This is a genomic window from Desulfofundulus luciae, from assembly GCF_030813795.1.
Taxonomy (GTDB): Bacteria; Bacillota; Desulfotomaculia; order Desulfotomaculales; family Desulfovirgulaceae; genus Desulfofundulus; species Desulfofundulus luciae.
On sequence record NZ_JAUSUX010000011.1, the window covers coordinates 1 to 56,621 of the forward strand.

Consider the following 56,621-nt stretch of genomic DNA (forward strand, 5'->3'; position numbering starts at 1 on the left):
CAAGGCCGCTGCCTTGAAGCTAATGTTTTTGAGCGGTGAGGTCTCATAACGGGAAAAAATTTTTGTGGAGATACCTACTGGATCTTGACACGGACTCCTCCCAGCCGGTGGGTTTTGGCGTGGTGGACCCTGATTATATCAACATCATGGTCACTGGTCACCAGCATGCCCTGATCGGCCCGGTCCAGGAAGGCCTGGGAGAGCCCTGGGCCGTGGAACTGGCCCGGGATGCCGGGGCGAAGGGCTTTAGAATTGTGGGCTGCACCTGTGTGGGCCAGGACATCCAGTCCCGGGGCGGTGAGGTGTTCGCCGGCCATGCGGGCAACAACTTCACCAGTGAGGCGCTACTGGCCACCGGCGGCATAGACCTGGTGATCAGCGAATTCAACTGCACCCTGCCGGGTATTGAAGATGTCTGCCGCCAGTATATGGTGGCCCAGATCTGCCTGGACGATGTGGCCAAAAAGCAAAATGCCGGCTACCTGCCCTTTGACCCGGCAGGTGGGGAATCCATTGCCCGCCAGGTTGCTGGAGCAGCGGCAGAGAGCTACCGCCGGCGCCGGGATAAAGTAACTGTTAACGTACCCCGGCACGGTTACCCGAATTCGCTGGCAGGTTTTGGCGAAAGGAATTTACGGGCCTTTTTAGGCGGGCACTACAGGCCATTAATTGACCTCATCGCTACCGGACAGATCAAGGGACTGGCGGCCATAGTCGGCTGCTCCAACCTGACTGCCGGCGGTCACGATGTGTTTACCGCCGGGCTGACCGGGGAACTGATCCGGCGGGACATCCTGGTCCTTTCTGCCGGCTGCACCAGCGGCGGGCTGGAGAACCTGGGCTTTATGTCCTCCACGGCACTGGAGTGGGCCGGGGAGAAGCTGCAGAAAGTTTGCCGGGAATTGAACATACCGCCGGTGCTGAACTTCGGCCCCTGCCTGGGTATCGGCAGGCTGGAAGTGGTGGCTGCCGGGATAGCAGCGGAACTGCAGGTGGACCTGCCGCAGCTGCCCCTGGTCCTCTCGGCACCCCAGTGGCTGGAAGAGCAGGCCCTGGCCGACGGCGCCTTCGGCCTGGCCCTGGGACTGCCCCTGCACCTGGCCCAGCCGCCCTTCATTACCGGCAGCAAGCTGGTCACCCGGGTGCTTACGGAAGAGATGGAAAAGCTCACCGGCGGCAGGGTGATTGTGGAAGGGGAAATCGGGAAAGCGGCGGAGCAACTGGAACAGATTATCCACCAAAGAAGGGCGGCCCTGGGGATCTAGGCGCCGGGTCCGTAATTTTTGATGAATGGAGGCTTCTGATACCCCTCCCCCCTCTTTCTTATACACCCGCTCTGAAACTGGAGCGGGCTTTTTTGTCTGAGCCGGAAGGAACGGGTCAATATTATTCTGTTACCTCCCAGCCGCGAAAAATGACACTGGAGACTGGCTCGATTTTTTCGCGGTGCTTGATGAGGAAAAACCTTATCGATCCGACACCGTTCGACAGTGTTTCCCTTGACGCTCTTTCCAGGAAGTGGTTCAATTGAACCTGCCCGGCGACAAAGAAAAGCTCCTGGCGGCCAGCCGGAAGGTGGACAGGTTGATCGTGGAGTATTACCGGGTGAAGTACAGCACCGATTCGACGAGTGGTGTAACTGGAAAACAGTAGTTTCTTCTTTTCTCCTTTGGAGCAGGATTTTTACTACCAGGGAAAGAAAAAGCAACAAAAAATGTACAGAAGGGGGGGTGGAGTTGTGAATTCAGGCGAACAAAAAGAAGAACTTTACCGGCTGGTTGATGCTCTTCCGGAGGAAAAAACCGGTGCGGCTAAACGGTTTTTAGAACTATTGCTCGATGCCGGCAAGGAGTTACAACCGGAAAAGTTAGTGGGAAAACTGAATCTTCTGGAAAGGATCGTTGACTCCCTCCCGGATGCCACCCTTGTCGTTGACCGCAAAGGAAAGGTGCTCGTGTGGAACCGGGCCATGGAAGAAATGACGGGGGTTAAGAGAGAAGAAATACTGGGCAGGGGCGAATACGCTTACGCAGTTCCGTTTTACGGGGAGAAAAGACCCATCCTCGCCAACATCCTGCTCGGCAATGGTACACAGTGGGGACAGCAGTACGATAAAATCGAATTGAAGGGCCATATTCTTGTCGGCGAAGGTTTCGCTCCTTTCGCCCGCGGCGGCAGGGGGCTTTACTTCTGGACGCTCGTGGCCCCAATTTACGACGACAAGGGGAACCTCTTAGGGGCAGTCCAGTGTATCCGCGATATCGGTGAGCGCAAAAAGATGGAGGATGAACTTAGGCGTTGCAGCACCCGCGATGCCCTCACCGGGCTGTACAACCGTGCTTTCTTCGAGGAAGAGCTGCGTCGTCTGGACAGGGGACGCTCTTTTCCTGTCAGCCTCATTTTATGTGATCTGGACGGCTTGAAAGTGGTCAACGACATGCTGGGGCACGAGCAGGGTGACGAGTTATTGCGCCGTGCGGCCAGAGTAATTGCGAGCTGCGTACGGGATTCCGATGTGGTGGCCCGGGTCGGTGGGGACGAGTTTGCTGTAATCCTGCCCCAAACAGACCGGAAGACGGCGGAAGAAGTGGCAAAGCGCATAAATGAGGCCGTTGAAAAGGATAACGTGCAGCATCCGGATCTCCCTTTGAGCATCTCCGTAGGTGTGGCGACGGCAAAAGATGCTTCGCGTCGGCTGTGGGAAGTCTACAAGGAAGCAGACGACGCGATGTACGTGAACAAGCTTGCCAGCGGGAAGGACCCGCGGGCGGCGGTGATCCGCGCCCTCAAGGCAGCCCTGGCGGAGAAGGATTTCCACAACACGGAGCGCATGAAAGAGATCGCCTGCATGCTGGGGGAAGCGGTGGGGCTCTCGCGCGAAGAAATGGACGGCCTGCGACTCCTGGTGGGGATGCACGACATCGGCAAGCTGGGAGTGCCGGACCACATCCTCTTCAAGCCCGGTCCTCTGACTGAAGAGGAAAGGAAAGAAATCCAGCGCCATCCCGAGGTGGGGTACCGCATTGCCCTTTCTTCCGGCGAGCTGGCCCCGGTGGCCCCTTACATTCTCCAGCATCACGAGCGGTGGGACGGGCGGGGCTATCCCCTAGGACTGAAGGGAGAGCAGATCCACCTCTTGAGCCGCATTCTGGCCATAGTCGACGCCTACGACGCGATGACATCGGATCGCCCCTATCGCGGCGCAATGTCGCACCAGGAAGCCCTAGAGGAGTTGAAGAAATGTGCGGGGACACAGTTCGACCCGCAACTTGTGGATATTTTTGTGAGATTGCTGGCGGGAGAAAGGGAGAGTTGCACGGAAAAGAATGTGTAGGATAAAAGAGAGATGCTTGCGACCACAGCTTACATCCTGGACGCGCAGGGGGTGCTGGCCCGGTGGAAACTTCTTTATCCATTGAGGATTTCATTTTCTATGCATCGAGCGGCATAGGTGGTCAGGCAGGTTCCTTTCTTGGGGTCAAAGGAGTTGATGGCTTTAATAAGTCCGATAGTTCCTGTAGAAATCAAATCATCTGTGTCCTCACCCGTGCCCTCATACTTTTTCACTATATGCGCAACCAGGCGCAGGTTGTGTTTTACCAGAACAGCCCGGGCCTTTTCGTCTCCTCGGGCAGCCAGGTTTAAGTAGTGCGCTTCTTCTTCCTCAGATAATGGCTGTGGGAAAATGTTACTGGCCATGTAGGAAACCAGGAGCAGTAAACCGTTGACCAGGGACAAGCAGAGCAAGGCCCAGAGGCCGGAAAACACGCACCATCCCCCCAGAACCGGCTGCACCGGGTAATCAGTAGGTGAATGTTCAGCAAAACCGTACTGACTAGGGTGCGGCGCTGTCGGCGCGGAGCACTGGAGTGAGCGAGGACCCAGCACTCACTGGGATATAAACTCTTCCCAGCACCTGATTTGTCAATTAAACCTGAAACATCGGAAGCAGAGTCATATTTGGGTAAGTGCTGGGCCGCATCCAACCGGGTTCGCTGGATATTTACATTCAGTAGATAATATGGAACGGTTGAATTTACTGTGCCTGTCCGGCAAATTGCGTGTCGGCTGTAGCAGGACTTGGTGAACCACAGGTCGAAGTATACTTCCAGGTGAGTACAATGATTTTAGTTCTTTACGGAACTACGGAAGCCCGGGAACTAATATCTTTGCTTGGTGCCGGTGGTTATCCAGTACTGGCTACCGCCCTGACGGCCTATGGGGGTACCATGGCCGGCATGGGTGGGGCGGTGGAGGTGCTGCCGGCCCCGGAAAGTGTGGCTGATCTGGCCGGGCAGATAAAGCAGCGCGGTATTGCCCTGGTGGTGGACGCCACCCACCCCTTCCCGGGTCCTTTGTCCGAAATGGCACGTGAGGCCTGCTATAATTTGCAGGTGCCATATGTCCGGTATCAGCGTGAGGAAACCATCCTGCCGGATGATCCGCTTATTCACCCCGTGGATTCCTGGAATGAAGCGGTACATACAGCCGCCCGGCTTGGGGATACTATTTTTCTCACCACGGGCAGCAATAATTTGGAACTTTTTGTGCGTTCTCCGGTCATGAAGGGAAAACGGCTGGTGGTCAGGGTACTGCCGGACCATCGCATAATTAAAAAATGCCAGGATTTAGGCTTTCTGCCCCGGGATATCGTGGCCCTGCAGGGACCTTTTTCCACCCGTTTTAACCGGGCCATTTTCCAGGCCTATAAAGCGGATGTCATTGTAACCAGGGATAGTGGCCGCACCACCGATACCAAGATCAAAGCCGCCCTGGCCTTAAAGCTGCCGGTGGTAATCATCAAGCGCACGCCACCGGCGGAAAATAATATGGTTTATACATACGACCAGGTACTCCGTCTGGTACAACGGTATCTGGGATAGCCTGACCGGGAAATGGGGATGAGAATGAAGCACGGGGAAGGGGTTGGACCAGCCGGTCCCCAGTCTGAATGCAACATACCGGCCGCGGGCGGTGATCGCCGGTTTGCCGGAACGGTTACGGGGGTTGTCCTGGTGGGTGGGTGCAGCAGCCGCATGGGTGCCAACAAGGCGCTGCTTTCCTTCGGCGGGGAAAGGTTATTGGACCGGGTCGTGGCCCGGGTGCGGGAAGCCTTTCCCCGGGTGATCCTGGTCAGTAATGACCCCGCCAGCTATAATTACCTCGGCCTGCCGGTTATCAGGGACATTTACCCCGGGCGGGGGCCGCTGTCCGGCATTCATGCCGCCCTGTCAGCCGTCGCCACCCCTTACATATTTGTGGTGGCCTGTGACATGCCCTTTGTCGATCCCAGGCTGGCCCTTTACCTGGCCCGCCAGGCACCGGGGTATGATGTGGTGGTGGTGCGGGACGGCCCTTACCTGGAGCCCCTTTTTGCCGTTTACGGCAGGGGTTGCCTTGAGCCTGTCGAGTCGCTTTTACGCAAGGGTTTGCGGTCGAGGGTGGTGGACTTTTTCCCCGCCGTGCGGGTAAAATATATTGAACGCTGGGACTTGTCGGGTTTTGCCGGCGTTGATAAAGTGTTTATGAATATAAATACCCCGCGGGATTTGGAGCGGGCGTTGCAGTTCCTGGAGTAGCCTGATCTATAGAGGAGAACGGGATGTTCAAGCTGCTTTACCCCAAACTGTATGTGGCTAAACTTTTCGATATCGACCCGGCTGAACTACAAAAAAAGGGTATTCGCGCCATTCTTCTGGATCTGGACAACACCATTGTTCCCAGGGATCAGGATTGTTGTCCCGATGAGATAATGCAGTGGATAAAGAAGGCAAAAAAACACGGGTTCAAGCTTTGTATTGTATCAAATAATTCCCCTGCGCGGGTTCAAGCGCTGGCATCAAGCCTGGCCATACCGGCGGTTTACCGGGCGGTTAAGCCTGCCAGGCGCCCTTTCATTCAAGCCATGAAACTGCTCGGGGTGACCCCCGGCCAGACTGCCGTCATTGGTGACCAGATTTTTACCGATGTGCTGGGCGGCAACCGTTTGGGCCTCTATACCATCCTGGTGGTTCCCCTTCCCGGTCGTGAATTCTGGGCCACACGGCTCTTCAGCCGCCGTCTGGAAAAAGTGGTTCTCCGGCGTTTGGCCAGGAAAATGCCGGGTGGTTCGGTTGCCCGCTAACTATCCTGTAAATGGGGGATTCTATGGGCGAACTGATTAGCGGTCGCACCAGGGTTTGCGGTCTTTTCGGCTTTCCAGTGGAACATTCCTTTTCGCCGGCCATGCACAATGCGGCCTTCAGGCATCTGGGCCTGGATTTTGTCTACGTGGCCTTTGCCGTGCACCCCCGGGAGGTGGAAAGGGCAGTAGCCGGGATCCGGGCGCTGAACCTGGCCGGGGTCAATGTGACCGTGCCCCATAAAGAGAAGGTTATACCTTATCTTGATGAGTTGACCGCCGGGGCCCGGCTGGCCGGGGCGGTGAACACCATCGTTCACCGGGACGGGCGCCTGGTGGGACACAATACCGACGGGGCCGGTTTTGTGCGCTTTCTGACTGATGATGCCGGGTTTAATCCTGCCGGCAAGCGGGTACTGATCCTGGGAGCCGGGGGCGCGGCCAGGGCGGTGGCCGTCCACCTGGCCCTGTCCGGAGCTGCGCAACTGCTGGTGGCCAACCGCACCCTTTCCCGGGCGGCAGAACTGGTTGCTCTGATCAACGAAGGGACACCCGCCCGGGCGTGGGCCGTACCCTGGCCGGCACAGGGCAACCTGGTTTTACCTGAACGACCCGAGAGGAAGCCGCCGGGCGGTCATGACCCTGAAGAGGGAAAGGGTACTTTCGTTCTGGATACAAATGGCGGCAAGATCAAGGAACTGGTTGCTCTGGTGGATCTGGTCGTTCAAACCACGCCGCTGGGCATGCACCCCCGGGAAGACACCTGCCCGGATTTCCCTTTTGACTGCCTGCACACCGGCCAGGTGGTGGTGGATCTGGTTTACAACCCGCCGCGCACCCTCTTTATGGAACGGGCCGCCCGTTCCGGCGCCCGGGTATATAGCGGCCTGGGCATGCTGCTGTACCAGGGGGTGCTGGCCTTTGAGCTATGGACCGGGGAAGAGGCCCCGGTGGAAGTAATGCGCCGGGCGTTGCCTTTTTAATACTTTTTGTAGTGCAAACGGCAGGCAGGTACTATTTTCAGGGCAGGTTGCTACCGCCCGCTGCACGGGAAGACCATCTTGGAAGAGCTGATCATTAAGGGGGAACCATCCGCATGTTGCGTTATTTAACTGCCGGAGAATCTCATGGTCCCGCTTTGACGGCCATCATTGAAGGGTTACCCGCCGGGCTGGCCCTGCCGGAAGATTATGTAAACCGGCAACTGGCCCGCCGGCAGGGCGGCTACGGCCGGGGTGGCCGCATGCGGATCGAGCAGGACCGGGTGCGTTTTCTGGCCGGGGTCAGGGGTGGTTTCACCCTGGGCAGCCCCGTAGCCCTGTATATCGAAAACCGGGACTGGGCCAACTGGCAGGAGATTATGGATCCCGGCGCTGCTGCCCGGCTCGACCAACGGGTGGTCACCAGACCCAGGCCGGGCCACGCCGACCTGGCCGGGGCTTTAAAATACGGTCACCGGGATATCCGCAACGTACTGGAACGGGCCAGCGCCCGGGAGACGGCCGCCCGGGTGGCCGCCGGCAGTGTGGCCCGCCGTCTTCTGGAGGAACTGGGCATAGAGATCATCGGTCATGTGGTGCGCATCGGGCCGGCGGCGGCACCGGAACTGGACTTAACCCGGGAAATGCCGTCCACCCCTCCGGGTGGGGCCGGTAAAGGGCCGGATGAAGCGGAGGAAGAGGGTGGATGCGGGCCCGGCCGGCCGGGCGGGTCCCCGGGCGTGGACCTGCGCCGGCTGCAGGAGATTCTGGATGCTTCCCCCGTTTACTGCCTCCACCGGGAGACGGCAGAGGCGATGATGCGTGAAATCGACCGGGCCCGGGAAGCCGGGGACTCCCTGGGGGGTGTCTTTGAGATCCGGGTTTACGGCCTGCCTCCCGGTTTGGGCAGCTATGTCCACTGGGACCGCCGCCTGGACGGGCGCCTGGCCGGCGCGCTGATGAGCATTCAGGCCATCAAAGGGGTCGAGATCGGGCTGGGCTTTGCCGGTGCCGCCCTGCCCGGTTCGCAGGTGCACGATGAGATATTTTATAGCCGGGAGAAGGGTTTTTACCGCCGCACCAACCGGGCCGGCGGCCTGGAGGGGGGCGTGACCAACGGTGAGCCCCTGATCGTGCGGGCGGCCATGAAACCCATCCCTACCCTGTATAAACCTTTACGCAGCGTGGATCTGATTTCAAAAGAACCTTTCACTGCCTCGGTGGAGCGTTCCGATGTTTGTGCCGTACCGGCCGCCTGTGTGGTGGGCGAGGCGGTGGTGGCCTGGGAACTGGCGGCGGCCTGCGTGGAGAAATTTGGCGGCGACACCCTGCAGGAAATGAAAGCAAATTATCAGCAATACCTTGATTATCTCAAGGCCAGGATATGGTGATTTCCCCGGCAGGACGGGAGTGTGGCGGAGGAGAGGAAATGAGAAATATTGTCCTGATCGGTTTTATGGGTACGGGGAAAAGTGCCGTCGGCCGGCGCCTGGCCGCCCGCCTGGGGCGGGAATTTGTGGATACCGACGAGGAGATAGAGCGGATTACCGGCAAAACCATTCCCCAGATTTTTGCCCGGGACGGGGAGATCCGCTTCCGTTCAGAGGAGGCCCTGGTGGTGAAGAAGGTAGCCGCCAGGGAAAACCTGGTGGTAGCCACCGGGGGCGGGGTGGTGCTGAACCCCGAAAATGTGCGGGCACTGCAGCAAAATGGCGTGCTCATCGGGCTGGTGGCCGACCCCGGGGTAATTTACCGGCGGGTGAAGCGCAAGCGTAACCGGCCCCTGTTAAACGGCCCGGGAGACATCCTGGCCCGGATCAAAGAACTGCTGGCCGCCCGGGCAGGCGCCTACGCGGTGGCGGAATTCACCGTGGATACCGGCCGGCACACCATCGACGAGGTGGTGGAGATGATTGTTGCTTATCTGAAGGAACGCGGAATTATTTGAAACCGGGTAAAACCCCGAAGAACATAGATAAAAAGAAAGGACATCATCAATGCAGGAAGTGTACATAGATCTTGGCGCCCGCAGTTACTCCATTTATATTGGCACCGGCCTGCTGCCCCGGCTGGGGGAGTACCTGAAAGTTCTCAAATTAACTCCCCGGGTGCTCCTCGTTACCAACCCCGTGGTGGGCTCCCTTTACGGCGCGGCGGCCGAAACCGCCCTCGGGGATGCCGGTTTTGAAGTGATCCGGGCGGAGATACCCGACGGGGAGGAATACAAGAGCCTGGCCACGGCCGAAAAGCTCTACGACCTGGCCTACACCCGCGAACTGGATCGGCGGAGCCCCGTGGTGGCCCTGGGGGGCGGGGTGGTGGGGGACCTGGCCGGTTTTGTGGCCGCAACCTACCTAAGAGGCGTGCCCTTCATTCAGGTGCCCACCACGCTGCTTGCCCAGGTGGACTCCAGCGTGGGGGGCAAGGTGGCCGTCAACCACCCCCGGGGCAAGAACATCATCGGCGCCTTCTACCAGCCCCGGCTGGTCCTGGCCGACCTGGATGTGCTGAAAACCCTGGACCCGCGGGAGGTACGGGCCGGCCTGGCCGAGGTGATCAAGTACGGCGTCATAGCCGATCAGGCCTTCTTTACCTGGCTGGAGGAGAACCTGGAGCGCCTGCTGGCTCTGGAAGCCCGGGCCCTGGCCCATGCCGTGGCTGCCTCCTGCCGCATTAAAGCGCGGGTGGTGCAGGAGGACGAAACCGAACAGGGTCGCCGGGCCATCCTCAACTTCGGCCACACCCTGGGCCACGCCCTGGAGGCCCTCACCGGCTACACCGCATACCGCCACGGGGAGGCGGTGGCTACCGGGATGGCGGCGGCGGCCCGGCTGGCGGTGGCCCTGGGGATGTTTCCGGAAGGAGACGCCGCGCGGGTAATCAACCTTATCCGCCGGGCCGGGCTGCCGGTAGAAATAACGCCGGAACTATCTACCGGCGACCTGCTGGCCTCCATGCGCCGGGACAAGAAAGTGCTGGCCGGGCGGCTTACCTTCGTCCTGCCGGTGGAAATAGGCCGGGTGGAGATCGTTCGGGACGTGCCGGAAGAAACGGTGGGGCGGGTTTTACATTTATGCTATAATTAACCAGAGCAGGGTTATAAGAGAGGTGCTGGTGAATGAGCGCGGCCTTTTCCCGGGTTCAAATTCCTCCCAAAGAAGTCTACACCTGTGCCGACTATGCTGCTCTCCCCGAGGGAGCTCCTTATCAGCTCATTGGAGGGAAGCTGGTAATGACCCCTTCGCCATCCACCCGTCACCAGGCCGTTTTGCGGCGCCTGGGTGTAAAAATGGCTAATTTTGTTGATGAAAAAGGAGTGGGGGCGGTTTACTTTGCCCCCGTGGACGTTTACCTGCAGGAAACGGCAGTATATCAACCAGATATTGCTTTTGTTTTCAGAGATAGGTTTGCTATCATTGAAGCAGAAAAGATTAATGGTGCGCCTGATCTCGTGGTGGAGATTTTGTCTCCCTCCACAGCTTACTACGATCTGCGGGAAAAGTTTAAGATTTATGCTCGCTGTGGCGTGAAAGAGTACTGGATAGTAGATCCCATAGAGAAAAGCATTGAGCTTTACGCCGGAAAGGAAGGTAAGTTCATTCAAGTTGCCAGGGCTGAGGAAACGGGAAGGGTTGTATCTGGTGTTTTAGAGGGCTTTTCCGTAGAATTGGAAGAAATTTTTGTGGACGCCCCTTAAATTTTAAGGAGTTCCCTATGGGAACGTTCGTTCTCTCTGTTAATCATGAAAATCGATCAAGCAAGTTCAATCTGGAATTCGCCTAAAGCGGATTCCGACTATCCCGACGACTGACGACCGACGACTATTTTTGAGGGAGAGATTGTCACTTGCCGCTGACCTGGTTCTGGTTCTTTTCTTTCCTGCTCGGCCTTTGTATCGGCAGCTTCTTAAACGTATGCATTTACCGTCTGCCCCGGGGGATGTCCCTGCTGGCGCCCCCCTCCCACTGCCCGGCCTGCGGCGCACGCCTGGGACCTCTGGATTTAATCCCCGTGCTGAGCTATCTTTTCCTGCGGGGCCGGTGCCGTCACTGCAGCGGGGCGATCTCCCCCCGCTACCCCCTGGTGGAGCTTTTGACCGGGGCCGGTTTCCTGCTGATTTCCCGGGAACACGGCCCGCACGTTCATACTGCCGGCCTGCTGGTCCTGTTTTCCGTCCTCGTGGCGGCCAGCTTCATTGACCTCGACCACCGGATCATCCCCGACCGGCTCACCCTGTTTGCCCTGGCCGCCGGCATACCTCTGGCCGCCCTCCAGGGTGCGGAGGTTCTCAAAGACGGCTTCTGGGGCTCTGTGCTGGGGGGCGGGGCATTGTTGATGGTGGCCCTTTTTTCGCGGGGCGGCATGGGCGGTGGGGACGTGAAGCTGGCCTTTGCCATCGGATGGTACCTGGGCTGGCAGGAGACCCTGGTGGCCCTGTTCCTGGCCTTTGTGCTGGGTGCGGTTGTGGGGGTTTTATGGGCGCTCAGGACGGGGAGAACCCTTAAAACGGCCATCCCCTTCGGCCCGTTTCTTTCATCGGGGGCCATGCTGGCCGCGTTGACAGGGGATAAGCTTATTTCCTGGTATCTGAACCTGTGGGGTGGTTGAAAATGGCCGCCGTTTACACCAAAAAGCGCCTGGGGGACCTCCTTCTGCAAACCGGGTTGATTACCCGGGAGCAGTTGAACCAGGCGCTTGAGGTGCAAAAGCAGACCGGGGAGCGCCTGGGCCGGGTTCTCATCAACCTGGGCCTGGTCACGGAGCAGGACATCCTGAACACCCTGGAAATGCAGCTGGGCATTCCCCAGATTACCCTGATGGACAAAGTAGACCCAGTGCTGATCAAATCTCTCCCCGAGGCTGTCCTGCGCCGGCATAAGGTGGTGCCCGTGAAAAAAGAGGGACGGCGGCTGATCGTGGCCATGTCCGACCCTCTGAACCTGGTTGCCCTGGACGACATCCGCCTGGCCAGCGGGCTGGAAGTGGAACCGGTGCTGGCCCGGGAAGAGGAAATCGACGCCGTTCTCCAAAAGGTATTCGGCCTTACCTTTGTGGAGCAGGCCTTCGGCCAGCCGGCCGCCCCGGAGGAGCGGGAAATCCAGACCCTCACCCTGGCGGCGGGGGATGAGGTGCCCCCGGAGGAAGCACCGGTGGTGCGCCTGGTCAACACCATCATTGCCCAGGCGGTGGCGGAAAAGGCCAGCGACATTCATATTGAACCACAGGAGGACCGGGTGCTGGTGCGTTACCGGGTGGATGGGTTGTTGAGGGAAGCCCTTACTCTGCCCCGGCATATCCGCTTCAACCTTACTACCAGGATCAAAATCCTGGCCGGCCTGGACATTGCCGAAAAGCGCCTCCCCCAGGACGGCCGGTTTCAGGTTAAGTACGGAGAACAGGAAATAGATGTGAGGGTATCCACCCTGCCTACGGTCCACGGGGAAAAGGTGGTCCTGCGTTTGCTGCTTAAAAGCGGGCGAATCCTGCCCATTGACCGGCTGGGATTCCACCGCTACAACCTGGAGCGTTTTGCAGAGGTAATCCATCGCACATCCGGCATGATCCTGGTCACCGGGCCCACCGGCAGCGGCAAGACCACCACCCTGTACGCGGTACTGGCCCAGTTGAATTCCCCGGAGCGCAATATTGTGACCATAGGGGACCCGGTGGAGTACCTTCTGCGGGGGATCAACCAGACCCAGATCAACGTGAAAGCCGGGCTTACCTTTGCCGCCGGCCTGCGCTCCATCCTCCGCCAGGACCCGGACATCATCATGGTGGGCGAAATAAGGGACGGGGAGACGGCCCAGATCGCGGTGAGGGCGGCCACCACCGGCCACCTGGTGCTCAGCAGCCTGCACACCAACGACGCCGCGGGTGCCCTGACCCGCCTTATCGATATGGGGGTGGAGCCCTTCCTGGTGGCCTCCTCGGTGGTGGGCGTGGTTTCCCAGCGGCTGGTGCGCCTGCTCTGTCCCCGCTGCAGGGAGCCCTACCAGCTCCCGGAAGACGCGCCGGAGAGGATTTTTATGGGCCTGCCGCCCGATGATCCGGTGACCCTTTACCGGGCCGCCGGCTGCCACCACTGCAACCACACCGGTTACCGGGGGCGGACGAGCATCCAGGAGGTGCTGCCCGTGACCCGGGCCATCAGGGAGCTGGTAAATAAAAAAGCTTCTGCCGATGTGATCAAAGAAAAGGCGGTGGCCGAGGGAATGGTTACCCTGAAAGAAGATGGAATAGACAAGGCCCGGCAGGGGATCACCTCCATAGCGGAAGTGATGCGCGTGGCCTATAACGAGTGGTGACGGAAAAGGAAGGTGTTGCGGCGGAATGCATGCCGATGAACTTTTAAAGCTAGCCTTCGAGCTGAAAGCTTCCGATGTCCACCTTACTGTGGGCCGCCCGCCCGTCTTTCGGGTTCACGGGAAGCTTTTTGCCGCCGACGAGCTGGACGCCCGGGCCGTGCCGTGGGTGGAGGATCTGCCCGTCCTCACCGCCGGGGATACCGAGGCCCTGGCCCGCCAGCTGATCCCCGGGGACCGGTTCCAGCAGTTCATGCAGGTGGGCGAAAGCGACCTGTCTTACGCCATCCCGGGAGTGGGCCGCTTCCGCGTGAACGCCTTCAAGCAGCGCGGCACGGTGGCCCTGGCCATCCGCCTCATCCCGGAGCGCATCCCCACCTTCGATGAACTGGGCCTGCCCGAGGTGGTGGCCCACCTGGCCAGGCGGCCCCGGGGCCTGGTGCTGGTTACCGGGCCCACGGGCAGCGGCAAGTCCACCACCCTGGCGGCCATGATCGACCTCATCAACAGCGAAAGCCGCCTGCACATCATCACCCTGGAAGACCCCATCGAGTACGTCCACCGGCACAAGAAGAGCCTGGTCAACCAGCGGGAAATCGGCCGGGACTCCCTTTCTTTTGCTGCCGCCCTGCGCGCGGCCCTGCGGGAAGACCCCGACGTCATCCTGGTGGGGGAGATGCGGGACCTGGAAACCATTGCCACGGCCATCACCGCCGCCGAAACCGGTCACCTGGTGCTGGCCACCCTGCACACCACCAGCGCGGCCCAGACCATCGACCGCATCATCGACGTTTTCCCGCCCCACCAGCAGCAACAGGTCCGGCTGCAGCTGGCCAACGCCCTGGAAGGAGTGATTGCCCAGCAGTTGCTGCCCCGCAGGGACCGCCCCGGCCGGGTGGCGGCACTGGAAATCCTGGTGGCCACGCCGGCCATCCGCAACCTCATCAGGGAGGGGAAGACCCACCAGATTATCTCCCACCTGCAGACCGGGGCCAGGTACGGCATGCAGACCCTGGATATGGCTTTAAGAAACCTCGTCCGTACAGGGGTGATCGGCAGGGAAGAGGCCCTGGCCCGGGCGGCCGATGCCGAAAATTTGTTAAAAATGATTTAAAACAACAAGCTGGTTATTGACTGGCAGAGCGGCTCCCGCTAAGATAAGTTTTAGGAAGAGTGCGGCAAAGCGAAAAGAGGCAAACCTGCCGAAAGGCAGGGGCGCAAAGCCGCGGGCCTAAAGCGGTGCGAGCCGCCAGGGCAGCCGGGCTGCCGAACTTTCCGGCACGTACTTCCAGGCGCGTCGCCTGGATTTTTATTTCCGGGAGGTGGTGAGGGGAGCTTTGCCCGTCTATGCCTATCGGGCCCGGGATTTAACCGGCAGGGTGGTTTCCGGCCGGCTGGAAGCTGGCGGTCCGAGGGAGGCGGCCAGGATACTGCAGGGCCAGCAGCTCATCCCCGTGCAGATCCGGGCCGTGCGGGGGGGCGTCAGCCTGACTTTGCGGCTGCCTTCATTCCGGCGTGGGGTCAGGCTGAGGGAGCTGGCCCTCTTCTGCCGCGAGCTCTCCACCCTGGTCAGCGCCGGCGTGCCCCTGGTGGGTGCCATGCGCATCCTGGAGCTGCAGGTGGAGGGCCGGGTGCTCAAAGAGGTGGTGCGCGGGGTGACCGGCCGCCTGGAGCAGGGACACTCTCTAGCCGAATCCTTCGGCGCCTACCCGTTGGTCTTCCCCGAGATCTTCATCAGCATGGTGGAGGCCGGGGAAGTGGGTGGTGTGCTAGACGAGGTGCTGGAGAGCCTGGCCGGCCATTTTGAAAGGGAACACGAGGTGAGGGAAAAGGTGAAGTCGGCCCTCACCTACCCCACCATGGTACTGGGCTTTGCCGTGGTCATCCTCACCTTCGTGCTCACTTTCGTACTGCCCCCCATCATCAACACCATCCAGAACCTGGGTGTGCCCCTGCCCCTGCCCACCCGGGTGGTGATGGGAGCCAGCCGCCTGGTGGGGCGCTACTGGTACCTTCTCCCGCTGTTTCCGCTGGCGGCGGCTTTCGGCTTTCAGCGCCTGCGGGCCTCGCCCCGGGGCCGGGAGATCTGGGACCGCCTGGTCCTGAAAATGCCCGTATTCGGGCCGGTGCTGAAAAAAATAATCATTGCCCGCTTCGCCCGTACCCTGGCCGCCATGCTCAAAGGCGGGGTGCCCATCATCCAGGCCCTGGAAGTGGTAAAGAAAACCGCCGGCAACCAGGTGGTGGCGGGCGGCGTGGCCAGGGCGCAGGAGAGCGTGCGGGAGGGGCAGGGCCTGGCCGGTCCCCTGGAAGAGAGCGGCATCTTCCCCCCGCTGGTCATCCGCATGATTGCCGTGGGGGAAGAAACCGGCAGCCTGGACGCGCTGCTGGTCCGCATCGGCGCCTTTTACGACCAGGAAGTGAACATCACCGTGGGCCGCCTCTCCAGCGTGCTGGAGCCGGTGCTGATTGTCTTCCTGGGCGGCATAGTGGGGTTCATCGTCCTTTCGGTGCTCCTGCCCATGTTTACCAGCATGATGCAGGGGCTGGGGAAGTAGGGCGGTGGTTTCAAAGGTGTTCTTACATACATACTCTAACCGGCCGTTTAGGCACCGTTTCCAGGTCAATTATTTAATTAACAACCCTTGTTTCTTGTTTTATTAAGACACTGCTTTTAGGGAGGGAAAAACTATGCGCAAAAAACTTAAGGACAACCGCGGCTTCACCCTGGTGGAGCTTCTGGTGGTCATCGCCATCATCGGCATTTTAGCCGCCATCATCGCTCCCAACGCCTTCAAGGCCATTGAAAAGGGCAAGGTAGCGGCAGCCGAGGCGGATTATAAGGCAATTAAAGCGGCGGCATTGAATTACTATACCGACACCGGCGAGTGGCCAAATGACGGAGCAGATAACACAGGGTTTGTGCAATCCGATGGCAAAACTGGCTGGAATGGTCCCTACCTGGAGCGCTGGCCGAGCAAGAACCCGTGGGGTCAAACGTATGTGTACAATAAAGATAACGGTGTAGACTTTGACGGCAATACAAGTACAACTGAGCGATATCTGACAATCAGTAGTGTTCCTTTAAGCGCAGCAAAGCGGATCGATGCTGACTTAGATGGAACGGAAAATGGGTCACAAGGAATTGTTAGATATAATTTTGGTTCTACTACAACAGGCGATGTAAATATTTTGATTTCAGCTGATGGGCAAGTGCAGTAACTTTACAAGTTTAATGCTTTAATGCCCCTATGATCCTGCCGGCGCCCCCCAGCGCCGGCAGGGCCGGAACCCGTGTGCCCTGTTCAGGCGGGGATGAGGTAGTGAACCGGATCCTCTTTTTCCCGGGAGAGGATGTGAGCCATTAATGTTCGGTTTGCCGGACCTGCGCCGCAACAATCGCGGCTTCACCCTGGTGGAGCTTCTGGTGGTCATCGAACCTTTAAGTCCGCTGCAATGCTTCATGCAGACGAGGAATGGTTATGATTATGCGTCCGTTTTCCAGACATGACCGCGCCTTTACCCTGATCGAGGTCCTGGTGGCCGCCGCCATTTTGGTGCTGGTGGCGGCCACCGCCGTAAATCTGCTGGTCTCAGGCAAGATGGCTGCTCAGGCAGCCTGGGAGGATACGGTGGCCGTAAACGCCGCCCAGGCCGTGATGGAGGAACTGCTGGCCAGCTCCCTTGCCGGCGGCGAAAGGCAGGATGAACCGCGGTCCTTTCCCGGCGCGTCCGGTTATGCTTACACATATTCGGTAGATACCTATCAGCCGGATGATCGGCTGGTCCAGGTGCGGGTCACCGTCCACTACCGGCACCAGGGGCAGGAGCGGCAGCTGGAGCTGGTGACGCTAAAGCGCAGGGGATGATGGATACAGGTGGCGATAATAATGGTGAACCGGGCGAGCGCGTGCAGGCGGCAGGCAATTGTAGCTTTCAGGGCGGGAGTCGCTGAAAGATCCCGGCACGGGAAAGCCGGTACTGAAGGGAAACCGGTTACCGGATGGCGGGCGTGGCTGCCAGGGCTGGCCCTGGGTTGCCGGGGCCTGACGCTGATCGAGGTCCTGGTGACGGCCGTCCTTCTCTCTTTAATCCTGGGGGCGGCCTATTTCGTCGTCGACAGCACCATGCTCAACTGGAAAAAGGGCGACGAGCAGGTTGACGTGCAGCAGAACCTGCGGCTGGCCATGGACCGGCTGACCCGGGAACTGAGGGTCAGTGCAGGGGTGGACGAAATAAATCCCCAATCATACATCATTTTTAAGAGCCCGGACAACGCAAAATACATCAAGTATTATCTTTACGGCGGCGAGATCAAGCGGGCCACCAGCAGTAATAAAATTATCTGGGAGGGGGACAATCCCGTGGCCGGGCGGGTTCAGGCGGTATCATTCCAGGGAGTTACCGGCTTGCCGGCCACGGTGGAGATAAAGCTCACCGGCACCAACGGTTTTGTTTTAACTTCACGCGTGACCGTGCGGATGATACGCGAGCAAAATTGATTTTCCCGGAACATATGTTCTGTATGGAAGTGATTTGGGAGGGCGACCTGCATTGACCGGCGGGCAAAAGGGAAAATTCAAGAGCGGGCAGCTATGCCGGAGGCTCCCTGCTTTCTGGAAAAATATGCGCACAGGAGCACAAAAAGGCGCGGCCCTGGTCACAGTGCTCCTGCTCACCCTCCTGCTCCTGGTCTTTGCCGGCTCCCTGGTCCAGCTAGTCACGGTGGACAAAAGAATGTCCGCCAGCGAGGTGGCCATGACCCGGGCCCTCTACCTGGCCGAGGCGGGGGTGGAAGTAATGGTCGCCCGCCTGGCCGGGAATTTTGATGCCGGGCCGCCGTCCACGCCAATCGTGCTGGGGAACGGGCAGATCTCAAAAATTACCGTGAGCCCGGTGGATGCCACCACCAGAGAGATCCTGGCCGAGGGGCGGGCGGGTAACGCCCGCAAGGCACTCAAAGTGCGTGTCCAGCGCACGGCTGCCCCCGTGCTGCAGAACGCCCTTTGTGCCGGAAATTCCCCTAACTTAAGCGGCAACGCATCTGTTAGCGGCAACTTGTTGATTAACGGCAATTTGGAAACTGGCTCCAGTATAAGCCTTACCAATTCCAGGCTGGTGGTGAAGGGCAATCTGGATAATGAAAATGGTAGCATCAACATTTTGTCCGGAGGCAGCCTTTTGGTGGGAGGCAACCTCTATAATAAACACGGCCGCATTGAAACACCGGGCTACCTCCAGGTGGACGGCGCCATCGATAATTCTTCAGGCACCGTGATTTTCTCCCCCGGCGGGACCTACTACACCCCTGCCACGCAATATCCGGCGGGCACGTTTATCATTCAAAATGACGGCCAGGTACCCCGGCTGGACGGCCCGCGGGAAAATATCGCTGCCCTTGTAGAGCCGGCCGCCCTTCTGGATCCAGCGGGAAAAGTGGCCGCCTACCAGGGCTATCCCCGTTTGGCCGTGACCGAACAGGGAAACAAATATGAGTTTGACTTCACCGGTAAGACTGCCGGGACCTATTACCTGGACACCGGTGGAAAGGAACTCTGGCTTGAGGGTACATACAGCGGGAAATGGGTTATTGCCGTTAAAGGGAACGTGGAGTTCAGCGGCGATTTGCAGCCGGCAAATGCAAGCCAGGACGTCCTGGTTTTGCTGGTGAACGGTACGGTTAGCGTACACGGGAACAAAGACATCAGCGCCGTTATATATGCGGGGCGGTTCGAAGCCGGCGGGAGCAGTACCATCAGGGGGACGGTGGTTGCGCAATCTTTTGATGTCGGTGGTAATGCGAGCCTGATCCAGGATAATGACCTGATCCGGAACGCCGTTCCCGTCCTACCGTCAGACCTGGTCACTGTGAAAATTATTTCCTGGCGGGAGGAATACGACGTATTTTGATTTCCCGAACCTGACCGTAACGTCCTGAAAGTTTGGTAACATTTCCATTTCAGGGTTTCCTTTAAAAGCAGGACTTTTTTACTTCAACCACGAAAGTATATTCATGTTTCGCCAGTTTTCGTTCCCCAAAATTATATCCTCGCCCGGGGGCTTTACTTTACTCGAGGTTCTTGTCTCCACGGCCATCAGTGCCATCCTGCTTTTAATTGCGGTGCCCGCCGTACTTAACGGTTTAAGCAAGTACGCCCTGTACACCGGCGCCCGCCAGATGGCCACGGATATTCGCGGCTGGCAGCAGCAGGCCCTTTCCGCAGGGGATACCATGTCTACTTACAGCATACAGTTTGATCCTTTCAACGACGCCTATCATTTAATGATTAATAATGTATCCAGACAAAAGCAGTGTCTCCCTGTTTACCTTGATCTGGTCTCGACAAATTTTCCGTCCAATGAGCTTAAATTTAACCTGCGGGGGATCCCCATTTCCGGTGGCGGGACGGTTACCTTGCGTGAAAAGTTGACGCGAAGATGTTATTACGTCATTGTCGCCCCTGTTACCGGAAGGGTGCGTGTTTCTCCTCTGCCTCCGGCAGGTTAATCCAGATTATTTAATAATGGAAGGTCACCAATGTTCAGAGGCAAAACTTTTACTGCTGTTGACATCGGAGCGGGCGAAATTAAAATTGCGGTTCTTTCCTGCCGACGCCGGAGGGTGATCTGCAATCTGCTGCATCGTTATTTGAGCCCCGGCATGGAGCACCTGGAAGAGGACAGGACTGATGAACTGGCCGCAGCTCTCAAGGCGGCCTTTAAATCTGCACCCGGAGCAGGAAGAAAGGTAATTACCGCCATCGGGGGACAAAGAGTGATTACCCGGCAGTTGCGCCTGCCGGCAATGCCCCTGAAGGAACTGGAACAGGCGGTCGTATGGGAGGCGGAGAAACTGGTGCCGCTGCCCGTCGATGAGCTGGTAATCAGGCCCGTGGTGCTTGGGGAAAGCCAGAACGGGGAAAGCGGGCTGTTTCATGTCCTCCTGGTGGCCGTGAGAAAAGAACTCGTCTACCGTTATTACGATGCCTTCGACCGGGCCGGCCTGCAGATTACAGCCATCGACCTGCAGCACCTGGCCCTGTGGCGGGTCTTTCACGGCTCTTTTGGATACCCGGTTCATGACGGTGGGGTACGGGCAGTGCTGGATCTGGGTTTTTCTTCCGGTCAGTTTATCGTTTTAAAAGGACAGGAACTGGTTTATGTGCGTTCTTTGCCGGTCGAATTAGGAAGGTTGCTGCCCGCGGGCGTTTTTGAGCTGGCACCGGCAGAACCTGCACCACCCCCCGGCGGTGTGGAAATACCGGACGGGGAAGCCGCTGCCGCTGCGGAAGATTTGTCCGGTGAATATGCCGGTTATGATGAAGCACAGTTCGAATATTTGGGGGAACTGGTCCGGGAGATCCGCCGCTCCCTGGACTTTTACCAGCTGCAGGAGCGGGACAACCCGGTGGAAACCCTGGTGGTTACCGGCGGCTTCAGCAAAATCAAGGGGTTACCCGCTTATCTGGCCGGCCAGCTGGGAATAAGAGTGGCAGCCGGTTTTCCACGGCTGCCCTTCCGGGATGTTAAGAATACTCCCCGGGTGCTGGACCCGGTCTTTTCCGTGGCAGTGGGCCTGGCTTTGCGGGAGGTGCTGCAGTGAATTACCGGGTTAACCTCCTGCCTGCGGAACTGCAACCCGGGCCCGTCCTGGAACCGAAACGCCTGCTGTTAATTTCCCTGGTTATCCTCACAGCAGGTGGGCTTGTTACTGCCTGTGTCTTTTGGGGCATAAATTTTCACCACATGCGTATTGAGCTGGCTGCCGTCAAGCGGCAGGTGCCCAAACTCCAGGAAACGGTTGCCCGGCTGGAGGAGCTCAAAAAACAGCGCCAGGAGCTGGAAGCGGCGTCCGGTGAACTGGAACGCCTGCTTCAGCAAAGGCACACCTGGTCCAAAATGTTGCTGGACCTCAATAAAGTGGTCCCCCGGGAAATCTGGCTGACTGCCCTGCGATTGCAGGCGGCTGAAAATATTTCAGGAACAGGCCAGAAGGTGACCGGACCAGCCACCGCTCAAAAACCGGGCTCCGTTCCTTCCCTGCTGCAGGGCAGCCTGCAGCATGATACGCTCCAGCAGGTATCCGCTCAACCCGGAGCACCGGCAGCCGTGCCGGCAAGTCAGGGCGGGGAAACCGGGCAGCCAGGGCAGGCAGGCAGCCAGGTCCGGCGCGAGGAGGGGAATGCCATTCCACAGCCGCCCGATACTTTGACCCTGGAAGGCAACACTACCTCCCTGGCAGCCGTGGGGGTGTTCATTTATCACCTGGGAGAATTACCCTATTTCTCCCGGGTTGACCTGAACGAAATTAAATACGATGAGACAAAGGGCGTCACCACTTTTAGTATTTCCGCCCGCCTAAAAGGGGGCGGTGGGGGTTGATGGCACGCGGCCTGAGTAAGAAGAGCAGAACCATACTCATTCTTTTACTGTTGCTGGCCTTTATTTATGCCGGTTACCGTTTCGTATTAATGCCCCAAATCCAGGCTTACCAGAAGACAAAAACCGAGTTGAACGAAGCCAGGACCCTCATCTCCCGGTTGTCCACCAGGGCCGGTTCCCTGGAAGAGGAAAAAAAGGTCCTGGAAAAGGCCAGAAAGCGTTTTCTGGAGCTGAACAAAAGGTTCGATACCGATATGCAGGACGGCCAGTTTCTCGTTCAGTTCAGCCGTGTGACGGAAAAAAACCGGGTACTGGTGTTGAAATTTAAACCGCTGGCCATCGTGGACAGGGGATATATGCTGGTTTTGCCTGTGGAAATAGAGCTCAAGGGTTTGTTTCCCCAGGTATCGGTGGTGATCGACTATCTGGAAAATCTCCCCAACTTAAGTGAGCTGCGCAATATTCAAATTACCCGTTACGAGCCTGAAAATGCGGGTGGACAGTCCCCGGCACTGACCGATGGTACGGTGACGGCAAGTACGACGCTGCTGCTCTACTCCCGGCCGACTCCTGCCGGGCGCCTGCAGCTGGAGGAGGTCAGACGCTGGGCACTGGGCCGTCCCAACCCCTTCTTTTCGGGCCGTCCGCCTGTTTCTTCTGCATTGCCGGAACAGGCGGCGGAGACGGCCGGCCAGGAACCTGTTCCGGCGTCTGTACCGGAGCGAGCGGGAGCCAAAACAGGGTAGTTGGAAAGTGGGGATAATTCAGGGTATAATCTTGAAAAACCCGGTTCAAAACCCCGGTTACACCGCATCTGCCATTGCCTGTTTTAAAGAAATGGGCTTAATTTAGGTTATAGTAAAGAGGTATAAATTGTTAAATTTTTACTAACAATATGACATGTGACTTAATATGGATTGATTAATCCCGCCAGGAGGTGATTCTTTTTGATCGACGAACAGTTGTTAAAGGAAGTTCTGGATCTTGCCCTGGCCAGCGGGGGAGATTTTGCCGATATTTTTGTCGAGCACAAGCGGGCTACGGGTGTCGGCCTTGAAGGCGGTAAGATCGAGCGTGTTCATTCGGGTATAGATATGGGTGCCGGCATCCGCGTGATTAACGGTGATTCCACGGCCTATGCCTATACCAACGACCTGAGCAGGGAAGGCCTCCTCGAAGCCGCCCGCATTGTCAGTCATGCTTCCCGGGGGGAGAAAAAAGACTACCACCTGGACCTGCGCCGGGTGCGGCCGCTGGTGGATTTTCCCGTGGTAGAGCGTCCCGATGAGGTCAAGCCGGAACGCAAGGTGGAGGCGGTCCAGGCCGCCGACCGGGCCGCCCGGGCCGTGGATGTGGAGAAAATCAAGCAGGTAATGGTGGGCTACGGGGACGTGGTCCAGAAGGTAGTCATTGCCAACAGTGCCGGTGAATATGTGGAAGACGAGCGCATCCGCACCCGCCTGATGGTACAGGTGGTGGCTGCCGAGGGGCCGACCATTCAAACGGGTTACGAGGCCGTGGGCGGCCTGACCGGCTTTGAGCTGCTGGAGCGTTACCGCCCCGAGTCGGTGGCGGAAATCGCGGCCCGGCGGGCCGTGGAGATGCTAAAGGCGCAGCCAGCCCCCACCGGTAAAATGCCCGTGGTGATGGCCGGGGAGGCCGGAGGGACCATGGTTCACGAAGCCTGCGGCCACGGCCTGGAGGCGGATCTGGTTCAGAAGAAGCTTTCGGTTTATGCCGGCAAAAAGGGGCAAAAGGTGGCTGCCGACATTGTTACCGTTATCGATGACGCCGGCATGGCCGGCCATTACGGTTCCTACCGCTTTGACGACGAGGGGGTGCCGGCCCGGAAAGTAACCCTGATTGAAAAAGGCGAGCTTACGGACTACATGTACGACCGGCTCACCGCTTCGCGGGAAGGGAAAGCATCCAACGGCCACGGCCGCCGGGAGTCCTACCAGCACAAACCCATCCCCCGCATGGGCAATACCTACATAGCCCCGGGCAGGATGGACCCGGAAAAGATCATCAGGGAGACAAAAAATGGTCTTCTGGTGAAGAAAATGGGCGGCGGCCAGGTGAATACCACCACCGGGGATTTTGTTTTTGACGTTGCCGAGGGGTACCTGATTCAGGACGGGGAAGTGGGCCCCATGGTACGGGGAGCAACCTTAACGGGCAATGGCCCCGAAGTGCTGCGGATTGTGGAAATGATCGGCAGGGATCTGGGCTTCACCATTGGTACCTGCGGCAAGGACGGGCAGGGGGTGCCGGTGAGCGACGCCCAGCCCACCATGGCCATCAAGGAGCTCATCGTGGGCGGCACAAGCCACAGTCGGGCCGATGGCAGGATCCGGCGCCTGTAGAATAAGGGGCGGTTTATAATGCCACACGATGTAACAAATGCCGGGACGGTAGTATGGCCCAACGAGGCGGACCTTGACCCGGATGTACTGTATAACTGTAGCGTACCACTTAAACTGCCGGTGGTTTCAAGCGAAAGTTAAGGGAGAGTATAATGGGCCAGCTAAGGGGGGAGACAATGATGAGCCGCCTAAAAGAAACGGCAGCGGTTTATGAAACCAGGCCCCTGCCGGAAGGCAAAATCACCTTTGAGGAGTTTTTGGCCTGGTGCGATGAAGATACCCGGGCGGAGTGGGTGGATGGGGAGGTCGTTGTATTGACGCCGGCAGCCAGAAAACACCAGAGGATATATAAATTTCTCCTGTTCTTGCTGGAGGTATTTGTCAGTAAGCATAGCCTCGGTGAAGTATTGTCTGCCCCCTTTTTGGTGCGCCTGCCAGAAATGCTGCGCCGGGTCCGGGAGCCGGATATACTCTATGTGAGCAACGAAAAGCTGCCCTTTTTAAAGGAAACGTACATGGACGAGCCTCCCGATCTGATAGTTGAAATAACCTCTCCGGAAAGCCTGGCCCGGGACCGGGGGGAAAAGTATGTGGAATATGAGGCTGCAGGTGTTAAAGAATACTGGCTTATTGACCCGGACAGGCGGCAGGCGGAATTTTACAGGCTGGCTGAAGAAGGGCGCTACCGCACAATTCATCCAAACGAAGAGGGGATCTATCGTTCGGAGGTCATCCCCGGCTTCTGGCTGCAGGTGAACTGGCTGTGGCAGGATCCTCTTCCTTCAGTTATTGACTGTTTGAAAGAATTGGGTTTGATTTAACAAAAGGCAGGGTCCACTGCCGGACCCCGCCTTTTAACGTTTTATCTTTCCGCTTGAATTGTTCTTAAAACGCGGTATAATTTCCCGGCCGCTCCGAAACCAGCCTGGTCATCAGGTTGGCGATGACCTGTTTTTCCTGCTGGTCGGCCACCTGCCATAACTCTTTCAGCACTTTTTGTTCCGGGTTGGCCGGGGGTACGTGATCGGCCAGCACCTGACCGGCCTGCTGGGCCAGATTTACAATGCGCTCCCGGGAAATGCCCAGCTCCTCCGCAAATTCCACCGCCTGGCCGAGAAAACGTTTCCAGTTATCCCAGTCCGTGCTTACCTGGCGAATATCCAATTTTAACACTCCTTTCCTGATTACTGGCAGGGCTTATTTCTATTTTGTTCCTCTTTCCACCGTCTTATTCAAGAAAAGGAATACACACCTCTTTAAACAGCGGCATATGGTAACAAAAGAATAGGGAGTATGCTTACTTTAGGCCGTAAAAGTTCAGTAAAACCGCCGTTAACTGCAAAGGAACGGCGTTGTCCAGAGCGAACGATTTTGCGGAGCGCCGGTAACAGCACCCGGTGAAGCGAGGCTGCCGGCTCGGCTCTCGAGGACGCATGATAAACTGTTCGGAAGATGACTCCGAAAACATATTAAGTCAGGATGTAACAACGAAGAATGATTAGTGGCGGGCAATCCGCAGAGAGCCAGAGCCGGCCCGAAGCGAGCCGCGGTGCTGTCGGCGCGGAGCATATGAGTGAGCGGGACAACGCCGTTCCTTAAGGGGTTGCCTGAACACTTATTTTAGGCCTTATCCAGGGGGTAGGCTGCATGAAAATTGGTGATATTGTGACCCGCAAGGTATGTGGGGAAGATATGCAGTTTTGCATTCTGGGTTTTTACACCAAACAGAGCACCGGAGAACGGGTGGCCATTCTGGCCATGCTGGACCCCACCACCATAGTGGAAGCTTCAGTACAGGAACTTGCCCCGGTATCCCCAAGAGGTATATTTGCTCTTACCACCAATCTTTATGTACACTAGCTGCCGGCAGGCAGTTTTTTTGTCGGGCTCTAAAGGAATAGGCTGGCGGTTATTGAATAATACTTATGTTGACGTGGAAAGGAGTGGGATTTGCGTTGGCCGACTTTTTGGAAATTGCCCGGTTTGCCCTGCAGCGGGCCGCCAGCCTTGGGGCCGGCCAGGTTGAAGCCTACCTGAATGCCGGCAAGGAACTGGTCGTTGAAGTACGGGACGGACAGGTAGAAACCATGAAACTGGCGCAGGATCGTGGTCTGGGCCTGCGGGTAATGGTCGGCAACAGTGTCGGATTTGCCTTTACGACCGACCTTGTCAAAACGGCCGTCGATGACATTGTCCGCCAGGCTGTGAGCAATGCTGCCAGCGCGGCCCCCGATCCTTACCGGGTGCTGCCAGAACCAGCTTCCGCCTACCCGGAACTGGACCTCTATGACCCGGCCATCCGGAAGGCCACCGTGGAAGAAAAAATCGAGCTGGCCCGGGCCATGGAGAGGGCGGCCCGGGATTTTGATCCCCGGGTTAAAATTATTGAAAGTGCCGCCTACCATGACGCTGAAGTAGAGGTTACCCTGGTCAACAGCCGGGGAATTAAGGCCACTTACCGGAGCGCTTACTGCGGCCTTTATATGTCGCTGGTGGCTGAAGAAAACAACGACAGCCAGACGGGCTTTGCCATGGATTACCGCCTGCAGTATGATCAGTTGAATCCCGTTAAAGTAGGGCGGGAAGCCGCGGAGCGCGCCGTACGCATGCTCGGGGCCAAACCGGTGACCACCCGGCGGGCGGCGGTAATCCTGGAACCCTATGTGGTCACGGGCTTTCTGGGCCTGCTGGGACCGGGTCTTACGGCTGAAGCCGTGCAGAAGAACCGGTCGCCCTTTGCCGGTAAGGTGGGGCAGGAGGTGGCCTCCCCGCTGGTGAACATCATTGACGACGGCGCCCTGGCCGGGGGTATTGCTTCCGCTCCTTTTGACGGCGAAGGCGTGCCCACAGGCCGTACGGTCTTGATTGAAGGCGGAATTTTGCGCGGCTTTCTGCATAATACTTACACTGCCGCCAGAGACGGCGTCAAATCAACCGGCAACGGGGTGCGCGGCTCCTTTAAAAGCCCCCCGGAAGTGGGGACGACCAATTTCTTTATCCAGCCGGGAACCATTTCCCCGGAGGACCTCATCCGTGACACGCAACAGGGACTGTATGTAACCGAAGTATTAGGAATGCACACGGCCAACCCCATTTCCGGCGATTTTTCCGTAGGCGCGGCGGGGATTTTAATTGAAAACGGGCAGCTTACCCGTCCTGTACGGGGCGTAGCCATAGCCGGCAATCTTCTTGATTTACTCAAGCAGGTGGATGGCGTGGCCAGTAATCTGACCTTTTTTGGGGGGCGGGGGGCACCGGCCATCAGGGTGGCCGGAATGTCCATCAGCGGCCATTAACAACAGGCTTTGCAATTATTCTGGGTTATGGTAAAATTTTTTTTGCGATCCTCTTCTGGCAGGACGGTGTTCCGGGTGAAAATACTGGTTCTAAACGGTCCCAATCTAAATTTATTAGGGCGCCGGGAACCCCAGGTTTACGGCGCCTTTACCCTGGACGAGATCAATGCTTCCCTTGAACAGCTGGCCGGGGAACTGGGGGTGGAGGTAACCTTTTACCAGTCCAATCACGAAGGTGAACTGGTGGACAGGCTCCACCGGGCAGTGGGTAAAGAGGATGCGGTGGTTTTCAACCCCGGTGCCTATACCCATTACAGCATCGCCTTAAGGGATGCGGTGGCCGCCGTTGGTTTGCCGGTAATCGAAGTGCATCTTTCCAATATCTATGCCCGGGAAGAATTCCGCCACCATTCAGTAATTGCTCCGGTAGCCGCCGGTCAAATCAGCGGCCTGGGTGTGCTCGGTTACCGGCTGGCCCTCAGGGCTGCGGTGGAGCTGGCACGAAGCAGGGGGCCTGGACGTGCAGGGTAGGATTGAACGTCTGCTGGCCAGGCTTGCTCAAGAGAAGGTGGACGCCTTTTTGGTGATGCGCCCGGAAAACCGGTTTTACTTGAGCGGCTTTACCGGTTCCGCCGGTGCCCTGGTGGTTACTCCCCGGCAGGTTTATTTTATGGCCGATTTCCGTTATTTTGAGCAGGCGCGGGAACAATGCTCCCTTTGTCAGGTGGTAGGGTTCAAGGAATCCCTATATGATGCACTGGCTGAAAAACTGCCCCAGTGGGGGGTTAGCCGGCTGGGCTGTGAAGGAGATTTCCTTACTTATAAGCAGGTAGTCACCCTCCAGGAAAAGCTGGAAAAAATCCCGGTCACCCCCCTCTACGGTCTGGTCGAGGAATTAAGGCAGGTCAAGGACCCGGGGGAAATTGAACTTCTGTCCCGGGCGGTGGCTCTGGCCGACCGGGCTTTTGAGCATATCCTTGACTACCTGAAACCCGGGGTTACCGAATGGGATGTGGCCGTGGAACTGGAATGTTTTATGCGCCGACTGGGTGCCCGTAAAAACGCCTTTGATACTATTGTAGCTTCCGGCCCCCGGGGAGCTTTGCCCCATGGTGTGGCTTCCCACCGCGTCATTTGCGAGGGAGATCTGGTCACCATGGACTTCGGCTGCCTGTACCGGGGCTATAATTCCGATCTCACCCGTACGGTGGTGGTGGGTTCGCCCCATCCCCGCCAGAAAGAAATCTACGACCTGGTGCTGGCCGCCCAGCGGGCCGCTCTGGCAGCCGTACGGGCCGGTGTGAAGGCCTGTGAGGTTGACCGGGCGGCCCGGGAAGTGATTGCCTCCGCCGGTTACGGGGAAAACTTCGGCCACAGCACCGGCCACGGCGTGGGCCTGGCGGTACACGAAGATCCTTCCGTTTCTAAAAAGAATGAAACTGTTCTTCAGCCGGGCATGGTCATCACCGTGGAACCGGGCATTTACCTTCCCGGCTGGGGCGGCGTACGGATTGAGGATATGGTGGTGGTGGAGGAACAGGGGTGCCGTATCCTCACCCGCGCCCCGAAGGACCCGCTGCCCGTTGTTCCCGTGTAATGAAATATTTTAAAGGAGGTTTGGCTAAAGGTGATTTCCACCAACGACTTCCGAACCGGATTAACCATTGACCTGGACGGCGAAGTGTACCAGGTGATTGAGTTCCAGCACGTCAAACCGGGGAAAGGGGCGGCATTCGTCCGGTCAAAGCTCAAAAACCTGCGCACCGGGGCGGTAATTGAAAAGACGTTCAACGCCGGCGAAAAAATACCCCGGGCCCACGTGGAGCGGCGGGAAGTCCAGTACCTTTACAATGACGGGACCAGCTACAACTTTATGGATATGGAAACCTTTGACCAGTTTTCCCTGACCAGGGAACAGCTTGGAGACGCGGTTAACTTCCTGAAGGAAAACATGACCATCAACCTCCTCATGTTCCAGGGTAAGTCAATTGGCGTGGATTTACCCAACTTTGTGGAGCTGAAAGTGGTGGACACGCCCCCGGGCATCAAGGGAGACACCGCCTCCGGAGGCTCCAAACCGGCCACCCTGGAAACCGGATATGTCGTCCAGGTTCCCTTCTTTATCGAAGTGGGGGATGTTTTGCAAATCGACACCCGTACCGGTCAATATATCAAGCGGGCGTGAATGTTCAGCAAAACCGTTCCCCAGGAAATATATGTTTAAAACCCCCGGAAAAGAGCAATACTATAACAGTCCAGTTGGGTACTCATCAAACCAAAGGGGGTTTTGTAATGGAAGACCTGAAATCCAGGGTGGCTTACCTGCAGGGCCTTTCCGCGGGTATGGACCTTGAAAAGGAAAGTAAGGAAGGCCGGTTGCTTTCAAGCATCATCGACGTTCTCGGTGACTTTGCCAGTTCCTTTAACGAACTGCAGGAGGCCCAGGAACAGCTTGAGGACTACCTGGAAAGCATTGACGAGGACCTTTACTCCCTGGAAGACGAGATTTACGACGGCCGACCGGGCATGGACGATGACGATTACATGGAAGTGGAATGCCCGCGCTGCGGTGAAATCGTTTGCTTTGACCGGGACATTGTCGATGACGAGGACGTAATTGAAGTAACCTGTCCCAATTGCGATGAGGTAGTCTTCGTTAATGACGACACCTATGCCTCTGCCGATGAGCCCGAGCTGATTGAAGGGCGCACGCAGGTGGAGCATGAGGATGACCTCTGAAGGTTTCGGTGATGCCGAAACCTTTTCTATTTAAGGGTAGCTGAGAACGACATGCCTGAAGTATCCCCAGTTTTTTAAAGCCCCTGTTTTGGCTCGGTAGCGAGTGACTTGAGCCGAGCACTAGTTTGGCCCCCCAGCACTCACTGTAACCGGAGTTCTTTGATAGGATGATTGCTGCCTAATATAGGCTTTCAATCTCCGGGCAGGTATATGGATCCGGTGAGTGCTGGGTCACCGGAGCGAGCGGGAGCCAAAACAGGGTAGTTGGAAAGTGGGGATAACTCAAACGACATACCCCTTGACTTCCGGCTGAAGGCGGGTTTACAATAGGCCAGAGATTTCAAGGGAGGCGGATGACACCATGAGCAAAATTGTCATTATCGGTGGTGTGGCGGCAGGCCCCAAGGTGGCGGCCCGGGCCCGGCGGCTCATGCCGGATGCCGAGATCACCATTATTGAACGGGGCCGCCTTATTTCCTATGCCGGATGCGGTATGCCCTTTTATGTCGGTGGTCAAATTAAGGACTTTGACCAGTTATTCAGTACATCATATGGGGTAATCCGGGACGAGCACTATTTTATGAACGAAAAAGGGGTAAAAGTGCTCACCCGTACCGAGGCCAGGGCTATTGACCGGCAGAAGAAGGAAGTGACGGTGACCAACCTGGATACCGGGGAAACCTGCACCATCCCCTATGACAAGCTGGTGCTGGCCACGGGATCCAGCCCGGTAGTTCCCCCCATACCCGGCCTGGATTTAAAGGGCGTCCACCGGCTCAATCACCCCGATGACGCCCGGCAGATTGTGGAGACGTTGGAAGGGGTCAGTGAGGCGGTAATTGTGGGGGCGGGCCTGATTGGTATGGAGGCAATGGAGGCCCTGCTCAAGCGGAAGATCTTTGTTTCGGTGGTAGAACTCAAGGAGCAGATTTTGCCCGGGGTGCTCGATCCCGACCTGGCGGCGGTACTGGCCTATCGCCTGGAAGAGGAAGGCGTGGAATTCCACCTGGGCAAGAAGGTCTTGCGCCTGGAGGGAGATGAAGAGGGCCGGGTTTCCCGGGTGGTGACCGACGGCGGTGCCCTGGATGCCCAGATGGTTATTGTGGCCGTGGGAGTAAGGCCCAATGTGGAGCTGGCCCGGGCCGCCGGCCTCACCATTGGCGAGACGGGAGCTATTGCGGTAAACGAATACCTCCAGACCAGCGACCCGGACATCTACGCCGTGGGAGACTGCGTGGAAAACCTGCACATGGTTTCCGGGCGCAAGGTGTATATTCCCCTGGCTTCCACGGCCAACCGCCAGGGCCGGGTGGCGGGGGACAACGTGGCCGGCCGGAAGAGCAAGTTCAAGGGGGTGCTGGGTACGTCGGTGCTGAAAGTTCTGGGCTGGAACGTGGGCCGTACCGGGCTGGGCGAGCAGCAGGCCCGGGAACTGGGCTACGATGTGATTACTGCCATCAACGCCACCCATGACCGCACCCATTACTACCCCGGTCACGACAACCTGCTCATTAAACTGGTAGTGGATAAAAAGAGCCGCAAACTATTGGGCGCCCAGGCCATCGGTGGCGGTGACGCCATTAAACGCATTGACGTGGTGGCTACGGCTTTGCACTTCGGGGCTACGGCTGACGACCTGTTTGATGTGGATCTCGGTTATGCCCCGCCCTTCAGCACCCCCATCGATGCGATTCAGCACGGGGCCAACATTGTGCGTAATAAAGTGGACGGCCTGGCCAGGACCATCACCGCCCGGGAGCTCAAGGAAAAGCTGGAGCGGGGCGACGATTTTATCCTGCTGGATGTGCGCACCCCGGAACAGTTCAACTACCGGCACATTGAAGACGACCGGGTGATGCTGGTGACCCTGGGCGACCTGCGCCGCCGCATTGACGAAATTCCCCGGGACAAGGAGATCGTTACCCTTTGCGCCCTGGGCGTGCGGGCCTATGAAGCCATGCGCACTTTAAGCGGGGCCGGCTTCAAAGACGTAAAATTCCTGGAGGGCGGCCTGCAGGGCTGGCCCTACGAGCTGGAATAAAACCTGGCTTTTTTGGACCCTTCACATAAAGTGGAGGGTTCTTTTTTTTGACAATTTTTTGGGGTATAAAAACTTGTCTTTTCAAATATCTATGGACTGAAGAAGGAGGGACAAACCATGGCCACTGCGCCTTTGCTTCGACCGGTCAAATCCAGCAAAAGCCATCCCGTGGAAGAAGTGTTGCCGGTGCTGCCGGTTCAACTGCGCAACCTGATTGCCGGGCTGCCCCTGGAAGTCCTGGAACGGCTGGAGGAAATTCGCCTGCGCCAGGAGCGGCCCCTGGCCCTGGGACTGGTCCACAAGGATGCCTTCCTCAGCCCGGAGGGAAACCTGGTGAGCAGCCCGGAACAGGCCTACCGGGTCAGCGCCGGCGACCTGGAACGTACCCTCCAGCTCGTTACCGGTTCATCCCTTTATGCCCTGGAAGAGGAATTGCGCAACGGGTACATCACCCTTCCCGGCGGGCACAGGGTCGGCCTGACCGGGCGGGCGGTCATGGAAGGGGGGCGGGTGAAAACCTTAAAGTACATCAGTTCCCTGAACATCCGTATTTCCCGGGAAGTGCCGGGGCTGGCCACCCCCCTCCTGCCGCACCTCATTGACCGTCGGCTGAAAAGCATTTATCACACGCTGATCTTTTCCCCACCCCGCTGCGGGAAGACCACCCTGCTGCGGGATATCATCCGCCAGCTCAGCAACGGTGCGCCGGAGCTGGACCTGCCCGGCCTGACCGTAGGGGTGGTTGACGAGCGTTCCGAGCTTGCCGGCTGCTACCGGGGGGTGCCGCAGCGGGACGTGGGGGTGCGTACTGATGTTCTGGACGGTTGCCCCAAGGCCGAGGGTATGATCATGTTGCTGCGTTCCATGGCTCCCCAGGTGATTGCCACCGACGAGATCGGGAGAGACGAGGATATCGCCGCCCTGGAAGAGGTGTTCCATGCCGGAGTGCGCGTACTGGTTACTGTCCATGGTGCTTCCCTGGCCGAACTGGCTGCCCGGCCGGCCCTGCAGCATCTCTTCAAGCTTAAAGTAATCCAGCGCTTTGTCCTTTTGGGTCGTTCCCGCGGTGTGGGTACGGTGGAAGATATCCTGGATGGTCAGACCATGCGTTCCCTGGGGGTGAGGTGATGCTGAAGATCCTTGGATGTGCCCTGATCCTCCTGGCCGGTGGCGGGGCAGGGATGACCATGGCCGGGCATTATGCCCGGCGGCCGCGGGACCTGCGCAGTTTACAGGCAGCTTTAAAGATGCTGGAAACAGAGATCACCTATACCGCCACTCCCCTGCCCGAAGCCCTGGGCCGGGTGGCGGAGCGGGCGGGCCCGCGGGTGGCTTTGCTGTTTAACCGTGCCAGAGAAGAGCTCCTGTCCCCCTCGGGCCGTACAGCGCGGGAGGCCTGGGAGAGTGCCCTGAAAGCCTTTTATCCCACCAGCGCCCTGGTGCCTTCCGATCTGGCCGTTCTCCGGCAGCTGGGTCCGGCCCTTGGTATTTCCAGCGTGCAGGACCAGAGCAAACACCTGCGCCTGGCCATGGAGCAACTGGGCGTGGAAATGGTGCGAGCTGAAGAAGAAGCCACCCGCTATGTCAGGCTCTGGAACTACCTGGGCTTTCTCGGCGGGTTGGCCCTGGTTCTGATGTTGTATTAAAGAAGGGGGGGAGCCATATGGGCTATGATATCAGTTTAATTTTTAAGATTATCGGCATTGGAATTCTCGTCGGGGTTGCCCATTACGTCCTGAAAAATTCCGGGAAGGAGGATTATGCCGTTATTGCTACCCTGGGCGGTCTGGGCATTGTGCTCATCTGGGTGGTGCAGCTTTTGGGCGGCTTCTTTGACCAGGTAAGGTCGGTGTTCAAGTTGTTTTAGAGGGGTGGCACCGGTGGAGATCATGCAGATTGTCGGCCTGGGGATAGTGGCGGCGGTACTGGCGGTTACCATCCGGCACAACAAACCGGAAATGGCCATGCTTTTAAGCATTGCTGCAGGGATTATCCTCTTCATGATGGTCCTGGGCAAGATTGGCGCGGTAATTGACGTGCTCAAGGAGCTTTCCACCCGGGCCAATTTAAATATGGTTTACCTGGGGACAATCCTCAAAATTGTGGCTATAGCCTATATTGCCGATTTTGGCGCCCAGATCTGCCGGGATGCCGGTGAGGGAGCAGTGGCTTCCAAAATTGAGTTTGCGGCCAAGGTTCTCATCCTTGTCCTGGCGGTGCCTATAATGATCGCCGTGCTCCAGTCCCTGTTAAAACTTGTACCCTGAGGTGATAAGAGATGCTCCGCCATTTCTGGTTTTGCGTGTTCTGCATGGCATTGCTCTTCTTTCCCGCCGCCGCCCTGGCTTTACCAGGGGATTTATCCGAACCTGCTTCTTCCCCCCAGCACGTGCAAAAGGCCCTAGATATCAGCGGGGTGGAGGATTACATAAACACCCTTGACGCGGAAATTAAAGAAGCCGTTCCCGGGTTTAACTTTAAAGAAATGGTCATGAAATTAATCCGTGGAGAAATTAACTTGAGCCCCGGGGAAATCTTTAAGAGCCTCCTTTCCTACTTGTTTCGCGAGGTGGTGGCCAATTCCGCCCTCCTGGGCAAACTGGTCGTCCTGGCCATAATATGCGTGGTGCTACAAAATTTTACCGCCGCCTTTGACCGGGGGACCACCGGCCAGCTTACCCATACCGTCACCTACCTGGTGCTGGTTACTATTGCCATTGGCTCCTTTGCCCTGGCGGTGCAAACGAGCAGGGAAGTGGTGGACAAGATGGTTACCTTTATGCAGGCCTTGATGCCCGTCCTGCTCACCCTGCTGGTGGCCCTGGGCGGGGTGGCTTCGGCGGCCATCTTTCACCCCGTGATTCTGGTCAGCATCACCTTTATTGGAACCCTGATCAAGAACGTGGTTCTGCCACTGGTTTTCTTTTCCGCCGTGCTGGGACTGGTCAGTCATCTTTCCCCCCGCTTTAAGGTTTCCGGTCTGGCCGGCCTGCTGCGGGGCGCAGCGGTGGGGCTTTTAGGGATAATGGGGACGGTTTTCCTGGGTCTTTTGGCCATCCAGGGGGTGGCCGGGGCTGTAGGGGATGGAGTGGTTTTGCGCACGGCCAAGTTTTCCCTGGACGCCTTTATCCCGGTAGTGGGAGGAATGTTTTCCGATGCTCTGGAGGCAGTGATCAGCTCCTCCCTGCTGATTAAAAATGCCCTGGGTATTGCCGGTGTGGTGGCAGTGGTGATGATTATGACCCTGCCGCTGGTCAAGCTCATTTCCCTGGCTTTTATTTATAAACTGGCCGGGGCGTTGATTCAACCGGTGGACGATTCCCAGGTGGTGGCCTGTCTTTCCGACCTGGGCAACAGTATAATCATCATCTTTGCCACAGTGGCCACAGTGGGTTTACTCTTTTTCTTTGCCATTGCCATCCTGGTAGGGGTGGGCAACCTTACCGTCATGCTGCGTTAGGGGGGAGGGATGATGTGGAAGTCGTCCGTAACCTGGTCCAGAACCTGATTATTATCGTAGTTCTGGCGGTTTTTCTGGAAATGCTGCTGCCGGCCGGCGACATGCGGCGCTATGTGAAAATGGTTATGGGGCTGTTAATTATCGTGGTGGTTTTGCAGGCTATAGGGGGGGTGGTGCGGGGGGAATGGCAGCACGACCTGCCGGAACCGGCTTTAACCGGTACTCCGCCAGGAGTTCCGGATTTGACGGATATTATGGCTGCCGGGCAGCGTTTAAAGGACGGGCACCAGCAAAAAGCCCTGGAAGAGTACCGGCAGGGCCTCTCCCGCCAGATCGCCGCCCTGGCAGGTTTAAATAAGGAGGTACAGGTGGTAAAAGCACAGGTGGAGGTTTATAGTGATCCCCAGGACAGGCGTTTTGGGCAAATCCGGGAGGTTCTACTTTTACTGGCCGCGGCCTCCCCTGGTGCCCGGGAAAAGGGGGCCGGGCAGGATGACCCTTTGGTGGACCCGGTAACCATTGATGTGGGCGGGCGGGGCCTATCAGGGAATGAGGGTACGGTTTTGAAACCAGGGCCGGAAGCGGAAAGGGCCGCGGAACAGGTGGCCAAAACGGTAGCCAATTTTTATAACCTCTCGCCTGAACAGGTTAAGGTACACTGGGTGAGTTAGTTTGAGGAGTTACTCATAAGAACGTTCGTTCTCTCCATTAATCATGAAAATCGATCAAGCAAGTTCAATTTGGAATTCGCTTTAGCGAATTCCGACTATCCCGATGACTGACTACTGACGACTGACGACTATTTTTGAGGAGGTCGGTGAAGGTGTCTATCTGGGATGCATGGAAGAAATTCCTTGGAAACCGGGAGGAAGGGGATCTCCCTCCGAAAATGACGCGGCGCCAGCTCGGGGTACTGGGCGGCCTGGTTGCCCTGGGGGTAGTCCTGCTCCTTTTGGGGAGTGTAAGCTTTCCGGCAAAAGGAAAACTGCCGGTGAATGAAGGGAACCATCCCCCACAGGAAAGCCTGGCCAAACAACCGGATGATTCCAATATGGCCCGCCAGGAGGCAGCCCTGGAGGAAAAGCTGCGGGAAATGCTTGGACAAGTAGAGGGGGCCGGTAAGGTGAAGGTAACGGTGCGCCTGGCCAGTTCCAGCCGGGAGGAATATGCCGTGAACACCACCACCGGGCGCAAAACCACCCAGGAAAAGGACCAGGCGGGGGGGACCAGGGTAACCAGTGAAGATACCGGTAGCGACCAGCTGGTATTAATCCGTTCCGGCCAGGGGGAGATACCGGTGGTGGAACAGGAAATTGCCGCCCGGGTGGCGGGAGTACTGGTGGTGGCCGATGGAGCCCGGGATCCCCTGGTGAAGGCCCGGCTTTTCCAGGCCGTGCAGGTGGCCCTGGGTATTGAACCGCAAAAAATCCTGGTATTACCGCGGGAAAGGGGAGAGATTTAATGCATACCATCCTGATCCAGAAACGAATCCTTCTGGCCTTCTTGCTGGGTTTGCTGGGATTAACATTGCTTGTTCTGGGCTGGCAGGGTGCTCCCGGGCAGATGAAACGGCAGGATGACGGTGCACCGGTGTCTGCAAATAATATGCCTGCCGCCCGGGGGACAGCAGCGGGAACTGTGCCGGAGTCACCCCGGCAGGTTAAGGATGTGTCCCGGGATGGCGCAGCCTTTTTTGTGGAGTATCGCCTGGACCGGGAGCGCACCAGGGGCCAGCAGCTGGAACTGCTCCGGGAAATTATCAACAACCCCCAGGCCGCGGCCGAAACCCGCAGGACCGCCCAGGAGCGGCTGCTGGCCATCAGCCAGAGCATGGCCCGGGAAGTTGAGGTGGAAAATCTAATCCGGGCCAAGGGCTTCAAGGACGCCGCCGTCTGTCTGGATGACCGGGGTGCCACCGTGGTAGTCCAGGCGGCCCGCATCTCCCCCGAGGAGGCCACCCGCATTGCCGAACTGGTGTCCCGGGGTGCTGGGGTACCGGAACAGGATGTGGTGATTATTCCCAGGCCGTAATAAATAAAGGGAGCAACCGTTGGTGCTCCCTTAAAAATTTCCTGAAACACAAAACACGAAAAAATGCTACAATGTAATAATAAGCAAACTGCTACCTTTCACCGGGAAAAGCTTCATCAGGACTGTAAACATTATGACATAAATAAGGGTGTTTTTGCTGTCCGGTAGGTGGCAGTTGGATTGTCAATTAACTGACATTATTTATCTGGTGGAGGAGAGGTAATGAAGGTTAAAAAAGCAGGATTGGAGGATGGGCAGTTAAAAGAGCAGCTAAAGGGTCACGGTACGGCCATTGATTATCCCCGGGGTCAATTAATTTTTTCCTCTGGGGAAGTTGCAGACAGGGTTTATTTTGTTCAGAAGGGGTTAATTAAAATTTACTACCTGGCCGGAGACGGCCGCCGGGTTACTGTGGCTTTACGTCATCCCGGAGAATTTGTTGGCCTGGCCGAGGCTTTGTGCGGCATGGAGCGTATCTGTTTTGCCGAGGCCGTGGAAGATGTAAATATTTTGGTGTTCAAACGAGATGACTTTCTTAAACTCCTCACCTCAAAACCTGCCCTGGCGGTAAAAATAGCGCAAATTCTGGGGAAGAGAATCCGGGAAGCCCAGAACACCATATACGAAATTGTTTCCTGGCCCGTTGCAGGACGGCTGGCTCTTCTGCTCCTTAAACTGGCCGAACGCACAGACACAACAGGAAAAATGGAACTGGTAGAAATCAACCTGCGCCTCACCCATGAGGAAATTGCATGCATGATTGGCACTTCCCGCCCCACTGTTACCACCATTTTAAACACATTTAAACAAGAAGGGGCCATTACCGTGAAAGGGCGTGAGATCAAAACAATTCGACCTGCAAAATTACTTAAGTGGATAGATTAAAGAGGAGCCCAGTTTTTCAGCTGGGTTTTATTTTTTTGTAAGCAAGATAACAAATCTTCAGTATGTTAGGAAACTGCAGGTTTTAAAAGTTTCTGTTATATTGGCCATAAGTATTTGCTGAATAAAGCTGTGCAAAAAAAGGGGGGGTGAAAGCTTTATATGAACCAAAAGAAAGTAAATAAAGTATGCGACAAAAGAAAAGGTTAAAATGGTGAGCAAACTGCTATTAAGGAAGAATTTTCACCTGGAAAAGTGGAGGGAACTTTATGCGGGGTAATGGCGATCTGAAGTGGTACATACGGTTCGTACCCGGATTTATGGTCGAGAATGCCAGAAAGGCAGGACTGGATCCAAACACGGCTTTTCCTGGTTTTGTGGCAGCGTGGATCGCCTTTTTCATCATTCTTTCCTTACCCGTTCCGCCGGGGTTAAAGCCTGCGGGATTGGCAGCGGCTGCGGTAGCCGTCTGGGCCGTCATTATGTGGATTACCGAAGCAATGCCGGTTGGAGTGACGGGACTGCTCATTCCGCTCCTTTTGGTGTTAACTGGTGCTCAGAAAAAAATTCCCCAGGCCTTTGGGGGGTTTAGTCAGGACGTATCCTTTTTGGTTCTGGGTTCCTTCATTTTTGCTGCCATCATGCAGAGCACCGGTCTCGATAGAAGGATTGCCCTGGCCGTACTGAGCAGGGTTAAGCCGCGCGTTGACCAGGTGATCAAAGGATTAATGGCTGTAAATATTGCTTTAAGCGTGATCATCCCGGCGGCGGTTTCCAGGTCTGCTGTACTCCTGCCCATTGTTAAGGGCATCATGGAATTGTTTGAAGAAACCCCTGAAGGCAGGAGGGCCAGGGGAGCACTGGCTATAACGGGCCTGTGTTATTTCCCCATGGTTGGTGGAATTCTGCTTCTCACTGCCCACATGCCCAACGTGATAATGGCCGGTCTGTTCGAAAAAGAGCTGGGGTATCAGTTAAATTATGCCAGGTGGTTCTGGTTGCACTGGCCGGTTATAGGCCTGCTCCCTGTTATGTTTCTGATCATAAGGAAGCAGCTGAATGTGGGCGGAATTTCAGTTCCCGGCGGAACTGATTTCATTCAGTGTGAGAAGAAAAACATGGGTAAAATGAGCTTTATAGAATGGCTTGTACTGGCAATCTTTGCTGTTGCGGTTCTGCTCTGGATCACAGAACCACAGCACAAGATAAAGACAGGCCTGGCCACCCTAATTGCCCTGGGAATTTTCTTTATTCCCGGGTTGCTGCCCACTCCATGGAAAACGTTACAGAACAAAACCATTTGGGGAACGTGGCTTTTGTTGGCCGGAGCACTATCTTTGGCCAGCGCAATCAGTGCTACGGGTCTTTCGGAGTGGATTGCCGGGTATGCAGGAATGTACTTTAAAGGACAGCATTTCCTGGTTATCGTGGTCGGTTTCATCGTGCTCACCGCATTTGTCAGGATATTTATGCTCAGCAATGTGGCTGCGGTATCCATGCTGGCGCCGATACTGATATCCCTGTCCAGGGTACTTAACTTAAACCCGGTAGCCTTTACTTTGCTGGTGGGGAATTTTGACACCTTCTCCTTCCTTGTTCCCACTCAGGTAACCGCCTGTGTGATTGCTTACGGGACGGGAACTTTTGACACGAAGACCTACGCCAGAGTAGGAATACCGATCATGGTGGCAACTCTCCTTTACTTTGTGCTGGTTATGATGCCCTGGTATGCTGTTAACGGCTTACCCGTTTGGGGCGGATATGTCACATGGAGGTGATGAAGCCCGGGTTTAAGTTCAGTTAGTTGTAAGGAGTTATCAAATAAAGATTGATTTGGGGAGGTTTTAGAATATGGCTGCAAAACTGCCTGCGAAACTTGAAGAGGTGGGAGAGGTAAGGCTTGAGACTGACATTTTGATTATCGGTGCCGGTAACGCCGGCTGCTATGCTGCCATTGAGGCCAAGCGCCGTCGTCCCGATCTGCGGGTCACCTTGATGGAAAAAGCCCACATCGATCGCAGCGGCTGCCTGGCCTCAGGCATGGATGCCATCAATACTTACATTAAGAAAAACGAAACCGTGGAAAACCTGGTTCGCTGGAGCCGCGCCCAGGCAGGAGGTCTCTTGCGGGAAGACCTGACCATTACCATGGCCGAACTTTTAAATCAGGCCATTGAAGAATGGGAAGAGTGGGGCCTGCCCATTAAAAAGGACGAAAACGGGGAATACCTGGCCCGGGGGCGCTGGGATATTGCCATCCAGGGTTCAGAGATGAAGGTGATCCTGGCCGAGAAGGTGCGGGAATACGGCTGCGAAGTTTTAAACCGGGTGGTGGCCACCAATTATCTCCTCGATGGTGACCGCGTTATCGGCGCCATGGGGTTTGGTGTCCGGGACGGCAAGTTTTATATTATTAAAGCCGGAGCGACCATTGTGGCCACCGGAGGAGCAGCCGGGCTATATAAACCCTATACCAACGATGGCGTTGATAGCCACCACCAGATCTGGTATTGCCCCTTTAACGTGGGTACCGGTTATGCCATGGGTATTCGGGCCGGTGCAGAAATGACCACCTTCGAGATGCGCTGGTGCGCTGTGCGTACCAAGGATTTTAACGGGCCCATTGACACCATTTCGGTAGGTTATAAAGCGCCTATGATTAACGCCAAAGGGGAGAAAATTTTAGCCGAACGGTACGCTCACATGGGCGGTGATGCTTCTCCTCGTTTCGTGCGGGCCAACGCACCGATGGAAGAATGGCTGGCCGGCAGGGGCCCCTGTTATGTTGATACCCGTCATATGACTCCAGAACAGGTCAAGACCCTGAAAATAGATTATCTGAATGAGCGTCCCAGCTTTGTACTCTTCCTGGCTGCCCGCGGTCAGGACATTACCAGGGAGCCCATTGAGGTCTACGGTAGCGACCCCTACATCGTGGGAGGCCATACGGCCAGCGGGTACTGGATTGATGTTAAGCGTGCTACCACCCTGCCCGGTCTTTTTGCCTGCGGCGATGTGGCCGGTGGGGTACCGAACAAGTTTGTCGGCGGTTGTGCTGCCGAAGGAATGCTGGCGGCCCGGGGGGCTATCGAATACCTGGAATCCCTGGCAGACAGGGGTCAGGTGGATGAGTCTCTTGTGGCAGCGGAAAAGGTGCGGGTTTATGCACCGGCCATCAGGCAGGTTCGGGAAGGGGATGGTGTTATCCCGCGGGAAATGGAGGAACGCCTCCAGCGGCTTATGGACGAATATGCAGGTGGTGTGCACCAGTTTTACCGGATGAACCGGGAAAGACTGGAATATGCCTTGAAACACCTGGCTATTTTGAAGGATCAAACCAGGTATCTTGTAGCCCGCGATTTACACGAGCTAATGGAAGCTCATGAAATAATTGACCGGCTGGATGTAGCAGAAGTGCTGGTACATCACCTGTTGTTCCGTGAGGAAACCCGCTGGCCGGGCTGGCAGAACAGGGTGGACTTCCCCGAGCGGGATGATACCCGTTTCGATTGCTTTGTCAACTCCCGGCGTAACCCGCAAACCGGCGAGATAGAAGTATTTACCAGACCATACGAACAGATAATCCCTGGAGATCGTTACCGGCCATAATTCCGACAGGAGGTTGATTACTGGTGCCGCCAAAGGTTAATCTCCAAAAATGTGACGGTTGCCGTGCTGAAAGCGAAGCTCTTTGTGTACAAATATGCCCTGGGGATTTAATGGCTCTGGATGAAAATAATGGAAAGGCATATTGCCGTTCGGCACGGGACTGCTGGGATTGTATGTCCTGCGTGAAAGCCTGTCCCAACGGAGCCATTGAAACCCGTCTACCTTACCAGTTGGGTTATTACCCGGCCAAGCTTATTCCGCTGGTTGGAAGCAATAAAATCAGCTGGACTGTTGTGGATATTCACGGTAAGGTAGAACGCTTCACCTTTAAAAACAGGAATGACTAAGAATTAAGGGGCCGGCGGCCCATTGCCGGCCCCCGGTGTTTTCAGGGGGGAACACAGTGCCGCCAAAAATCGGTGTCTACCTGTGTCATTGTTACGGTGAAATCGGTAAAATTCTTGACCTGGAGAAATTATCCCAGCAGGCAGGCAAATGGCGCGGGGTTGCTGCCAGCATCCATTATCCTGCGTTATGTAGCGCTGACGGCCTGGAAATAATTGCTGAGGATGTGCGTCAGGGGCGTGTAGACCGGGTAGTGGTTGGAGCATGCTCACCAGCCGTACACCGGGATACCTTTCTTCGTCTTGCACGGCAGGTAGGCTTGAACGAACACTTCCTGGAACGCTGTAACCTAAGGGAACAGTGCACCAGGGCCCACCGGGACCAGCCGGCGCTGGCGATGGCAAAGGCCCGGAATCTACTCAAAATGGCCGTGGGGCGGTTGAGCCCGGCAGAATCCTTTGAACCGGTTAGTTCTTCAACTTCCCGGTCTGTACTGGTAGTGGGAGGAGGTATTGCCGGGCTAACCGCAGCAGAGAATCTGGCCCGGGCCGGGGTTAACGTAACGCTGGTAGAAAAATCCCCTTTCCTGGGAGGCAAGGTGGCCCGGTTGTACCGCTATTACCCGCGCTTTTGCTCACCCCGGTGTGGGTTGGAGGTACTGATGGCGCGTTTGCTGGCTACGGGAAGGGTAACGGTGCACACCTTGACCGAGGTAACCGGTGTGCGTGGTACCGCCGGTAACTTTACGGTGGAACTTTTAAAACAACCCCGTTACGTCAAGAATACCTGCACCGGGTGCGGTGCTTGCCTTGAGGTTTGCCCGGTGGAGGTAGCACCCTCTGCAGCATTGCCACCGGGCAGGCAGCGGGCCATTGAAGGCCCGGGGTTATTTCCCTATCCTCTTAACTATGCCGTCAACCGTGTGTTTTGTCGTGGTAAATCCTGCAGCCGGTGTGTGGAAGTCTGTCCGGCTGGGGCCATTGACCTGGACCAGGAGGAAGACAGGCTGAGCATTGGTGTGGACGCGATCATTCTGGCTGCGGGTTGGGAACCTTACGATGCCGGACGGATTAACAATTACGGCTACGGGCGTTTGCCTGGAGTAATTACCAGCATGGACCTGGAGGTTCTGGCCCGTCCGGACGGACCAACTGGTGGCCAGTTAATCCGGCCTCACGATAAAAAGCCCGTAAGGCGGGTGGCCTTTATCCAGTGTGCCGGCAGCCGTGATAAACAGCACCTGGCTTATTGTTCCGGTGTATGCTGTGCGGCCACATTAAAACAAATTGATTACGTACGGGCGGTGGCGCCGGAAGCCGGCATTTTTGTCTTTTATATGGACATCCGTACTCCGGGCAACCTGGAAGAACTGTACCGCCGGGCACGGGAAGAACACGGTGCAGTTTTTATCCGGGGTAACCCCTATGCAGTGGAATGGGACCCTGTGGCAGAAGAACTGGTCGTCACGGCTGATGATACCTTAAGTGGTTCACGGGTGGCGGTACGGGCCGAACTGGTGGTACTGGCCACCGGTATGGTACCCTGTGCCGTCCCGACTTTTGAGCGCCTGGAAAAGGACACAACCGGCTTTATCACCGGTCACCTACCCTGTTCGCCCATGGAGGTGCGACGCGCGGGTATTTATGTGGCCGGTTGTGCTCAGGAACCGATGGATGTGAGTACAAGCGTCAAAAGCGCTCTGGCTGCAGCAGCGGAATGTCTGGCTACCATCCAGAACCAGTCTGTGGTAGTTCCACCGGTAGTGGAGCGGCACAAGTGCGACCGGTGCGGGCGCTGTGTAGAGGAATGTCCCTACGGTGCCTGCAGCTTTGATACAGACGGTTATCCGGCGGTAAATCCGCTGGCCTGCCGGGGATGTGGTATCTGTCAAGGGGGATGTCCCCTGAGATGTATTTACCTGCCGGGATTCAGTTCCCGGGAAATGGCCGGACTTATAGAAGCGATGGATCCGGGCAGCATGGATGAGCAACCTTGCGTCCTGGCTTTCTTATGTGCCAACGATGCTTACCCGGCACTGGATCTGGCCGGCACCCGGGGGACCAGCTATGGGGCTAATATACTGACGGTCAGGGTTCCCTGTGCCGGAGCGGTGAATGCAGGCTGGATCAATGATGCGTTGCTCAGCGGGATAGACGGTGTACTGGTGGTAGGTTGCCGTACTACGGAGTGCCATTACGGGCGGGGTACATCTCTGGCCGAATCCCGGGTCAACAACTTGCGGGAAACCTTGCAGCGCATGCTGGTGGAACCCGAGCGGGTACAGGTGCTCACCGCCGGTATTGAGGACGGACAGAGCCTGGTGGCAGCAATAAAAAGATTTGTAAAGCAGCTTCAAGAATTAGGTCCCAATCCTTTTAAAGAATGAATTTAAGCCGGAGGTTATCCCCATGCATGAGGATCGTCCCTTCAGGGAAATAACCCTTCAGGATCTGGAACGACTTGATCCGGTTACTCTTCGTACTGCCCGCAGTTGCGCCAACTGCGGACGGTGCGGTGGAGCCTGCCTTGCCCGTATCCGGGACCTTTCGCCTGCCCGCGTGCTGCGTCTATTGCAGCTCGGCCGGCTGGACGAGGTGCTAACTTCCCGTTTTCTCTGGTCGTGTATCGGCTGCCGGCGGTGCAGCCGGTGTTGCCCCCAGGAACTCGATGTGGCCACGGCAGTGGTGCGGCTGCGGCGCCTGGCAGCAAGACATCCCCGGGCCACCTTTCCTGAACATTTGTTGCGATTGCTATGTAGCTAGATAAGTCATAAAACTCTGGTATCAGCAGCCTGGCGAAGCCCGTCACCCTTTAATTTAAAGCAGGCGGCCTTTCAAGTAACGCCTTGTGGGCGCATACGCCCTTTCCATAATCACCGCCGTGCACATGCGCTCCGCCATAGGGGAACTGTTGAAAGCTACGACGTAATTAATGGGCTACTGGATAGCCCTCCTAGCGGTGCGGGGGGAAAGCACCTGGACTGCATCCTGAATGCGGCTTACGCCGCAGGAATTCTTGTGGCCGCTGCCGGTCTTCTGGCTGCCGCCCAGTGTGCCAGGCAGAAAAAAAAAGCAAGAAGGAAAAATTCCCATCCATCTAGAATATGTAGCCAAAGATAAAAAACCTGTCCGGTAGAGAACTTAGAAGTGCGGGTGGCTTAATTTCAACAGATTATCCACGTTTTTGAAGTTTAACGTACTCTCCGGAAACAACTTTTAACTTGAAGGGAGAATCAATATGAAAAGCGGGGCAGAATTTGGAGAATCAATATGAAAAGCGGGGCAGAATTTGGAGAATCAATATGAAAAGCGGGGCAGAATTTATTGAAGAAATTAAGGAGTTTAAGCCGTTAATTTATTGCAGGGGTAAAAAAGTTGAGGGCTTCCTGCGCCACCCTGTGCTCCGGCCGATAATCAACGCTGCCAAAGCAACCTACGACCTTGCCATGGCCCCTGAGAACGCGGAACTCATGACCACCATCTCACCCCTCACCGGAGAAAGATGTAACCTGCTCTCGGCCCTGTTCCAAAGCAGGGTAGAATTGGTGAAAACCGTGAAGCTACGCCGGTGGTGGCATAACACCACCGGCACTTGCACTGCCGGGAGGTGCGCCGGGACGTGTGTGGCCAACGCCATTTACCACTGCACCTTCCTGCTGGACCGGGAATACAATACCGAGTGTACAGAAAGAAGACAAGATATGCGCGGCGGGAGTAATGTGTGTTAAAGGCGACCGGAGCAAGGGGCCTGCAGGGCAGAAGGACCCTGATCTCTACCTGCGGGTGGTCGGTAAGAACGAAAAGGGGATAACGGTGCGGGGGGCTAAGGCCCACCAGAGCAACGGCGCTTTAGCCCACGAGATTTTGGTCATGCCCTTTAGGGCTCTGGCGAAGGCGAAAAGGACTATGCCGTCTCTTTTGCCGTGAAAAACGGCACCAAAGGGCTCATCCATATCTGGCAGCACAACCTCCACGACTCCCGGCGGCTGGTAGCCGATGACATGGACTTGGGCAGCATCTTGTACGGGCTGGAGTACCACGGACCTGCCTACCTTAAATCCACCTTGCCTGCTAGCCACTGCCATAAATGGCGGCGGCTTTTTTTTGGCCGGTCAGTTAATAGGAGTTTCACAACGATTGTTCCGTGTTACCAGAGTGATGAAGTACCCGGTAATTTAACGCTGTTCGTTTTTTGCGCATTTTTCTAAAGCGCCGCAGAAATAGTTACGGCGGGCACGTTTAAAAAACGGTTACGATTGAAGGTACTCGCAGTGGGGATATACGTATGTATGCACCGGCGCCGGACCCTGGCATTTTTATTGCGGAGTTAAAATTCTGATTGTAATTCCTTGGCAAAAATTTTTAAGGGAGGGACCCTGATGGCTCCGAGCGAAGAGGAAATGCTTGACATGTACCGGAAAATGCTATTAATCCGCAAGTCCACCAAAAGCGAGATTATGGTGGGGCTCGGTGAAGAGCCGGCAGAAGTGCTGGCGGTAATGAACGACCTGAGAGAGGCCGGCTGCGACTATATCACCATAGGGCAATACCTGCAGCCCACCCCTGGCCGCCTGCCGGTGCACGGTTATGTTGCTCCGGCGATGTTCCGCTGGTACGAGGAACAGTGCCTCCGGAAAGGCTTCCGGAAGGCGGACTGCGGCCCGCTGGTACGCAGTTCCTACACGCCCGGCCTCTTGTCTGACCCGGCGGGGGCCGCCGTTACAGGACACCGGATCCTGCGGGTTTCCGGCAATAAGAGCGTGGGGAGGTACGCCAATGAGTCAACTTTTTGACGACAAGGCCGGCACTTACGACGAGTGGTACCTGACCCCCGCCGGTCGTTTCGTGGACCGGCTGGAAAAGGAGGCGGTACTGGCTTACCTGGAACCGCGTCCGGGAATGAGCGTGCTGGACGTAGGTTGCGGTACGGGCAACTATTCCCTGGAGCTGGCCAGGCGGGGGTTGAAAGTGACGGGCCTGGACATTTCACCGGGAATGCTGGCGAAGGCCCGGGCGAAAGCCCAGGCAGAGGGATTGCCGGTGGAATTTGTCCAGGGAGATGCCGTGCAACTGCCTTTTCCGGACGATAGCTTCGACGGCGTTATTTCCGTGTCCGCCATGGAATTCGTGCCGGACCTGGGTGCAGCCCTGCAGGAAGCCTACCGGGTCCTGAAGCCCCGCGGCAGGCTGGTGGTGGGGCTGATCGGCAGGGACAGCAGCTGGGGTCGTTTTTACGCGGAAAAGGCCCGCCGGGACCCGGACAGTGTTTTCAACAGGGCCCGGCTGTACACCCTGGATGAGCTGCGGTGTGCCATGCCGGGTGATGCGGTTCGCGCCCGGGCGGTATTATTCACCCCGCCCGGCTTCGACTACGAGCAGGAAGAGGCCGCGTGGCAAATTGAAGCTGCTGCCGTTGCGGCTGGCCGCACCGACGGCGGGTTTATCTGTGCGGTATCCATTAAATTTAATTAATCTTATCTACTCGGGGAAAGGGTGGCTCTCCTGTTTCAGATCACCAAATTTTACACTTTACAATCGGCATAACTTTCAAAAGCTTCCGGGGGTATACTGAAATATATTGTATACTTGCGTTTACCCTATTTCCGGGACCTGTAGATTTTAATATAATAACATCAAGTTAATAATAAACAGGCCAACGGTTCAGGTTGTATTTATTGCAACCTGAGTATTTTTTGTTTTGCCTTGTTTTGGGGGAGGTTTTCATGGGTTTAAAAATCACCGATACTACCCTGCGCGATGGCCACCAGAGCCTCTGGGCCACCCGCATGCGTACTCAAGATATGCTGCCCATCCTGGAAAAACTGGATGCGGTAGGCTATCATTCCCTGGAAGTGTGGGGCGGGGCCACTTTTGACGTTTGCATGCGTTATTTGAACGAAGATCCCTGGGAACGTTTGCGGACTTTAAAAAAGCACATTAAGCGCACGCCCTTGCAGATGCTTTTGCGTGGTCAGTCCCTGGTTGGCTACCAGCATTATCCCGATGATGTGGTCGAGGCCTTTATTAATAAGATGGTGGAGAACGGCATAGATATTATCCGCATCTTTGACGCCTTGAACGACCTGCGCAACTTTGAAGCACCCATGCGGGTGGCTTCAAAGACGGGGGCACACATCCAGGCGGCGGTGGTTTATACCATCAGCCCGGTACACACCACCGAGCACTATGTGGAAACGGCGGTCAGCCTGGCCCAGATGGGAGCTCATTCCATCTGCATTAAAGATATGGCCGGGCTGCTCACCCCTTACAAAGCTTACGAACTGGTAAAACTGATTAAGGAACGGGTCGGTCTGCCCGTACAGCTTCACAGCCACTACATTGGCGGCCTGGCCCTGGGGGCCTATCTCAAGGCGGCCGAGGCGGGTGTGGATGTGGTGGATACTGCTTCGGTGCCCCTGGCCTTTGGTTCTTCCCAGCCCCCGGTGGAAACCGTGGTCCGTGCCCTGCAGGGCACGCCCTACGATACCGGGCTGGAACTGGGCCTGCTGTTTGAAATTGCCGCTTACTTTGAAGACCTGCGCAAGTCCCTGGGTTACGAGCGTGGGGTCACCCGTATCAACGACATGCGGGTCTTTGAACACCAGGTGCCCGGGGGGATGATTTCCAACCTGGTTACCCAGCTGGAAGAACAAAAGGCCCTGCATCGCCTGCCCGAGGTGCTGGCGGAAATTCCCCGGGTGCGGGCGGAACTGGGTTACCCTCCCCTGGTCACTCCCACCAGCCAGATCGTGGGCACCCAGGCCGTTTTGAACGTTCTCGCCGGAGAACGCTACAAGCTTATCCCCGGTGAGGTGCGGGCCTACGTTGAAGGGCTCTACGGCAGGCCGCCGGCCCCCATAGATCCGGATGTGGCCCGAAAGATTTTGGGGGACAAAGAACCCATTACCTGCCGTCCCGCCGATTTACTGGAACCCAAAATGGATAAAATAAGAGAAGAGATCAAACACCTGGCGAAGTCGGAAGAAGATTTCATTTCCTACGCCCTGTTTCCCCAGGTGGCGAAGCGATTCTTTGAAAACCGCAGCCGGCCGGGTCAACAGCCCGTGGATTCTGCCGCACCCTTGCGGCCGGGAACACGGGGGCAAGAGGCCGGCCGTAAGGAGGAAGGGAGCATGAACTTAGAGGAAATCAAGGAGTTAATTAAACTAATTGACCAGACGGCCATTGCCGAGTTATCCCTGGAGAGTGCGGGGGTGAAGGTGGCCATAAGGAAGGCCGGCGCACAAGGAACAATGCCTGCACCTGCGGGTGATGACTCCCCGGGGCCGCCGCCGGCCCGGGAAACGGCTGCCCCGCCGGCACCGGCCCCGAAAAAAAACGTTGATCCTACGGGCCTTGCCGTGATCAGGGCTCCCATGGTAGGCACCTTTTACCGCGCCCCGGCACCCGATGCCCCGCCCTTTGTCCAGGTGGGGGATGTGGTGGAGAAGGGTCAGACGCTGTGTATTATTGAGGCCATGAAGCTGATGAACGAAATTGAATCCGAGGTGGCCGGTGAGATTGTAGACATCCTGGTGGAAAACGGCCAGCCCGTGGAGTACGGGCAGGAGCTGTTTTTGATCCGGGAAAAATAGATGGGCAGGGAGCAGGAATGTTTAAAAAAATACTGATTGCAAACCGGGGAGAAATTGCCTTAAGGATCATTCGGGCCTGCCGGGAGATGGGCATTAAAACTGTTCTGGTATATTCCGAAGCCGACAGGGACAGCCTGCCGGTGCGTATGGCCGATGAGGCCTACTGCATTGGCCCGGCCCCGGCAGCCAGAAGTTACCTCAATATCACCAACATTATCAGTACGGCCATGGTTTCCGGGGCGGATGCCATCCACCCCGGTTATGGTTTTCTGGCGGAGAACGCCGGGTTTGCGGAAATCTGCGAAAGTTGCGGCCTGACCTTTATCGGCCCCCCGGCTTCCGCCATGGAAAAAATGGGCGCCAAGGCCGTGGCCCGGGAAACGGTGCTAAAAGCCGGGGTACCGGTGGTACCCGGTTCCTCCGGTGTGCTCCGGGACGTGCAGGAGGCCCTGGAGGTGGCGGAAGAAATTGGCTACCCCGTGCTGGTTAAAGCTTCTGCCGGCGGCGGGGGCCGGGGCATGCGGGTGGCTCAGGGCCCCGAGGACCTGATCCGGGCGGTACAGACGGCCCAGGCGGAAGCCCAGGCGGCCTTTGGCAACGCTCAGGTTTATGTGGAGAAATATGTGGACGAACCCCGCCATATTGAATTTCAGATCCTGGGCGACAAGCACGGCAATATCGTCCATCTGGGTGAACGGGATTGCTCAATTCAGCGGCGCAATCAAAAGATGATCGAGGAATCCCCTTCTACAGCTCTTACCCCGGAATTGCGCCGGGAAATGGGTGAAATGGCGGTAAAGGCCGCCCGGGCCGTGGGTTATTATAACGCCGGGACCGTGGAATTCCTGCTGGACAAGCACCTGAACTTTTATTTCATTGAAATGAACACCCGCATTCAGGTGGAGCATCCGGTTACCGAAATGGTTACCGGCATTGATTTGATCAAAGAACAAATACGCCTGGCGGCTGGAGAACCCCTGGGCTATACCCAGGAAGACATTCAAATCCGGGGCTGGGCCATTGAATGCCGGATTAACGCCGAGGATCCCGCCCGCAACTTTGCTCCTTCCCCGGGACTGATTACTGCTTACCTGCCTCCCGGCGGGCCGGGGATCCGCCTGGACAGCGCGGCCTACCCCGGCTGGAAGGTGCCCCCTCATTACGATTCCATGATCGCCAAGCTGGTTGCCTGGGGCCAGGACCGGGATGAAGCCATTGCCCGGATGCAGCGGGCACTTGGGGAGTTTATCATTGAGGGGATCAAGACCACCATTCCCTTCCATCAGCGGGTGCTGCATAACGCCTTTTTCCGCCGGGGTGAGATTTACACCAACTTCATTCAGCGCCGCATCCTGATGGACTAATTGGTTGCAGATGCCCTATCGTTCTGATATAATGGGGGGCGTGGAGGTAAAATATGACAAGCAACGGGGAGGTTTATTAATGATGGAAAATAAGGAAGTGGTGGTACGGGAAGAGCAGACCAGCCTGGGTTCCATCCGGATTGCCGATGAAGTAGTGCGGGTCATTGCCGGCCTGGCCGCCACGGAAGTCCCGGGTGTAGCCGGAATGAGCGGCGGGGTGGTAGGCGGCATAGCCGAGATGCTGGGCCGCAAGAATCTGTCCAAAGGTGTGAAAGTGGAGGTAGGAGAAAAAGAAGCGGCGGTAGACCTGTTTGTCATCGTGGAATACGGCATTCGCATTCCCGATGTGGCGCTTCAAATCCAGGAAAATGTAAAAAAAGCCATTGAGTCCATGACCGGCCTTTCGGTGGTCGAAGTTAATGTCAACATCCAGGGGGTAGCCTTCAGCCAGGAGGGTAAAGAGGAAGAACACCGGGTCCGTTAAGGTTTAGTGGAAATGGTGAAATATAGGCATAGGGGGTTACATTTTTATGGGACCCTTTGACCGCGGCCTCCTGGTGATCTATACTTTTGTCATTACACTGGCTTTGGGCTGGGCTATGGCTGCCGTGACGGGTCTTATTGCGCCTTACCGGGTGTGGGGCGGGCTGAACATGGTCATCGGGCAACCGCAGGCCGTCATTGCCCTTCTAGGCCTGTTTATTTTAGGCGGCGCCCGCCTGTTTTGGGTAGGGGTACGCCCACGCCGCCGGCAGGCGGTGGTTCACGAGGCGGCCCTGGGACAGGTGCGTATTGCCCTTACCGCCATCCAGGACCTGGTGGAAAAGGTGGCTCTGGCGCAAAACGGGGTGCGGGAAGCCGGTGCCAGGGTCTACCCGGGCAAAGAGGGCATCCGCATTGGTATACGGGTGGCGGTAACCCCGGACATAAACATTCCCGCCGCTGCCGCCATGGTCCAGGAACAGGTGAAAAATCGGGTGCTGGAGGTTACCGGGGTGACGGTGCAGGACGTTGCCATTACGGTCAAAAGTATTTCCGCCCGTAAACCCCGGGTGGAATAAATGGGGTGTATTCAACCGATGGATGCATATACCCTTGCGGAATTATGGAAGCGGCACCGGGGTAAGATTACCGGTGTCATTTTAGGTCTGGCCTTTGGCTGGTTTGCCATTATCTATGGGATTCTTAAGGCCCTTTTTGTGGCCGCATGTGTTTTTGCCGGCTACTATGTGGGGAAACGGCTGGATGAGCGGGTGGATTTCCGGGAACTGTTTTCCCGGTTGTTCCAGGAGAGATGAAGCATTTTGTTGAAAGCGGGAGGGTCTGGGTATGGGCAGAAGGCAGGCCAGGGAAGCGGCACTGCAGGTTCTCTACCAGGTAGATGTAGCACGGGTTGATCCCGAAGAAGCCCTCAATCACTTACGGGAAATGGCTTCCCAAAACCCCGGGGACTTTGATGAAAGTGATCAAGTAAACGAAAAAGATGCGGAAATAGCTTACCTGAGCCCTAAGGACATGCTTTTTGCCCGTGAACTTGTTGCTGGCACCCTGAACCATCTGAAAGCCTTTGATCAGGTCATTGCCCGTTTAAGCCGGGACTGGCCGCTATACCGTATGGCTGCGGTGGACCGGAATATCATGCGCCTTGCGCTGTTTGAAATTTTCCACCGGGAGGACATCCCCAACAGCGTGGCGGTAAATGAGGCGGTGGAACTGGCCAAAACCTTTGGAGGACCGGATTCCAGTCGTTTTATTAACGGTATTCTCGGCCGGGTGGTAAAGGATCCGTTATCCTATTATCCACCGGAAGGGGAGATGGGGTAGGCCTCCCTTTTCTTTTTGCAGGTTTCGTTCATAAGTTATGCGGGGCGGCAGGAATTTGCCGGCGTAGCGAGAATAATAAGATAATTGTTTCATAATGTTTTATATTTATAGAACATGCTAAGGGAGGGGGAGAATCATTAATGTTCAAAATTTTAGAGAAACAGGTGTTTTCGCCCATTATCAAGCAAATGGTTATTGAAGCACCCAGGGTAGCCAGGAAATGTCAGCCGGGTCAATTTGTTATTTTGCGCATTCACGAAGAAGGTGAGCGTATTCCACTGACCATTGCAGACTTCGACCGGGAAAAGGGTACCATTACCATTGTCTTTCAGGAGGTCGGCAAAACCACCAAACAGCTTGGTACACTGGAAGCGGGAGATTACATCAAAGACTTTGTCGGACCTCTGGGGACCCCTTCCCATATTGAAAACTTCGGTACGGTCATATGCGTCGGTGGTGGTGTAGGGATAGCTCCGGTGTTCCCCATTGCCCGGGCGTTGAAAGAAGCAGGCAATCATGTGATCAGCATCATCGGTGCCCGCACCAGGGAACTGCTATTCTGGGAAAATCGGATGCGGGAAGTTTCCACCGAGCTTTTTGTGACCACCGATGACGGTTCCTATGTGCGTAAGGGTTTTGTTACCGATGTCCTGAAAGAAATTATTGACGAACGGGGCAAGGACAACATCAACCTGGTGCTGGCCATCGGTCCCCAGCCCATGATGCGGGCCTGTTGCAATGTTACCAAAGATTACGGCATCAAAACCATTGTCAGCCTGAACGCGCTGATGGTGGACGGTACGGGGATGTGTGGTTGTTGCCGGGTGACCGTGGGCGGCCAGACCAGGTTTGTTTGTGTGGATGGTCCTGAATTCGACGGTCACCAGGTGGACTTTGCTGAACTGGCCCGTCGTTCGGCCACCTTCCGGGCAGAAGAACAGCGGGCACTAGAGCGTCATACATGCCAGTGCGGATGTGGAGGTGGCAAATAATGGCTGAGAAGAAAGAGATAATTCCCAAAAAACATCCGATGCCTGCCCAGGAACCCGTTGAGCGGATCAGAAATTTCAACGAAGTAGCCCTGGGTTATGACGAAGAAACTGCGGTGGCGGAAGCCAAGCGCTGCCTGCAGTGTAAAAAGGAGCCCTGCCGGCAGGGCTGTCCGGTGGAGGTAGATATCCCCGCGTTTATTAAGCTGGTGGCCGAGCGGGATTTTGCGGGCGCCATTAAAAAGATCAAGGAGAAGAACGCCCTTCCCGCTGTTTGCGGCCGGGTTTGCCCGCAGGAAAACCAGTGTGAGAAATACTGCACCCTGGGCAAAAAACACGAGCCCGTGGGTATCGGGCGTCTGGAACGCTTCTGTGCCGACTGGGAGCTGGCCCGGGGTGTGCTGCCCCAGGAGGTGGCCCCGCCCACCGGTTTTAAAGTGGCGGTGGTTGGTTCCGGCCCGGCGGGTCTTACCTGTGCTGCCGACTTAGCCAAACTGGGTCACAGGGTGACCGTTTTCGAAGCCCTGCATGTAGCCGGCGGTGTGCTCATGTACGGCATTCCCGAGTTTCGCCTGCCCAAGCGGGTGGTACAGGCCGAGGTAGAGAACTTGAAAAAGCTGGGTGTAGAAATCATTACCAATGCGGTGGTCGGCAAGTTTGCCACCGTGGATGAGTTGATGGAGGAAGAGGGCTTTGACGCCGTATTTATCGGCACCGGTGCCGGCCTGCCGTATTTCATGAACATTCCCGGGGAGAATTCCTGCGGCGTTTATTCCGCCAACGAATTCCTCACCCGGACCAACTTGATGAAGGCCTACCTCTTCCCCGAGTGGGATACCCCCATCAAGGTGGGCAGGAAAGTGGCCGTAATTGGCGGCGGCAATGTGGCCATGGACGCGGCCCGCACTGCCCTGCGGCTGGGGGCGGAAGAGTCCTGGATTGTTTACCGGCGTTCCGAAAAAGAACTGCCCGCCCGCCACGAGGAAGTGGAACACGCCAAAGAAGAAGGAATCAAGTTTGCCTTTTTGACCAATCCCGTGCGCATTCTGGCAGATGAAAACGGCTGGGTGAAGGGTATGGAGTGCCTGCGCTATGAACTGGGCGAGCCCGATGAATCCGGCCGGCGGCGGCCGGTGCCCATCCCCGGTTCCGAGTTTGTCATGGATGTGGACACGGTGGTAGTGGCCATCGGCCAGGCCCCCAACCCGCTGGTACCCAGGACCACCAGGGGCCTGGAGCTGGGCAGAAAAGGCAATATAGTGGCCGACCCGCAAACCGGGGCCACTTCCAAGCCCGGTGTTTTTGCCGGCGGCGACGTGGTTACCGGCGCCGCTACGGTTATCCTGGCCATGGGGGCCGGACGAATCGCGGCCCGGTCCATCCACGATTATTTGATGAAGAAGAAGGCTTAGATTTTTAGCAAAGATGAACGGACGGCGGCCTTTCCCTCCGGCTACGCCATTGCCGCGGGGGACGACCGCCGCCCGAAGGGTTTTTGATAATAATGGTAATTGTCCAACAATAATTAATGAGACAAAAAGTGAGAATAATACGGAGCTTGTAGTTAGATGCTCAAGTTGCTCACCGTAAGCGAACTTACCGGCCACATCAAAAACCTCCTTGATAATGACCCGCTTTTGCTGAACCTCTGGGTAAAAGGAGAGATTTCCAACTGTAAACAGGCGGCCAGCGGTCACCTTTACTTTACCCTGAAGGATGAGTTCTGTTCCATTAAGGCGGTAATGTTTCGTTCCCGGGGGCGCCGCCTCCTTTTTCAACCGGAAGACGGGATGGCTGTGCGTGTGCGGGGCTACGTATCGGTTTATCCCCGGGACGGTACATACCAACTATATGTAGAAGAGATGGAGCCCGAGGGCACGGGTGCCCTTTATCTGGCCTTTGAACAGTTGAAACAAAAACTGGAAAAAGAGGGCCTGTTTGCACCGCAACATAAAAAAAAGCTGCCCCTTTTACCCCGCCGCATTGGCATCGTTACTTCGCCCACCGGAGCGGTACTGCGGGATATGGTCAAAATTATCCGGCGGCGCTGGCCGGGCCTGCAGATCATTTTTGTGCCCGTGTCGGTGCAGGGGGAAAGCGCTCCCCGGGAGGTTACCCGGGCATTGCACTGGCTGAATCGCCTGAAGGCCTGTGATGTGATTATTGTAGGCCGTGGAGGCGGGTCACTGGAGGAGCTATGGGCCTTCAACACTGAGATGGTGGCCCGGAGCATTTTTGCTTCCGATATCCCGGTAATATCAGCCGTCGGCCATGAAACCGATTTTACCATTGC

General features: G+C 56.7%; 59 protein-coding genes, 2 pseudogenes and 1 riboswitch (1 of these 62 running past the window's edge). Of the genes and pseudogenes, 59 read left to right on the plus strand and 2 right to left on the minus strand.

Annotated features, from left to right (window positions below; all coding sequences use genetic code 11):
- Window positions 1–107: 107 nt before the first annotated feature.
- The 3 genes and pseudogenes from J2Z49_RS07900 to J2Z49_RS07910 all read left to right on the plus strand — a co-directional run.
- Window positions 108–1,265, plus strand: a pseudogene (locus J2Z49_RS07900) (anaerobic carbon-monoxide dehydrogenase catalytic subunit); the annotation flags it as partial.
- A 262-nt stretch (window positions 1,266–1,527) separates the two neighbouring features.
- Window positions 1,528–1,653: a hypothetical protein gene (locus tag J2Z49_RS07905; RefSeq protein WP_307401760.1), complete on the plus strand. Its 126-nt coding sequence runs from the start codon at window positions 1,528–1,530 to the stop codon at window positions 1,651–1,653.
- An 85-nt stretch (window positions 1,654–1,738) separates the two neighbouring features.
- Window positions 1,739–3,334: a diguanylate cyclase gene (locus J2Z49_RS07910; RefSeq protein ID WP_307401762.1), complete on the plus strand. Its 1,596-nt coding sequence runs from the start codon at window positions 1,739–1,741 to the stop codon at window positions 3,332–3,334.
- 74 nt (window positions 3,335–3,408) lie between these two features.
- On the opposite strand, the gene J2Z49_RS07915 is transcribed toward J2Z49_RS07910, so the two are convergent.
- Complete coding sequence (locus J2Z49_RS07915) at window positions 3,409–3,768, minus strand: sigma-70 family RNA polymerase sigma factor (protein WP_307401765.1); 360 nt, start codon at window positions 3,766–3,768, stop codon at window positions 3,409–3,411.
- A 353-nt stretch (window positions 3,769–4,121) separates the two neighbouring features.
- Here J2Z49_RS07915 and cobK point away from each other — a divergent pair, with 353 nt between their 5' ends.
- From cobK to J2Z49_RS08030, 23 genes are all read left to right on the plus strand, one after another.
- Window positions 4,122–4,883, plus strand: coding sequence for a precorrin-6A reductase (gene cobK, locus J2Z49_RS07920; RefSeq protein WP_307401767.1), 762 nt, complete (start codon window positions 4,122–4,124; stop codon window positions 4,881–4,883).
- 24 nt (window positions 4,884–4,907) lie between these two features.
- The gene (gene mobA / locus J2Z49_RS07925) at window positions 4,908–5,579 is read left to right on the plus strand and encodes a molybdenum cofactor guanylyltransferase (protein ID WP_307401770.1); all 672 of its coding nucleotides are present in this window, start codon (window positions 4,908–4,910) and stop codon (window positions 5,577–5,579) included.
- Window positions 5,580–5,602: 23 nt separating this feature from the next.
- Window positions 5,603–6,124 carry a YqeG family HAD IIIA-type phosphatase gene (locus J2Z49_RS07930; protein WP_307401773.1) on the plus strand — a complete coding sequence of 174 codons (522 nt, stop codon included), beginning with the start codon at window positions 5,603–5,605 and terminating at the stop codon, window positions 6,122–6,124.
- Between the two features lie 23 nt (window positions 6,125–6,147).
- Window positions 6,148–7,104 carry a shikimate dehydrogenase family protein gene (locus tag J2Z49_RS07935; RefSeq protein WP_307401775.1) on the plus strand — a complete coding sequence of 319 codons (957 nt, stop codon included), beginning with the start codon at window positions 6,148–6,150 and terminating at the stop codon, window positions 7,102–7,104.
- Between the two features lie 113 nt (window positions 7,105–7,217).
- A complete protein-coding gene (locus tag J2Z49_RS07940; protein ID WP_307401778.1) occupies window positions 7,218–8,492 on the plus strand; it encodes a chorismate synthase in 1,275 nt (424 codons plus the stop codon).
- A 38-nt stretch (window positions 8,493–8,530) separates the two neighbouring features.
- Complete coding sequence (locus tag J2Z49_RS07945) at window positions 8,531–9,049, plus strand: shikimate kinase (RefSeq protein ID WP_307401781.1); 519 nt, start codon at window positions 8,531–8,533, stop codon at window positions 9,047–9,049.
- A 49-nt stretch (window positions 9,050–9,098) separates the two neighbouring features.
- Window positions 9,099–10,187 (plus strand): 3-dehydroquinate synthase, encoded by a 1,089-nt coding sequence (gene aroB / locus J2Z49_RS07950; protein WP_307401784.1) that lies wholly within the window; start codon window positions 9,099–9,101, stop codon window positions 10,185–10,187.
- 32 nt (window positions 10,188–10,219) lie between these two features.
- The gene (locus tag J2Z49_RS07955) at window positions 10,220–10,798 is read left to right on the plus strand and encodes a Uma2 family endonuclease (RefSeq protein ID WP_307401787.1); all 579 of its coding nucleotides are present in this window, start codon (window positions 10,220–10,222) and stop codon (window positions 10,796–10,798) included.
- A 149-nt stretch (window positions 10,799–10,947) separates the two neighbouring features.
- On the plus strand, window positions 10,948–11,709 hold the full coding sequence (locus tag J2Z49_RS07960; protein WP_307401789.1) for a prepilin peptidase: 762 nt from the start codon (window positions 10,948–10,950) through the stop codon (window positions 11,707–11,709).
- A gap of 2 nt (window positions 11,710–11,711) precedes the next feature.
- A complete protein-coding gene (locus tag J2Z49_RS07965) occupies window positions 11,712–13,409 on the plus strand; it encodes a GspE/PulE family protein (RefSeq protein WP_307401791.1) in 1,698 nt (565 codons plus the stop codon).
- 25 nt (window positions 13,410–13,434) lie between these two features.
- Entirely contained in the window at window positions 13,435–14,520 is a 1,086-nt protein-coding gene (locus J2Z49_RS07970) for a type IV pilus twitching motility protein PilT (protein WP_307401794.1), read from the plus strand.
- Between the two features lie 68 nt (window positions 14,521–14,588).
- A riboswitch (cyclic di-GMP riboswitch) is annotated at window positions 14,589–14,677 on the plus strand.
- Window positions 14,678–14,731: 54 nt separating this feature from the next.
- Entirely contained in the window at window positions 14,732–15,964 is a 1,233-nt protein-coding gene (locus J2Z49_RS07975; protein ID WP_307401798.1) for a type II secretion system F family protein, read from the plus strand.
- A gap of 133 nt (window positions 15,965–16,097) precedes the next feature.
- Window positions 16,098–16,628, plus strand: coding sequence for a prepilin-type N-terminal cleavage/methylation domain-containing protein (locus tag J2Z49_RS07980; protein WP_307401800.1), 531 nt, complete (start codon window positions 16,098–16,100; stop codon window positions 16,626–16,628).
- A gap of 145 nt (window positions 16,629–16,773) precedes the next feature.
- Window positions 16,774–16,917, plus strand: a complete 144-nt coding sequence (locus J2Z49_RS07985; protein WP_307401803.1) for a type II secretion system protein — start codon at window positions 16,774–16,776, stop codon at window positions 16,915–16,917.
- Window positions 16,889–17,275 (plus strand): prepilin-type N-terminal cleavage/methylation domain-containing protein, encoded by a 387-nt coding sequence (locus J2Z49_RS07990; RefSeq protein ID WP_307401806.1) that lies wholly within the window; start codon window positions 16,889–16,891, stop codon window positions 17,273–17,275. The genes J2Z49_RS07985 and J2Z49_RS07990 overlap by 29 nt, the downstream gene beginning before the upstream one ends.
- Before the next feature lie 21 nt (window positions 17,276–17,296).
- Entirely contained in the window at window positions 17,297–17,908 is a 612-nt protein-coding gene (locus tag J2Z49_RS07995) for a PilW family protein (protein WP_307401808.1), read from the plus strand.
- A 124-nt stretch (window positions 17,909–18,032) separates the two neighbouring features.
- The gene (locus tag J2Z49_RS08000; RefSeq protein WP_307401810.1) at window positions 18,033–19,316 is read left to right on the plus strand and encodes a PilX N-terminal domain-containing pilus assembly protein; all 1,284 of its coding nucleotides are present in this window, start codon (window positions 18,033–18,035) and stop codon (window positions 19,314–19,316) included.
- Between the two features lie 103 nt (window positions 19,317–19,419).
- Window positions 19,420–19,914: a prepilin-type N-terminal cleavage/methylation domain-containing protein gene (locus J2Z49_RS08005; RefSeq protein ID WP_307401813.1), complete on the plus strand. Its 495-nt coding sequence runs from the start codon at window positions 19,420–19,422 to the stop codon at window positions 19,912–19,914.
- A 30-nt stretch (window positions 19,915–19,944) separates the two neighbouring features.
- Window positions 19,945–21,009 (plus strand): type IV pilus assembly protein PilM, encoded by a 1,065-nt coding sequence (gene pilM, locus J2Z49_RS08010; RefSeq protein WP_307401815.1) that lies wholly within the window; start codon window positions 19,945–19,947, stop codon window positions 21,007–21,009.
- Window positions 21,006–21,788, plus strand: a complete 783-nt coding sequence (locus J2Z49_RS08015; RefSeq protein ID WP_307401817.1) for a PilN domain-containing protein — start codon at window positions 21,006–21,008, stop codon at window positions 21,786–21,788. The genes pilM and J2Z49_RS08015 overlap by 4 nt, the downstream gene beginning before the upstream one ends.
- Window positions 21,788–22,534, plus strand: coding sequence for a type IV pilus inner membrane component PilO (locus J2Z49_RS08020; RefSeq protein ID WP_307401819.1), 747 nt, complete (start codon window positions 21,788–21,790; stop codon window positions 22,532–22,534). Before J2Z49_RS08015 ends, J2Z49_RS08020 begins: the two co-directional genes overlap by 1 nt.
- A 201-nt stretch (window positions 22,535–22,735) precedes the next feature.
- The gene (locus J2Z49_RS08025) at window positions 22,736–24,154 is read left to right on the plus strand and encodes a TldD/PmbA family protein (protein WP_307401822.1); all 1,419 of its coding nucleotides are present in this window, start codon (window positions 22,736–22,738) and stop codon (window positions 24,152–24,154) included.
- Window positions 24,155–24,330: 176 nt separating this feature from the next.
- On the plus strand, window positions 24,331–24,975 hold the full coding sequence (locus J2Z49_RS08030; RefSeq protein WP_307401825.1) for a Uma2 family endonuclease: 645 nt from the start codon (window positions 24,331–24,333) through the stop codon (window positions 24,973–24,975).
- Between the two features lie 64 nt (window positions 24,976–25,039).
- On the opposite strand, the gene J2Z49_RS08035 is transcribed toward J2Z49_RS08030, so the two are convergent.
- Window positions 25,040–25,318, minus strand: a complete 279-nt coding sequence (locus J2Z49_RS08035) for a DUF3243 domain-containing protein (RefSeq protein ID WP_013823042.1) — start codon at window positions 25,316–25,318, stop codon at window positions 25,040–25,042.
- Window positions 25,319–25,801: 483 nt separating this feature from the next.
- On the opposite strand from J2Z49_RS08035, the gene J2Z49_RS08040 reads away from it, so the two are divergent.
- The 33 genes and pseudogenes from J2Z49_RS08040 to xseA all read left to right on the plus strand — a co-directional run.
- Window positions 25,802–26,014: a hypothetical protein gene (locus J2Z49_RS08040; RefSeq protein WP_013823041.1), complete on the plus strand. Its 213-nt coding sequence runs from the start codon at window positions 25,802–25,804 to the stop codon at window positions 26,012–26,014.
- Between the two features lie 65 nt (window positions 26,015–26,079).
- Window positions 26,080–27,450, plus strand: coding sequence for a TldD/PmbA family protein (locus J2Z49_RS08045; protein ID WP_307401832.1), 1,371 nt, complete (start codon window positions 26,080–26,082; stop codon window positions 27,448–27,450).
- A 75-nt stretch (window positions 27,451–27,525) separates the two neighbouring features.
- Entirely contained in the window at window positions 27,526–27,981 is a 456-nt protein-coding gene (gene aroQ, locus J2Z49_RS08050) for a type II 3-dehydroquinate dehydratase (RefSeq protein WP_307402057.1), read from the plus strand.
- A complete protein-coding gene (locus J2Z49_RS08055) occupies window positions 27,965–29,047 on the plus strand; it encodes a M24 family metallopeptidase (protein ID WP_307402061.1) in 1,083 nt (360 codons plus the stop codon). Before aroQ ends, J2Z49_RS08055 begins: the two co-directional genes overlap by 17 nt.
- Before the next feature lie 30 nt (window positions 29,048–29,077).
- Window positions 29,078–29,635 carry an elongation factor P gene (efp, locus tag J2Z49_RS08060; protein WP_307401835.1) on the plus strand — a complete coding sequence of 186 codons (558 nt, stop codon included), beginning with the start codon at window positions 29,078–29,080 and terminating at the stop codon, window positions 29,633–29,635.
- A 107-nt stretch (window positions 29,636–29,742) separates the two neighbouring features.
- Window positions 29,743–30,189, plus strand: coding sequence for a CD1247 N-terminal domain-containing protein (locus tag J2Z49_RS08065; RefSeq protein WP_307401839.1), 447 nt, complete (start codon window positions 29,743–29,745; stop codon window positions 30,187–30,189).
- A gap of 361 nt (window positions 30,190–30,550) precedes the next feature.
- On the plus strand, window positions 30,551–32,230 hold the full coding sequence (locus J2Z49_RS08070; protein ID WP_307401842.1) for an FAD-dependent oxidoreductase: 1,680 nt from the start codon (window positions 30,551–30,553) through the stop codon (window positions 32,228–32,230).
- A gap of 117 nt (window positions 32,231–32,347) precedes the next feature.
- Complete coding sequence (gene spoIIIAA / locus J2Z49_RS08075; protein ID WP_307401845.1) at window positions 32,348–33,358, plus strand: stage III sporulation protein AA; 1,011 nt, start codon at window positions 32,348–32,350, stop codon at window positions 33,356–33,358.
- On the plus strand, window positions 33,358–33,876 hold the full coding sequence (spoIIIAB, locus tag J2Z49_RS08080) for a stage III sporulation protein SpoIIIAB (RefSeq protein ID WP_307401847.1): 519 nt from the start codon (window positions 33,358–33,360) through the stop codon (window positions 33,874–33,876). Before spoIIIAA ends, spoIIIAB begins: the two co-directional genes overlap by 1 nt.
- A gap of 17 nt (window positions 33,877–33,893) precedes the next feature.
- Window positions 33,894–34,097 (plus strand): stage III sporulation protein AC, encoded by a 204-nt coding sequence (gene spoIIIAC / locus J2Z49_RS08085; protein ID WP_013823032.1) that lies wholly within the window; start codon window positions 33,894–33,896, stop codon window positions 34,095–34,097.
- Between the two features lie 13 nt (window positions 34,098–34,110).
- Entirely contained in the window at window positions 34,111–34,497 is a 387-nt protein-coding gene (gene spoIIIAD / locus J2Z49_RS08090) for a stage III sporulation protein AD (protein ID WP_307401850.1), read from the plus strand.
- A gap of 11 nt (window positions 34,498–34,508) precedes the next feature.
- Entirely contained in the window at window positions 34,509–35,690 is a 1,182-nt protein-coding gene (gene spoIIIAE, locus J2Z49_RS08095) for a stage III sporulation protein AE (protein WP_307401852.1), read from the plus strand.
- 14 nt (window positions 35,691–35,704) lie between these two features.
- Window positions 35,705–36,361 carry a stage III sporulation protein AF gene (gene spoIIIAF / locus J2Z49_RS08100; RefSeq protein WP_307401855.1) on the plus strand — a complete coding sequence of 219 codons (657 nt, stop codon included), beginning with the start codon at window positions 35,705–35,707 and terminating at the stop codon, window positions 36,359–36,361.
- A gap of 152 nt (window positions 36,362–36,513) precedes the next feature.
- Complete coding sequence (locus tag J2Z49_RS08105; RefSeq protein ID WP_307401858.1) at window positions 36,514–37,152, plus strand: hypothetical protein; 639 nt, start codon at window positions 36,514–36,516, stop codon at window positions 37,150–37,152.
- Window positions 37,152–37,721 carry a SpoIIIAH-like family protein gene (locus tag J2Z49_RS08110; protein WP_307401860.1) on the plus strand — a complete coding sequence of 190 codons (570 nt, stop codon included), beginning with the start codon at window positions 37,152–37,154 and terminating at the stop codon, window positions 37,719–37,721. Before J2Z49_RS08105 ends, J2Z49_RS08110 begins: the two co-directional genes overlap by 1 nt.
- Before the next feature lie 222 nt (window positions 37,722–37,943).
- Entirely contained in the window at window positions 37,944–38,606 is a 663-nt protein-coding gene (locus tag J2Z49_RS08115; RefSeq protein WP_307401862.1) for a Crp/Fnr family transcriptional regulator, read from the plus strand.
- A gap of 266 nt (window positions 38,607–38,872) precedes the next feature.
- A complete protein-coding gene (locus tag J2Z49_RS08120) occupies window positions 38,873–40,381 on the plus strand; it encodes an SLC13 family permease (protein ID WP_307401864.1) in 1,509 nt (502 codons plus the stop codon).
- A 73-nt stretch (window positions 40,382–40,454) separates the two neighbouring features.
- On the plus strand, window positions 40,455–42,212 hold the full coding sequence (locus J2Z49_RS08125) for an adenylyl-sulfate reductase subunit alpha (RefSeq protein WP_307401869.1): 1,758 nt from the start codon (window positions 40,455–40,457) through the stop codon (window positions 42,210–42,212).
- Window positions 42,213–42,235: 23 nt separating this feature from the next.
- Window positions 42,236–42,559 (plus strand): 4Fe-4S binding protein, encoded by a 324-nt coding sequence (locus J2Z49_RS08130; protein WP_013823024.1) that lies wholly within the window; start codon window positions 42,236–42,238, stop codon window positions 42,557–42,559.
- A gap of 56 nt (window positions 42,560–42,615) precedes the next feature.
- Complete coding sequence (locus tag J2Z49_RS08135; RefSeq protein WP_307401874.1) at window positions 42,616–44,943, plus strand: FAD-dependent oxidoreductase; 2,328 nt, start codon at window positions 42,616–42,618, stop codon at window positions 44,941–44,943.
- A 22-nt stretch (window positions 44,944–44,965) separates the two neighbouring features.
- Entirely contained in the window at window positions 44,966–45,319 is a 354-nt protein-coding gene (locus tag J2Z49_RS08140) for a 4Fe-4S dicluster domain-containing protein (RefSeq protein WP_307401876.1), read from the plus strand.
- A 539-nt stretch (window positions 45,320–45,858) separates the two neighbouring features.
- Window positions 45,859–46,483, plus strand: a pseudogene (locus J2Z49_RS08145) (4-hydroxyphenylacetate 3-hydroxylase N-terminal domain-containing protein).
- A gap of 452 nt (window positions 46,484–46,935) precedes the next feature.
- Window positions 46,936–47,349 carry a lipoyl synthase gene (locus J2Z49_RS08155; RefSeq protein WP_307401885.1) on the plus strand — a complete coding sequence of 138 codons (414 nt, stop codon included), beginning with the start codon at window positions 46,936–46,938 and terminating at the stop codon, window positions 47,347–47,349.
- Window positions 47,333–48,028: a class I SAM-dependent methyltransferase gene (locus J2Z49_RS08160; protein ID WP_307401887.1), complete on the plus strand. Its 696-nt coding sequence runs from the start codon at window positions 47,333–47,335 to the stop codon at window positions 48,026–48,028. Before J2Z49_RS08155 ends, J2Z49_RS08160 begins: the two co-directional genes overlap by 17 nt.
- A 251-nt stretch (window positions 48,029–48,279) precedes the next feature.
- The gene (gene accB / locus J2Z49_RS08165; protein ID WP_307401890.1) at window positions 48,280–50,151 is read left to right on the plus strand and encodes an acetyl-CoA carboxylase biotin carboxyl carrier protein; all 1,872 of its coding nucleotides are present in this window, start codon (window positions 48,280–48,282) and stop codon (window positions 50,149–50,151) included.
- A 17-nt stretch (window positions 50,152–50,168) separates the two neighbouring features.
- A complete protein-coding gene (accC, locus tag J2Z49_RS08170) occupies window positions 50,169–51,515 on the plus strand; it encodes an acetyl-CoA carboxylase biotin carboxylase subunit (RefSeq protein WP_307401893.1) in 1,347 nt (448 codons plus the stop codon).
- Between the two features lie 82 nt (window positions 51,516–51,597).
- Window positions 51,598–51,999, plus strand: a complete 402-nt coding sequence (locus J2Z49_RS08175; protein WP_307402064.1) for an Asp23/Gls24 family envelope stress response protein — start codon at window positions 51,598–51,600, stop codon at window positions 51,997–51,999.
- 46 nt (window positions 52,000–52,045) lie between these two features.
- Window positions 52,046–52,576 carry an alkaline shock response membrane anchor protein AmaP gene (gene amaP, locus J2Z49_RS08180; RefSeq protein WP_307401895.1) on the plus strand — a complete coding sequence of 177 codons (531 nt, stop codon included), beginning with the start codon at window positions 52,046–52,048 and terminating at the stop codon, window positions 52,574–52,576.
- 18 nt (window positions 52,577–52,594) lie between these two features.
- A complete protein-coding gene (locus tag J2Z49_RS08185; RefSeq protein ID WP_307401898.1) occupies window positions 52,595–52,813 on the plus strand; it encodes a DUF2273 domain-containing protein in 219 nt (72 codons plus the stop codon).
- Window positions 52,814–52,844: 31 nt separating this feature from the next.
- Entirely contained in the window at window positions 52,845–53,339 is a 495-nt protein-coding gene (gene nusB, locus J2Z49_RS08190; RefSeq protein ID WP_307401899.1) for a transcription antitermination factor NusB, read from the plus strand.
- Between the two features lie 140 nt (window positions 53,340–53,479).
- Window positions 53,480–54,331, plus strand: coding sequence for a sulfide/dihydroorotate dehydrogenase-like FAD/NAD-binding protein (locus J2Z49_RS08195; protein ID WP_307401901.1), 852 nt, complete (start codon window positions 53,480–53,482; stop codon window positions 54,329–54,331).
- Entirely contained in the window at window positions 54,331–55,740 is a 1,410-nt protein-coding gene (gene gltA, locus J2Z49_RS08200; RefSeq protein ID WP_307401904.1) for an NADPH-dependent glutamate synthase, read from the plus strand. The genes J2Z49_RS08195 and gltA overlap by 1 nt, the downstream gene beginning before the upstream one ends.
- Before the next feature lie 156 nt (window positions 55,741–55,896).
- Window positions 55,897–56,621 carry the 5' portion of an exodeoxyribonuclease VII large subunit gene (gene xseA / locus J2Z49_RS08205; protein ID WP_307401907.1) on the plus strand. It continues 484 nt past the right edge of the window, so the window shows 725 of its 1,209 coding nt (coding positions 1–725); it begins with the start codon at window positions 55,897–55,899; the stop codon falls past the right edge of the window.

What these genes read in the sequence shown, in the direction of transcription:
- cobK (WP_307401767.1), top strand. Translation starts at nt 4,122, where the DNA reads ATGATTTTAGTTCTTTACGGAACTACGGAAGCCCGGGAACTAATATCT.
- mobA (WP_307401770.1), top strand. Translation starts at nt 4,908, where the DNA reads ATGAAGCACGGGGAAGGGGTTGGACCAGCCGGTCCCCAGTCTGAATGC.
- J2Z49_RS07930 (WP_307401773.1), top strand. Translation starts at nt 5,603, where the DNA reads ATGTTCAAGCTGCTTTACCCCAAACTGTATGTGGCTAAACTTTTCGAT.
- J2Z49_RS07935 (WP_307401775.1), top strand. Translation starts at nt 6,148, where the DNA reads ATGGGCGAACTGATTAGCGGTCGCACCAGGGTTTGCGGTCTTTTCGGC.
- J2Z49_RS07940 (WP_307401778.1), top strand. Translation starts at nt 7,218, where the DNA reads ATGTTGCGTTATTTAACTGCCGGAGAATCTCATGGTCCCGCTTTGACG.
- J2Z49_RS07945 (WP_307401781.1), top strand. Translation starts at nt 8,531, where the DNA reads ATGAGAAATATTGTCCTGATCGGTTTTATGGGTACGGGGAAAAGTGCC.
- aroB (WP_307401784.1), top strand. Translation starts at nt 9,099, where the DNA reads ATGCAGGAAGTGTACATAGATCTTGGCGCCCGCAGTTACTCCATTTAT.
- J2Z49_RS07955 (WP_307401787.1), top strand. Translation starts at nt 10,220, where the DNA reads ATGAGCGCGGCCTTTTCCCGGGTTCAAATTCCTCCCAAAGAAGTCTAC.
- J2Z49_RS07965 (WP_307401791.1), top strand. Translation starts at nt 11,712, where the DNA reads ATGGCCGCCGTTTACACCAAAAAGCGCCTGGGGGACCTCCTTCTGCAA.
- J2Z49_RS07970 (WP_307401794.1), top strand. Translation starts at nt 13,435, where the DNA reads ATGCATGCCGATGAACTTTTAAAGCTAGCCTTCGAGCTGAAAGCTTCC.
- J2Z49_RS07980 (WP_307401800.1), top strand. Translation starts at nt 16,098, where the DNA reads ATGCGCAAAAAACTTAAGGACAACCGCGGCTTCACCCTGGTGGAGCTT.
- J2Z49_RS07985 (WP_307401803.1), top strand. Translation starts at nt 16,774, where the DNA reads ATGTTCGGTTTGCCGGACCTGCGCCGCAACAATCGCGGCTTCACCCTG.
- J2Z49_RS07990 (WP_307401806.1), top strand. Translation starts at nt 16,889, where the DNA reads ATGATTATGCGTCCGTTTTCCAGACATGACCGCGCCTTTACCCTGATC.
- J2Z49_RS07995 (WP_307401808.1), top strand. Translation starts at nt 17,297, where the DNA reads ATGGTGAACCGGGCGAGCGCGTGCAGGCGGCAGGCAATTGTAGCTTTC.
- J2Z49_RS08000 (WP_307401810.1), top strand. Translation starts at nt 18,033, where the DNA reads ATGCGCACAGGAGCACAAAAAGGCGCGGCCCTGGTCACAGTGCTCCTG.
- J2Z49_RS08005 (WP_307401813.1), top strand. Translation starts at nt 19,420, where the DNA reads ATGTTTCGCCAGTTTTCGTTCCCCAAAATTATATCCTCGCCCGGGGGC.
- pilM (WP_307401815.1), top strand. Translation starts at nt 19,945, where the DNA reads ATGTTCAGAGGCAAAACTTTTACTGCTGTTGACATCGGAGCGGGCGAA.
- J2Z49_RS08020 (WP_307401819.1), top strand. Translation starts at nt 21,788, where the DNA reads ATGGCACGCGGCCTGAGTAAGAAGAGCAGAACCATACTCATTCTTTTA.
- J2Z49_RS08030 (WP_307401825.1), top strand. Translation starts at nt 24,331, where the DNA reads ATGATGAGCCGCCTAAAAGAAACGGCAGCGGTTTATGAAACCAGGCCC.
- J2Z49_RS08040 (WP_013823041.1), top strand. Translation starts at nt 25,802, where the DNA reads ATGAAAATTGGTGATATTGTGACCCGCAAGGTATGTGGGGAAGATATG.
- J2Z49_RS08045 (WP_307401832.1), top strand. Translation starts at nt 26,080, where the DNA reads ATGTTGACGTGGAAAGGAGTGGGATTTGCGTTGGCCGACTTTTTGGAA.
- J2Z49_RS08065 (WP_307401839.1), top strand. Translation starts at nt 29,743, where the DNA reads ATGGAAGACCTGAAATCCAGGGTGGCTTACCTGCAGGGCCTTTCCGCG.
- J2Z49_RS08070 (WP_307401842.1), top strand. Translation starts at nt 30,551, where the DNA reads ATGAGCAAAATTGTCATTATCGGTGGTGTGGCGGCAGGCCCCAAGGTG.
- spoIIIAA (WP_307401845.1), top strand. Translation starts at nt 32,348, where the DNA reads ATGGCCACTGCGCCTTTGCTTCGACCGGTCAAATCCAGCAAAAGCCAT.
- spoIIIAB (WP_307401847.1), top strand. Translation starts at nt 33,358, where the DNA reads ATGCTGAAGATCCTTGGATGTGCCCTGATCCTCCTGGCCGGTGGCGGG.
- spoIIIAC (WP_013823032.1), top strand. Translation starts at nt 33,894, where the DNA reads ATGGGCTATGATATCAGTTTAATTTTTAAGATTATCGGCATTGGAATT.
- spoIIIAE (WP_307401852.1), top strand. Translation starts at nt 34,509, where the DNA reads ATGCTCCGCCATTTCTGGTTTTGCGTGTTCTGCATGGCATTGCTCTTC.
- J2Z49_RS08110 (WP_307401860.1), top strand. Translation starts at nt 37,152, where the DNA reads ATGCATACCATCCTGATCCAGAAACGAATCCTTCTGGCCTTCTTGCTG.
- J2Z49_RS08115 (WP_307401862.1), top strand. Translation starts at nt 37,944, where the DNA reads ATGAAGGTTAAAAAAGCAGGATTGGAGGATGGGCAGTTAAAAGAGCAG.
- J2Z49_RS08120 (WP_307401864.1), top strand. Translation starts at nt 38,873, where the DNA reads ATGCGGGGTAATGGCGATCTGAAGTGGTACATACGGTTCGTACCCGGA.
- J2Z49_RS08125 (WP_307401869.1), top strand. Translation starts at nt 40,455, where the DNA reads ATGGCTGCAAAACTGCCTGCGAAACTTGAAGAGGTGGGAGAGGTAAGG.
- J2Z49_RS08140 (WP_307401876.1), top strand. Translation starts at nt 44,966, where the DNA reads ATGCATGAGGATCGTCCCTTCAGGGAAATAACCCTTCAGGATCTGGAA.
- J2Z49_RS08155 (WP_307401885.1), top strand. Translation starts at nt 46,936, where the DNA reads ATGGCTCCGAGCGAAGAGGAAATGCTTGACATGTACCGGAAAATGCTA.
- J2Z49_RS08160 (WP_307401887.1), top strand. Translation starts at nt 47,333, where the DNA reads ATGAGTCAACTTTTTGACGACAAGGCCGGCACTTACGACGAGTGGTAC.
- accB (WP_307401890.1), top strand. Translation starts at nt 48,280, where the DNA reads ATGGGTTTAAAAATCACCGATACTACCCTGCGCGATGGCCACCAGAGC.
- accC (WP_307401893.1), top strand. Translation starts at nt 50,169, where the DNA reads ATGTTTAAAAAAATACTGATTGCAAACCGGGGAGAAATTGCCTTAAGG.
- J2Z49_RS08175 (WP_307402064.1), top strand. Translation starts at nt 51,598, where the DNA reads ATGGAAAATAAGGAAGTGGTGGTACGGGAAGAGCAGACCAGCCTGGGT.
- amaP (WP_307401895.1), top strand. Translation starts at nt 52,046, where the DNA reads ATGGGACCCTTTGACCGCGGCCTCCTGGTGATCTATACTTTTGTCATT.
- J2Z49_RS08185 (WP_307401898.1), top strand. Translation starts at nt 52,595, where the DNA reads ATGGATGCATATACCCTTGCGGAATTATGGAAGCGGCACCGGGGTAAG.
- nusB (WP_307401899.1), top strand. Translation starts at nt 52,845, where the DNA reads ATGGGCAGAAGGCAGGCCAGGGAAGCGGCACTGCAGGTTCTCTACCAG.
- J2Z49_RS08195 (WP_307401901.1), top strand. Translation starts at nt 53,480, where the DNA reads ATGTTCAAAATTTTAGAGAAACAGGTGTTTTCGCCCATTATCAAGCAA.
- gltA (WP_307401904.1), top strand. Translation starts at nt 54,331, where the DNA reads ATGGCTGAGAAGAAAGAGATAATTCCCAAAAAACATCCGATGCCTGCC.